The following is a 41,986-nucleotide window of genomic DNA, read 5'->3' on the forward strand; positions in this document are numbered from 1 at the left end:
CCTTTTCTTCTGTATGTACCGCATGTATCTTCCCATTATTTAATTGTTCTTTACTGCGCTGCGTGTAATTTGTCTTTCCTTTTGATGTTTCAGAAGGAGAGGCCCCCCCTAGTATGCTTAAGCTCATTACTCCAATAGTGAATACCGTCATCATTTTCTTTTTCAAAATTAATTCCTCCCTCTTACACTTTCTTTTCCATCATTCCCTATACATAATCGAAATAACATTATGATCGATATAATCTGCTCAAATACCTTTTTATAATCGCTTCTTCATGCAACGAACTTTCTGTATATAATACATGTTATAAATAGTTTCTTAACTTTCCCTTAAAAAAAGACGACCTTGTAAAAACAAGATCGTCTTCTCACTTATATTCTTTGGTTTTTAGGGAAATTCACTTCAAAACAAGTACCCTCTCCCCATTTGCTCTCTACTAATATTTTCCCATAATGCTTTTCTACAATCCAATTTGCGATTGAAAGGCCTAATCCCGCTCCTTCTGACGCACTTCTCGCTTTATCACCTTGATAAAAACGATCAAATAATTTTGGGATGTCCTCATCTTTAACCCCTATCCCGTCATCTTTCACCCGTATACGAATTGAGCTGCTCGTTTGCGTACAATCGATTTGAATATGTCCGCCCCCATTTGTATACTTCATCGCATTATCTAACAATATGACCATCATTTGATGAATTCTCTCTCTATCACCCATAAATGATATGTCATGTTCTACTTTCAATATCATCTCTTTTTCTTGATATGAAGCAATTTCCTTATATGGATCTACTATTTCTTCTAACAATATATCCATTTGAAATGTTTTCTTATCCATCTCAATTTGATTAGAATCCGAACGTGCTAACAATAATAAATTAGTTACAAGCTTAGATAACCGTCTACACTCCTTTGAAATCGTAGAAATATCCATCGCTTTTTCTTCTATTGTCGCAGATGGTGACTGAAATAACACATCCGTTTTTGATTGAATAACTGCAAGTGGTGTCCTTAATTCATGTGATGCATCCGAAACGAATTGCTGCTGTTTTTCCCACGAATTTTGAATGGGTATGAGTGCCCTACCGGCTAAGAAAAAGCCGATGCCTATTGCACATAAACTTCCTACACTACAACCAATAACAAGAATTAAAAATAAAGTATTTAACATTTCTTTTTCAGCTGTTATATCGCGTACAATTTGAACTATTTTTGTATCTTGTTGAAATGCAAACGTTCTAAAATATTGCCCTTGCACTTCTATATCTTGCAAAGTTCCTAATTTCTTTGGAGAAAACTTTTCCAAATTATCTTCAAAGATAAAACGGCGTTTGCCGTTTTCAATACCTATCTCCACTGTGTTTCCAAGCCAAGTTAACTCCGTTATCCTTGGATCCCCAATCGGAGGATATCCCCTAATTTTTTTAGGTAGTTTTTTATCATCTGAATTCTTTCTATGCTGAACAGATTTTCCTATCGATTTATCTACTTCATTATAAATACGATTATATGTGTATGAATAAATGATACTGCCTAATACACCTATTAAGATAATAAATACTAATGAATTCAATATAGTCAATCGAATGCGTGTTTTCTGAAACATGCTTCCCTTTTTCATTGTTCTTTTAATATATATCCAATACCTCGAACAGTTTGAATATCTTTCTGATAACCGAATGGCTCTAATTTTTTACGTAAATGATGTACATACACTTCTACAATTGCTACTGTCGTATCTGAATCAAATCCCCAAACACGATCAAAAATTTGTTCACGCATTAAAATCTTTCCGCTATTTTGAACAAGGTACTCTAGAAGCTCATATTGTTTTAATGTTAACTTCATGCTTTGTCCATCTACTTGAACGTCTTTATCTTTTCCGAACAGTTCAATCCCTTTATAACGAATAGTCTGCTTTGTTGTTAAACTACCGCTTCGTCGTAATAAAGCGCGAATTCTCGCTTTTAACTCTGGAGCCTGAAATGGCTTAACGATATAGTCATCCCCACCAAAGTCCAAGCCTTTCACGCGATCTTCTAAAGAATCTCTCGCTGTCAAAAATAGGACTGGTGTTTCAATCTTTTCATCACGTATTTTTTGAATTACTTCAAAACCGTCCATTTCTGGCATCATCACATCAAGCAAAATGGCGTCATATATATTTTGTAATGCTAGAAATAATCCATCTTCTCCATTCAATGCTGTATCTACTTCAAATTCATCGCGTAATATTTGGACAATAGACTCTAATAAAGAAGCATTATCTTCTACTACGAGTAAGCGCATATTCTCACCTTCCACCATATTGTTCAATTCTATTTATAATTACATTTTAACGTTTTTCTCAATATAAAATTTGAAAGATTTATTATAAAGATTCTTCCTTAAATTTTTCTTAATAAAAAATTGAAAGAAATAAGATTCCCCTTATCTCTTTCAACTTTTTACTACGTACACCTTTTTACTCGGCAATTCTAAACAATTTAATTGGCCACCATATACAGCACCGCCATCAATCCCTATAATACGATTACTCCCAAAATACACGCCGCAATTCTCACTACCATGAAACGTTTTTGTTTCCGTATGACCAAATACAACAACCTTTTCACCACTATACCCACTATGAAACTCATTACGTATCCACATTAACGTATATGGTTCACATTCCGAAACTCGCTTCAATGGCTCAACACCGGCATGTACAAATATATACTCTTCTGTTTCAATGTAATGATCTAATTCTTGAATAAATTTTACATGTTCCTCTAAAACATGCGATTGTAAAATTGGTTTTTGGAAAACTTCTTCATTAACCACAATATCTTCTTCTACAAAGCCATAGCTGTATAAAGTCTTATCTCCACCATTCCTTTTTACCCAATGATTCCATGAACGTTCCTCATCAGTCGTTAATGCCTTAATCATCATATCTTCATGATTGCCCTTTAGAATGAGGGCTCCCTCTTCTTTTAACTCTTTTACCTTTTCAATTACTGCACGCGCATTGGGACCACGATCTACATAATCCCCTAATAAAATCAATTGATCCTGTCTTGCATCATATTGAGCTTCTTCTAATAACTGTTCGAACTTTTCTATTTCTCCATGAATATCACTAATAACAAGAATTCTTTTCATATTATCCCCTTCTTTCTAAGCCACTCTCTTTCTAATTATAGTTTAAAACAACAGAAATTTCTGAATCCATATTCAAAATCACATTTATTACAAATAAAACGATTGTCCTTACAACAATGTAAGTCTCTTGTCATCCAATTCGATAGTTGCAAGTGCTATATTTCCTTATACTAAAAGTAAGAAATGAAACAAAAAACAAGGAGAGATGAGACATGAAAAAAGTGATGGAAGTTGTAGTAGCGGTGGCAGAGGTTTTCGTAAATGGCAAACAAGTTGCAATGGAGTTAAACAAATAATGAAAAGGACAAGATTCATTCTAGACCCTTTACTCATATAAAAGAGATAAGACTTCTTCATTTTTTTGATCCCTTATCTCCTTGAAAAAGCCGTATCCTTTTTCGGATACGGCTTTTTCTTATTTTTGACTCGTACGAGCTGAAATACTAATTGCTCTATCAGTTGCTTTGGCAGCTTCATCTAACGCTTCTTTACTATTCTTTCCGTCATACATTGCTTCTAATGCTTTTACAACTGCATCTCGTGATTCTGGGAATACATTAATTAATGCTCCTTGAGTTGCTGGAGATTGCTTCGTCGCTTGTAATTGTTCCACTGTTACTTTTAGCTGTGGATATTTTTCATATTGCTCTTTTACTAATGGTTCATTGTATGCATCTGGATTAATAGAGAAATAGCCTGTTGCAGTATGCCATTTTGCTTGTACGTCTGGCTTCGTTAAATATTTCATAAAGTCCCAAGCACCTTGTTGTGTTTCTTCTGAAACCATATTCGTCATCCATAATGATGCTCCGCCAATAACAACACCATTTTGTTTCGAATCCTCTGGATATGGAATATATGACACGCCTACATTAAACTTAGATGCATCAATTAAGTCGCGAACACCAGCTGAAGAATCTAAATACATAGCAACTTGTCCAGACTGGAACGCGGCACGAATATCATCCCAACTTGCTCCATATTTTCCAAGTGCGCCAGCTTTATTTAAATCATCTAACATTCCAAATACTTTCTGTCCTTCTTTATCGTTAAATACCGCCTTCTTTGCAGCATCTTTGCGACCGTTTTCGTTATCTACATATAAAGCACCTTGTGTCGCTAACAATTCTTCAAAGAACCAACCATAATTCAGCATGGAGAATCCATATTGTTTTACATTTCCGCCTTCTTTAATCGTTAACTTTTTCGCTGCTTCTTGTAATTCCGCATACGTTTTCGGAGCTTTTTCTGGATCTAAGCCCGCCTTTGCGAAAGCATCTTTATTATAAATTAGTACTGGTGTAGATGAATTAAATGGCATAGAATACATTTTTCCATCAACTGAATAATAATTTGTAATTGCTTTTTCCAACTTTGAGGTGTCGTACTTATCTTTTTTTATCCAACTATCAATTGGCGTAATCTTTTTGCTATCAATCATATATTTTGTTGTAATTTCACTCGACTGAACAAGAGCTGGCGCTTCTTTCGTAGCAGACATCGTTCTAAATTTCGTTAAAGACTCTTCATATGTCCCTTGGAACTCTGCCTTTATCTCGTATTTATTCTGTGACTTATTATAGTCTGCAACAAGCCCATCTAGTACGCCTTGTGTTTTTCCACCCATCGCATGCCAAAAACGAATTACAGTCTTATCACCATTTTTTTCAACTGGTGCTACTTTTGCCTGCGCTTCAGATTTCCCCTCCGTTTTACTACTTGAACAAGCGGCACTAGATAATGCCATTGTTGCTGCCATTAATAGAGCAGCACCTTTTTTAACTAAACTCATTTTAATCTCACCTTCTCTTGGTTATTTAATTGCACCTTTTGTTAATCCTTGTTGTAATTGCTTTTGCCCTACAAATAGTAAAATCAGTGTTGGAATGACAATAACCGTAACACCGGCCATTACGCTTCCCCAATCAGTTGCAACTTCTTGAGACTGAAGCTGCTTTACACCAATTTGAACTGTTCTTACTTTTTCATCAGTGGTCACTAAGAGTGGCCATAAGTACATATTCCATGTTGTTAAAAAACTATATACTCCAAGCGTAATAAAACTCGTTTTACAATACGGAATTACGACGCTAAATAAAAACCTTACATTTCCAATCCCTTCAATAAAAGCTGCTTCTTTCAGTTCATTCGGAAGCGTCATAAAATGTTGACGTAACAAGAAAATACCGAAAGCTGTTGCAAAAAACGGCACTGTCATCCCAGCAAAGCTATTGATCCAACCGAAGTTTTGAATCGTTAAAAAGTTCGGTACCATCGTTGCTTCCCACGGAATAAGCATCGTTGAAATAAACAGGAAGAAAATAAGGTTTCTTCCTTTAAACTGTAAAAAGACAAAAGCATAAGCCGCTAAGCTTGATACGATAAGTTGTCCAATCATAACGACTGTCGATACAACTAAACTGTTGTACAAGTATGTCAAAAGCGGTACTTTTTGAAAAATATTAATAAAATTATCGAAAGTAAATTGGGTCGGAAATAGCCTTCTCATTTGAATATCATCTGGTGTCATAAAGCTTATTAAAAACGCATAGAGTACAGGAAAAAACACCATTACTACACTAATAATGAGCAGCATATATAATAGGAAATTTTGTTTCCACTGTTTAACGATCATTTATAATGCACCTTTCTCTCAGCAAACTTAAATTGAAGTAATGTAGCAATGAAAATGAAAACAAATAATATCATCGCTTGTGCACTTGCTGTTCCAAATTGATGATTCACAAACGCCTCTTTATAAATCGAGTACACAATTAAATTTGTTGCATCATTTGGTCCACCGTGCGTTAAAATATCAATTTGTCCAAAGCTTTGGAACGCACTAATTAACGTTACTGTCACGATAAAGAATAAAGTTGGTGATAGCATCGGTAATGTAACACGGCGAAGCTTATATAAATAGCTAGCGCCATCTATAGATGCACTCTCATATAAAGACGTATCAATATTTTGTAAACCACCTAATATAACTAAAAATGCAAATCCTGTATTCACCCAAACCGTTGTAACCGATACAGAGAACAATGCCCAATCTGGACTCGTTAACCATGCGATTGCAGGTAGATTCATAGAGGCTAATATATTATTAAATAACCCGACACTTGGATGAAATAAAAATAGCCAAATCACCGCACTAGCAGCTACTGATATTCCCATAGTGGAAGAAAATAACACACGGAATAACCCAATACCTCTTACTTTTCCATTTGCAATCAATGCAAGAAATAAAGCGAATATAATACTCGTAGGCACTGTATATACAACAAATAATAAAGTTGACTTTATGCTTTTGTAGAAAGCAGGATCAGAAAATAAGTATTGATAATTTTCTAAGCCAACAAAAAGATTAGCTTCTCCGTGTATATCTGTTAAATAAAAGCTATAGTAAATCGTCCTAAATAATGGATAAAAAAGAAAAATCGAAAATAGTAAAATAGATGGCGCCAAAAATAATAATCCTATTCTTAAATCTTTCGTTTTACTCCATAAACTCTTCTTTTTTGACACTTTTGCTTGTGCTGGTAACTTGCCTACCTCAATCATTATTTCGCCACCACTTTCAACTCTTCTTCAGCTACCACTTTTAATCGTTCATTCGTATTTTGGTGAAAGAAGCATAACTTATCTTGCGAGAATAATAATTTTACTTTGTCACCTTTGTTCAGGAGTAGCTGTCCAATGACTTTTGCACTCCAAGTTATTCCATTTACCGCGAAATTTAATATAGATTCGTTCCCTAATACTTCTACAGATTGTAACGTGACTTCTTGCCCTTCCCCAGACAGTTCAATATGTTCAGGACGCATGCCTATTCGAATTGTTCCTTCTGGTAATTGCTTTAACAGTCCATTAGATAATGGAATTTGCAATTGCCCTATATGTAATACACCTTTTTCTTTGTCCATTTCTCCATCATTTATATTCATCGAAGGAGACCCTATAAAGCTTGCAACAAATTCATTCGCTGGTTCGTTATATATATCAAGCGGTGTTCCAACTTGCTGTATGCTTCCTTTATTTAAGACCATGATACGATCTCCCATAGTCATCGCTTCTATTTGATCGTGAGTAACGTAAATCATTGTAATTCCTAACCGTTGCTGAATTTCTCTAATTTCAATCCTCATTTGCGCACGTAATTTCGCATCTAAATTCGAAAGTGGTTCATCCATTAAACAAATTGGTGCTTGACTCACGATCGCCCTAGCAAGCGCAACACGCTGTCTTTGTCCCCCTGATAATTGTCCTGGCTTCATTTTTACATACTCTTTCAGTCCTACCATTTCAATTGCTTCCATTAATCGCTTTTGTCGCTCTTCTTTTTGTACTTTTCTTACCTTAAGTCCGAATAAAATGTTTTCTTCTACAGATAAGTGTGGATATAGCGCATAATTTTGAAATACCATTGATAGATTACGGTCTTTCGGCTCTAAATCATTTGCAACATGTTCATTAATAATTAAGTCCCCCGAAGAAATCTCTTCTAAGCCAGCAATCATTCGTAATAGTGTACTTTTCCCACATCCTGAAGGTCCAACTAAAACAAAAAACTCGCCCTTTTTAATGTGAACCGATACACCTTTAACTGCTGTCTCTTCCGCATTTTTATACACCTTTGAAACATTTTTCAATTCAATCACAAGATTGCACTCCTTTTTTCTTCGTGTATCCATACTTCATAATGACTCGTTGAAATTGCACTTGCTCCTGCACGAATAGCAATTTCCGCATCTTCTCGTGTTTGAATCAGTCCGCCTGCAATAATAGGAAATTCTATTTCTTCTGCTAACTGCTTAATAATGGAAGGCATAATACCAGGCATAATCTCTACCGCATTCGGTTTAGTCGTTTTACAATTCTCAATTGATTTTGTAAGAGATAAAGTATCAACAATAAAAATGCGTTGAATCGTTTTTAATCCAATTTTATTAGCATTTCGAATTGTCGAACCTTTTGTTGAAATAATACCCTGCGCCCCGATAACATCTTGAATATACAAAAGAGCTTCCTCTGTATTTGTATTTAAACCTTGTATAAAATCACAATGAAGAAATACATCATGTCCATGCTTCTGTAATTCATATACACGCTCTGGTAACTCCAGCATTGAACCAGTCATAAGAAAAACTGTTTTCGGTAATTTTTTGTATGTTTTGTACCCTTTCCAATCTTTTATCATCGCGATATAAGGTTCTTTAAACATTCGTTCCACCTAGCTTTTCTATTTTTATCCAAACTAAAAACACCTACTTACATAGAACACCTTTCTCCTTATTTGAACTCTAGGAAATAGAGCACACCTAAGAAAGTGGCACGTTATATGTAAGCGGGTGTTCTCAAATGTTCTCTACCCTAGTTATTCTGTTACCTTTACTATATTACGCATTTATTAAGTCAGTTTTGATAGATTGTTAATTAGATGTTAATCGAATGTTAATATTCACCATATTTTTTTAACAATAATCTAAATATACGAATGAACCCCAACAGCAAACAACTATTTTCAAAATTTAAGTGATATGCAAATTCATTCCATAGTTAATCAGTTTTAGTTTTCTCGCAACTGCTTGTGAAGCATAATTATCCCAAGAAGTACTATAAAGTGGAATGCGTTTTTCTTCTTGTATCGATATCGCCCATGCTGTAACAACATCAGTACCATATCCATTCCCTTGAAACTCCGCTAAAGTTTCCACACTCGCCTCAGCAGCTAGAGGCGTACTCCTAGCACTGCAACATATAGAAACTACCTTTTCATTTTTTACAATTGCAAAGTAAGGTTGCCTCCATTCCATCTGTTCTATTAGATTAGGAAAATTTTCTCGCAAAAGCCCTTTATTCTTCTCTGTTATCTGTATTGCTCTAGTTGGCTTATGTAAATTATTCGAGAACATGAAAGCAGGGCCCATCCAAATATTTTTCACTGTTCTTTCTTCATTTAATACATCAATGATCTTTGCTATCTCTATATGATTTGAAGGTTCTCGAATTAATTTCTCAATCTTACCTACCGTTCCATCATCCAGATCACAATGATATCTCGTTATACTCCCTTCACGAGTTCTGCCAAGAAAAAAGCGTGGTGCTTTCGGATTCCCTTGTTCATTTACATATTTCATTTTTCCTACTTGATTATGAACAAATAAAACCTCTACCTGAATTGCTATTAAATCAAGTTCTGAAAGCCTCATTTATATCCTCCTTAGTTACTCCATATACCATTCATAATCTATTTTTCATGCACAAAACAAAAATCCCATTCAAATACACATTACTGAATCCATCATACTAAATGACTTCTTCATTCTGTCTATCTAAATGAGATTATTTCGTACTTTTTATTTCTTTATCTTGTTATTCCACTGGTTGTGGTTGTGGCTGTACGACTTCATTCGCTCCAGCTAACCTCAACATATTTGCAATATCTTTAAAACCTCTTTTTTCAGCATATTGCAGTGGCGTAATATTTTCCTTATTGGCCATATTTACATCTGCCCCGTGGTCAATAAGCATTTGAATTACTTTCTTATGATTTTCACTACCATTTCCTAATACGATTGCTTCTACTAAAGCCGTTCCACCACGAGCATTTCTATAATTCACATCAATATCTGTATGCTCTAACAATTCTTTTACAACCTCTATATGGCCACGTTCAGATGCAGAAATGAGTGCTGTTCCACCTGATTTAGTAATTTCTTTCGTATTAACCCCTGCATTAATTAGTAGCTTTACAATGTCTGTATATCCTTCTCTACTTGCATAAAGAAATGGATTACTTTGTTTCTCATCTTTACTTTCAATATTAGCACCTGCACCAATTAATGCTTTAACTGTCTCTACATGATTTTGATACGTTGCTGCAAGGATAGGAGTTTCTCCGTTGTCACCTTCTACGTTTATATTGGCTCCATCTTGAATCAGCTTCATAGCTGTTTCCGTGTCGCCAAGAGTCGCAGAAAGTAGCAACTGTTTGTCCATTAAATTTATACTTTTTTCTTCTTTAGGTTCTTCCTGTTCTTTATGCTTTTCTTTTTTCTTTTCGTTTTTCACATGAACCGGTTTCGATTCTGGCTCCTCTTGCTTATCGCAAGCCACTACCGTCATTAAAAGTCCTAATAACATACATAATAAAATTTTTTGTTTTCTCACAACTACAGCTCCTATGAAAGATAATGTTTTCTTAACCATTCCTCCATCACATACAATAACTCTTCTTGAGTACATTTATCCATAAGCCCTTTATATTCCTTCTTTAATCGGATTATCTTAAAACCTATACTATGTTTCTCAACCTATTGGAATGATGTGCCTGATGGCCTCATCATTAACATTATGAAGCAATTAGTTTAGCACGATTTTACCGCATTTGTATACATTTCTAAAAAGTACATAAATGATTGCTTTAGGTTACTATATTCCATTGTAACCGTTCTTCTAAAAATTTTACACCTTTTCTATATTTGCACCTGAGTAATAATAAAAAAAGACAACTATATAGTTGTCCTTTTCTATTATTAATGATGTCCACCGTGATTTCCTTTTTTCGGGTTCCCCATCATTTCTTTATTCATTTCCCATTTATGCTCTGCTAGCTCTTTATATGAAAGAACTTTCCCTTTATAGTTAGACACAAAGCTTTCTGCATCCTTTTTATTTTCAAATGAAATGACATTATAGGCCATCGGTGTCTTTATTGTTTTATCATATACGTAAGTCGCATCTTCTAATGAAATCCACTCTTTCGAATCATAATCTCGAACAAATTTTTCTTTCGTCTTTTCACCTGGATTAATCTCCATCCATTTATACATACAACCGATATCATCAAACTTTAACGCTTTTCCATTTTCTAAAATGACTTCTGTTGCAAATTGATTATCCATTACCCCAATTTGGCAAATATCACACTTATCATGTTTCTCATCAATTGCTACAGCCTCTGCTTGTTTCTTACCACATCCTACTATTGTAAAGACAAAGAATAAGCATATAGCAAACATCACATACTTTGTTCTCATTTTATTTCCTCCCTAACCGCATCTTCCACAAAGAGAATATCAAAAACTTGTGTGAGATTTGTGAAAAAACAATGTACTTTTTGTAATATATGGAACAAAAAAGATGTGCAGTCATTTCTACACATCTCTCATCATTCACAACCTGTAATTAATAAATCATCTTCTAACTTAACTAATAATATATCTGTATTAATTTGTTGCCCAACAACTACATTTACTAATCTTATATTTCCACTAATACCGACCGCAACTTTTTCAAGCTCACCGTTATTTTTTCGGATCATCATTAAATTTTCCCACTCATATACGTAAGAAGATTCATTAACAAAAATCTCTTCTACTTTTCCTTCATAAGAACTATAAATCTCTTCAATTCTCGTTTTCATATAAAATCTACTCCCTATTTCACACTTCAATATTTTCATCTTATTCTACCATTCTTACGGAGAGCAGCTTACTTTTTAAAAATTCAAATTAACTACCGTGAACAAAATGACCAAAATAAAAATTATGCTTCTAATGATGTTATTTTTCAAATTATTTACCATTTGAATGAATGCTTTTATGATAAATAAAAAACACTTTTTTCTGAATTTTCATTACATTTTGAAAGCGCAATCATTTTTGAGGGGGAGATTACATGTTAGCACTACTTGGATTTGCGATGGTATTTGTCTTTATGTTTTTAATTATGACGAAACGTATGTCGGCACTAGTAGCATTAATATTAATTCCAATTACTTTCGCATTAATTGGTGGTTTTTATGCAAATATGGGACCTATGATGTTAGAAGGAATTCAAAAACTAGCACCTACTGGTATTATGCTTATGTTTGCTATTTTGTATTTTGGAATTATGATTGATAGCGGTTTATTCGATCCTGTCATTAGTAGGATTTTAAAATTTGTAAAAGGAGATCCTTTAAAAATTGTTGTTGGTACAGCGATTCTTACTATTATCGTTTCATTAGATGGGGATGGAACAACAACGTATATGATTACGGTTTCCGCAATGTACCCATTATATAAACGCCTTGGAATGAATCCACTTATATTAGCTGGGGTTGTTATGTTAGGAGCAGGAGTGACAAATCTTACACCATGGGGCGGACCGACAGCTCGGGTTATGAGTGCTCTTGGACTAGACGCATCAGAGCTCTTTACACCACTTATACCAGGAATGATTGCTGGTGCAATTTGGGTCGTTTTCGTTGCTTACTATCTTGGAAAAAAGGAAAGAAAACGATTAGGAATTATGGATGTACAATATTTAAAACAAATGCAAACGATGGATGAGCAAGCTGCAACAGTAGAAGCTGCCGTTCATAAACGCCCTAAACTTCTATGGATTAACTTTTTATTAACTGTTACCTTACTTGTTTGTCTCATACTAGAAGTTATGCCGTTACCTGTTTTATTTACAATCGCTTTCGCTATTGCTGTTATGCTTAACTATCCAAACTTAGAACAACAGAAAGAACGTATTGCTTCTCACGCAGGAAACGTATTAGCGGTTGTTTCTCTCGTATTTGCCGCTGGAATTTTCACTGGTATTTTATCAGGAACAAAAATGGTAGATGCAATGGCTCAAAGTGTAGTTACTCTTATACCTGACGCTCTTGGGCCACAACTACCGATTATTACAGCTCTTCTTAGTATGCCGTTCACATTTTTCATGTCCAATGATGCATTTTACTTCGGGGTACTACCTATTTTAACGAAAGCTGCGGCTGCTTACGGAATTAGTGCAGCTGAAATGGGACGCGCTTCATTACTCGGGCAACCTGTTCACTTATTAAGTCCTCTTGTCGCTTCCACTTATTTATTAGTCGGAATGGCCAAAGTTGATTTTGGTGAACATCAACGCTTTACGTTACTTTGGGCTGTTGGAACGACAATGGTGATGTTAATTACGGGAATTGTAATCGGAATTATTCCAATATAAGACGTAAAAAACAGTAGAAGAAATGTAATTCTCTACTGTTTTTTTGTTATGAAGAAACAAGAAAATACCTTCTTTCTGGTCTCCCTACACTCCCATATATAAGCTCCGCATGAACTTTCTTTCCAGATATTAAATACTCTAAATAGCGCCTCGCTGTTGATCGGCTTACCCCAACCATTGAGCTTAACACTTCTGCCGTAATACCTTCTTCATCAACTGTTAACATATGCTTTTTTATTTTTGCTAAAGTTAAAGGATCTATCCCTTTCGGGGCATATTCTATTTCATTTCCCTTTACGCCTCTTTGAGACCATAAATGTTCAATTTGCTCTATAGATAATTGATTAGTTTTCTTTAACTGCACAATCTTTTTTTGGTAACTTTCCAAACTCGCCCTAAATCGATCAAACATAAGTGGCTTTACGATATAATCTGTTACTCCGCCTCGTAGAGCGTGCCTCACCACATCTGTTTCCGATGCAGCTGTAATCATAATAATATCTGTATCATGCAAATTATGCCTAATATATGTGACAAGTTCCGTTCCTTGCATGTCAGGTAAGTACACGTCTAATAAAACGAGTTGTGGCTTCACAAACTCTAGCCATTCTTTCGCTTGTTCTCCAGTCGTTGCTGTTCCAATTACTTTAAATCCCTCAATCTTTTCAGTAAAACGACGATGAATGTCCGCAATTCGAATATCATCTTCTACAATCAATACTTCAATCTCCTCACCCATTACAATTCGCCTCTCTCTTTTGGTAATGCAATAATAAATAATGCACCACCTAAATCCCCTTTTTCGATTGCAATACTTCCATTTAAATCTTCTACTAACTCTTTCACTTTTGCTAATCCATATCCTCGTTTCCCGCCTTCTTTCGTAGAGAAGCCTTTATAAAATATGCTAGTAATGACTTCATCATGAATCCCTTGTCCTGAATCTTCCACTTCAATTACTATCTCTTCTCCAATATCAGTTACAAACATCCTTACCTTCTTATCATTCTCTTCATTTCTTTCAATTGCTTCAAATGCATTCGTAATTAAATTTCCTAAAATAGAAACGACGTAATTACTCTCAATATGCGGGCTTAATTTATCTAAGCTACTTTCTCGATCTAGCATAAAATCAATCTTTAACTCTCGCGCTCTATTATAGAATCCAATTAAAATTCCACCTAACCATGGATTTTGAATTCGCTTCATAATAAATTGAACAAAATCTTGATATACCGCTGTTTCCTTATGAATAAGCTCTAAAGCATCTTCATATGATTCTAACTGGATAAGACCTGAAAGCGTATACAACAAATTGTTATATTCATGCGTTTGCGCTCGTAATGCCTCTGTATATTGCTTCGTCTGAGATAACTCTGCTGTTAACTGATCCATTTCAGATTTCAAACGTAAGCTCGATACAACGCCAGTTACTTTATTTTTCACTTTAATAGGTAGACGGTTCGCAATAACAGCCTGCCCTTTTATATTTAATTGACGATCAAACTGTTCTTCACCAGTTTGAAGTACATCTAGTATCGTTGAATTAGGAATTACATTTAAAATAAATTCTCCAATAATATTACGCTGTTCATCTAACGAAAGAATATCATAAGCCGCTTGATTGACTAAACTAATCATGCCATTGTGATCAATGACAATAATCCCTTCACGTACAGATTGAATCACTGTACTATGCTCTTCATATAAAGATGAAATTTCTTCTGGCTCCATCCCAAACATCCTTCTTTTTATACTTCCGGCTAAATATATAGAACCAATTATCCCGATTAAAAGACCTATTACTGTAATCCAAAATACACGCTTTCCATATACTTCTACCGCTCCATGAATATCATTCATTGAAAATCCAACAGACACCACGCCTATAATTTCATTTTCCTGATTACGGATTGGAACTTTGCCGCGTAATGAAGGACCTAATGATCCAGTTGCTTTCGAAATATAAGATTTTCCTTCTAATAGAACTCCTTTATTATCTCCACCAACCATTGCTTCTCCTATTTTATCTCGCTTAGGATGTGCATATCGAATCCCCTCTTTGTTTCCAACTACAATAAAATCAGCATCTGTATCAATTCGAATTTTTTCTGCAATTGGCTGAATAATAGAAGCTGGATTTTCTTTTTGAAAAGCTTCCGTTATTTCAGGTATAGCAGCAACTGTTTTTGCAACATGCAAAGCCCGTTTACCAATTTGCTCTTCTACCGTTTCAGACAATATATAATAAAATAAATAACTCGTTAACAGAAGTACAACTAGAATAAGTGTACTAATTGTTAATGTAATTCTCGGTTGTAGTTTTAATTTTTTAAGCCTCAAAACCATTCCCCTAACATAATTAAAGATAGAATTTAACGAAAATACAGTCTTTTATAATTTTACCTAATCATAACACGGTTACTCTATATTTCTTTATTTTTATCTTCATAAACTGAAACTTTAATCAACCCACAAATAGCGGGATAAAAAAAGAAACGAGGTACAATTACTACCTCGTTTCTTTTTTATTACACTTTAAATTTCCCAATCATCTCTTGTAATTCTTCTGCCATTTGCGATAAATGAACTGCTGCTGCATTGATTTCATCTACTGAAGCTAATTGTTCTTCTGAAGAACCAGCAATATTTTGAACGCTTGCTGCATTTTCTTCAATCGTAGCTGCAATTTCATTAATAGATGCACTGACTTGTTTTGCATCTACTGTCATTTGCTTCGCTACTTCTACCATACTATCAATTTGTACAACTGTATCATCTGTAGACTTCAATATTTCAACAAAGCTTTGCTTCGTTTCATTTGCAACTACAAGTCCTGATTGTACTTCTGTCCCAACTTGCTTCATAGAGCTTACTGTTTCTTTTATGTCAAATTGTATCTCTTTTACTAGTTTTCCAATTTCCGTAGAAGACTGTCCTGATTGTTCTGCTAACTTTCGCACTTCATCTGCTACAATTGCAAATCCTCTTCCTTGTTCTCCAGCTCTCGCAGCCTCAATTGCAGCATTTAATGCTAATAAATTTGTCTGCTCTGCAATATGTTGAATTACCTCAAGGATTGCTCCAATTTGTTTCGATTTATCATCTAACAACACAATCACTTTATCTGATTTTGAAACAGACTCATGGATTAATTGCATTTGATTCACCGTTTGTTCAACTAACTTCCCACCATCTTCAGCCTTTTTCTTCGTATACATAGATGCTGTGGATACTAATGAAGAACTGTCTGCCACACGTTGAATTCCTTCTGTAACTTCTTCTAATAATGTCGCGCCTTCTTCGACTTCTTTCGTTTGTATTTCCGCTCCACTCGACACTTGCTCTATCGCTTGTGTAATTTGTTCCGTTGCTTCACTCGTTTGCTTCATACTAGCTGTTAATTCTTCTGAAGATGCCGCTACATGACCTGCTGAAGTATTTATATTGGAAATGACATTCTGTAATGATGCTGCCATCTCGTTAAAGCTTTCTCCTAGCTGTCCAATTTCATCTTTAGAATGAACTGTAATTGATTCTGTTAAATCGCCTTCACTAATCTTTTTTGATGATATAACAAGTTGTTTTAACGGTTTAATAATAGAAGCAATTATGAAGTAAATTAAAATTCCGCCAATTATTAATGAAATACCAATAACAGTTATCGTTTTATAGAAAATAGGTTCAGCTGCTTCAATAATTTCGTTTGAAGGCATAATTCCTGCTATTTTCCATCCAGTTATCTTATTTGTTTTAAAAGTGATATGACGATCTTCACCATCTAATGTGAAATTAAAATCACCTGTTTCTTGTTTGTACAACTCTTTTTCGAGCTTCTCTTCTACCTTATCCCCTGGCTTCATCGTTGGATGCGCTACCACATTTTTATCTTGATCAAAAATTGCTACATATCCCTTTTTACCGATATTAACCATCTTTGAAGTATTTACGATATCATTAATAATTAAATCAATACCGAGAACACCGCTCTTATCCTCATTTTGTTTTGCTATTGTAATAACAATATTTCCTGTCGTTTTTGATTTATATGGAGCTGTAATAATTACTTCTCCACTTTTTTTCACTGCCTCTTTATACCAATCTCTTTCTGTAGGATTATATCCTTCTGGCATTTGAATAGACGGTGATTGAATAAATTGCCCATTGCTGGATCCAGTATAGATGGCTTCCAGTTCTGGATGTAACTTATTATATTCTTCTAGTTTATTTTGGATATTTTGTATTTGATCCGTTTGGTAACTTGATTGTGTAAATAATTTTGTAAAATAAACTGCATCTACTTTTTTACTATCCAATTCCTTATTAATTACATTATCCAAAATTTTTATATTATCTTTCGCCGATTGTGAAATCGTTTCATTAAAGTTTGTCTTCGCTTGCTGATAAGACGTCCAACCAATTACAATACTTGGAAGAATTAAAATCATAACAAATGATACAAGTAACTTTGCTTTTAAACTACTACTCCTTAATTTCCCTTGAAACATATTTCTATCCCTCCATACCGTTTTAAATGTAATTGTTTTACATTTAATTTCTTTATATAAATCATACGATTCAAATGTATCAATGCGACTCTCTATCTCTTTCTCTATTGAAGAGTTGATACATACCTTTTTCATTCTATATAAATTAAATAATTAAAACAATATATAAAAATGTATATTATTCGAAATATTATAATTCACAGAGGAACCTCTAGTATCTCACTTACTAGAGGTTCCTCCCGCTTTACTATTCTTTATCTTTTTCTACTTCTTTTTTCGCATCTTCTACTACAGATACAACAGGTTTATCGTTTGATAATTGTTGTACTGCTCCTTTTCCAGCAAATCCTTCTAATAACTCTTTTAAATCAATGCCAGAAGAAGCTTTTAATGTTTCTTGCATCGTTGCCATTAAATCAGTCGCATAACCTGCAACTTTTCCGGCACCGCTATTTTTACCACCGCCACCTGTATCGACAACTGTAATTTTATCAATGTTGCTAAGTGGGCTTGCAACTTCCTTCGCATAACTTGGAAGCATGTTAAGAACCATATCCATAATCGCCGCTTGGCCATATAACTCAAATGCCTCTGCAATTTTTTGTTTCGCTTCCGCTTCTGCTAAACCTTTTAATCTGATAACATCTGCTTCCGCTGTACCTTGTGCTTTTTGTACTTCTGCTTTTGCTTGACCTTGCGCTTTTTCGATTTCCGCCTTCGCTAAACCTTCTACACGAACTTCTTCTGCACGTGCTCTTGCTTCCGCTTCAATTTTATATTGATCTGCATCTGCTTTTTTCATTTGTTTTACTTTTTCCGCTTCTGCTGATTGTTCAACAGCATAGCGATCTGCATCTGCCTTTTTCTTTACTTCTGCATCATATTGCTTTTCACGACGCGCAATCTCTTTTTCTTCTAATTCAATTTGCTTTTCACGCTCAATGATTTTAACGCGCATTTGCTCTTCTGTAACACCTTGTTGCGCTTTTGCTTGTTGTAATTCATAGGAAAGATCTGCATCTGCGCGAGCTTGTTCTTGGTCTCTCTTATAAGATTGTACTTTTAACTCTTTATGTTTTTCAGCTTCAGCGATTTGTGCATCACGTTGATACTCAGCTTCTTTCGCTTCTTTCTCAGCACGAGCTTTTTCAATTCGCGCCTCTTTTTCACGCTCTGCATTTGCAACTGTTGCATCACGCTTAACCATCGCAATTTGTGGCTGACCAAGTGCATCTAAGTAACCGTTCTTATCCATGATTTCTTTAATTGTAAAGGAAACGATGCGAAGTCCCATCTTCTTTAAATCTGTAGAAGCTACTTCATGTACCTTTTGAGCGAATTGCTCTCTATTACTATAGGCATCTTCTACTGTCATAGAAGATAAAATAGCACGTAGATGCCCTTCTAAAACTTCTTTTGCTTCTATTTTCAACTCTTCTGTTTCTTTTCCTAAATATTGTTCAGCTGCTGTAGAAACTTCTTCAATAGTAGATCCTACTTTAATAATAGAAACACCGTTTACTGTAATCGGTACACCTTGTTTCGTATACGTATCACGTGTTCCCACTTCTAATTTGTAGTTTAATAGACTTAGAGGCTCTGCTCTTTGCATAATCGGAACTACGAAAGTACCGCCACCACGAATAATCTTAATCTTCTTTCCATCATCAGTGGTAACTACATTTTTCCCGCCACCAAGCCAGTTTCCAGTAACAATTAATGCTTCATCTGGTCCAACTGTTCGATACTTTGTAATGAATACTAAAATGAGTAGAATTAAAATTGCGAGTAATACTCCACCGATAATTAATGGAATCGTCATGTAAATTCCCCCTTATAATTTTGGTTTCTTTAAAGAATAAGCGATGTTCTGTACAAGCAGAACACCATCTTGGACTCCCTCGATAATAACTTCAGTTCCTTGTGAAATATCTTTCTTTCCAACTGTTTTAGCTAGGATTGCATTGTTTCCAAATTGGGAGGAAATTAATACTTCACCAAACCCTTCTGTAGGAATAGTCGTAATGACCTCTCCCTTACAACCAATAAATTCATCCATACGCTGCACAGTGTTTTGTTCCGCTTCTGCGATCGGCTTTAAAATTAATATTTTCATTATGAAAACACCAATAAAGGATATAGCAAATGCAGACCCGAAAATAAGAATGCTATTAAAGGAAAATAAATATTCTCCTATATAACTAAGTCCACATAACATGGCGAAAAAACTAAGTAATAAAGTAACAACGGATACAGATCCGCCTCCAAAACTAAATATGGATTCAAATATATCTCCAAAAAAGATATAAATAACAGTGAGTATAGTAGCAATAATAAATCCGTATAAATAAATTGTTTCAAGTGGATAACCAAACAAAGCCATTTCTTATCCCCCTCTCTTAAACAATCCCTTTTTTGTTATGTGTATGCCCCACCTCTTTCAAAGATTATAGTTCTTAATTTTCAGTTATTTACCCTTTAAAGAAAAGCCTGTAAGACAGGCCCCTAAAAAAGAACAGGAGAAACCTATTGTGACAGGCTCCTCCTAGTAAATAACCGATATATTATATATCTATATAATATACTATTTTCCACAAAAAGTAAAGTTAAACATACATTGGAAAAGCACCTATTTTACTGATAATTCGTACGTTCCATCGCCATTATCATATTTATATACATACAAATAATACTTACCTGGTTTTGCATTAAATTTTGCCTCTATATGATTTCCATTAGCTTGACCGTAAGCGGCATAATTTTGCATATCTGATTCATGGTGAAGCACCCATGTCATCCCGATTCCATACTCATTTAAAACAGAAATATCGATATTTTTCGTTGATGCTGCATTAAATGTATAAACATCGGTGTGATCTCCGCCAATAAGGCTACCTTTTATAGTAGTGTTTAGCCCGATACGATTTGCTTCCTCTGGACGATTATTTGGTTCTAATTCTGTTAAACTTCCATCTTTAATCGTAACAGTGGTTTCGTTTCTGCTCTCTTTACCTTTATCATCTTTTACTCTTAACGCTACTTTATAAATGCCTTCTCTTTCATATGCATGTATTGGATTAACTTCTGCACTTGTGCTGCCATCTCCAAATTCCCATAAATAAGAAACAATTTTTCCATCTTCATCATTTGAGCCATTACTTTTAAATTGAATTCCTTCTTTTACAAGCCCATTATAAGGTCCATTTATATTAACCGTTGGAGCATTATTTTCTCCATCATCTTTTGCAATACCGTGGAAGACTACATCATATTCAAATTCATTTGAACTATTCACACGATAATTGACGAAGTATGCTGTAACAGTTTTGTAGCCACTCCATTCTTTTTGCGCCAGTTGTTCTAGTGCTTCATTTACTCGTTTACTCATTTCGTTCCAGTCTTCTGATTCACCTTTTGTTACACTACCTGTAAATGTGCCTTCTAATGTAAATGTATTAAAGAATTGGGAGCTATGTTTTGTCATTTTTGCCTCTTTCATCGGCAACGTATCACTAATTTCTTTCTCTACTGCTGTTAACGATTTTGGTGCATGTTCAGCTAAATAATCATCTGCTACTTCCGGTACATTATATTTATCTTGATTATCAATTAGCTGTTGCATATACTCTTGATACTCTTTATTTAGTTTAGAATCTTTACTTAAATTCTCACGATAGGCATCATAATTTTTCACGTCATTTGCACGAATTAAATCTTGAATTTTATCAAATGTTTCAAATTGATGTGTATATAAATAAGATTGCAATGCGAACGAGTAATTATAGAAATCCCAAGAACCATATTTAGCAAATAATGTGCGCTCTGCTGTATAACGGCTTGCAGGATCAGATGATAATCCACTAATGATGCTCTTTCTCGGTACTACATTATTTGTACGAGTAGATCCTGCGAAAAATTCTGCATTTCCTTCTTGGAACCAAGTTAATCTCTCATTTTGATACATATCTCCTCTTCCAAATAAACCTGGCACTTCAAATCTACCTTGAAGATAATGAGTAAACTCATGACGGAATAACTCTTCTAAGCTATAAATACTTTGTTCTGGCGTACGCTCATATGTAAAGAATGTACCTGTTTCTTCTATATAAATGCCACCGTTGTTTGTTTCATATCCATACAGTTGTCTGTTTAACTGATATTCGTCTGGAGTATTATAGATTACTATTGTTAATACGTCGTCTGCATTACCTGGCTCTAATGCTTTGTCATTCCCAATTACACGATGATACTGTGCTTTTACTTCCTTTGCAGCCCAGTATAGTCTCTTAATTTTTTCTTCTGATACTTTATCTCCTGTTTTAAATACGATAGATCCATCGTCGAATGTATACGTTTTTGGTAAGTACTGTTCTTTTCCTTCTTTACGTATCGTCTCTAAATCTACCGTATTACCGCTATAATCTTTTCCGTTATAATTTGTTGTAATTTGTTCCACTGCAACAAAATACGGCTCACTTAAACGCGGATACATATGCATTGCTTGTGTAACAACCTCTAAACCTTTATTTGGATTACTATGAAACTTCCCTAAACGACTAGCAAAATAAATTCCATTATTAACGAGCCACTTATTTTCTGGTGTTACTTCATTTAAAAGAGCAATACGATTTATTTCATTAATAAGTCCATCTATTTTCCCGTACCACATTGTATCTTTTGCTTCTTTACGAGTTTCAAATAAATAAGATTGCATATCATAATCAATACCTTGCATCATATCGTATACAGCTTGTCCTTTCATACGATCTTCTACATACGTATGAAAATTATCATTGTATTGCTTTAAAATATTCGATGCGTATTGAACCGTTTCCACATCACTTGATGCATTACTAATTAATTTACCGTATGCAGATACGACTGCATCTTGCTCATTTGTTCCAAGCTTAAAGTTTGGATTTTTCGCGATTGCTTTTAAAGCAGGTAAACATTTGTCCTGGAAGCTTCTCTCATTTAAATCGCTTAATTCATTATTGTAAAATGCGAGATAAAAAGCTGAACGTAACACTTCCGTAAACGTTTGAATTCCTTTTGAATCATCTTTCGTAAACGTACTACCTCGGTGAGCTAATTCATCTATAATCGCTTGCATTTTCCCTTTGTCTTTATAAAAAGCCTTTGCATCTTCATTGAACTGGAATAAGTCTGTAATTTGATTCCATTTAATACTTCCTAGCGTTTCAACCAATTCTTGATTATTCATTTTGTTTAAATCAGCCATTGAATAGCTTTCTTTCATTTGCTTTACTTCTGAGCTCTTCATAATAGATGCTGGTCGCTGTGAAAAGTCTCCTACTTTTAAACGTTCTTGAAACGATAATGTTTCCTCTGCTTTCGAAATTTGCCCAACTTCATCTACTGGTTTTTCTATTCCAACTGGTTTCGAATGCAATACATTATATGGTACCTTTTCTTGTGCTGATACATTCGTTTGAATTGCTCCTAACGATAACGCCATTGTACTAATACTAAGCATCACTTTATTAATCTTTGATTTCTTGTTCATATCATTGCCCCCTATTTATATATTCCCTTGAAGAATTTAACATAAAATCTAGATACAACAATATAAAATGCAATATTTCATATTATTTCTTCCTACAATTTGTATATATCGTGAACAAATCAACCTTTATCTCCCGCCAATAATCTGCTTTCTTCCATTTCTAATACACTTAGAAGTGCCCAGCAATATCCTTCTCTCATAAAAAAAGACATCATCATATGCATGTTTCTAATGAAACTGCCATGATAATGTCCTCTCGAAAAAGCGAAAATTAGTTATATCTAATAATAAGATTAAACGTTATTTATTTCTTAAATAATCTCTTTCTAAATACGAACATACTTAGGGTGGAAAGAACAAGTGTTATTCCAGAAAGTAAAGTCGATGTGCTAGCTTCACCGCCTGTTGATGGTAAAGATTTCTTGCCTTCCTCTGACTTATTAGTATGTTGTTTATTTAATGTGTCTGCTTTTCTTCCCTCTTTTTCAACAACTTGATTATTCTCTTTTGGCTCTTGATCCAATCCTGTTGCTGATTCTTTTACTTCTTCAACTTCTTTCGTTGGCTTTTTTACTTCTTCTTTTGTTTCTTCAACTTCTTTTACCGGCTCTTTCACTTCTTCTTTTGTTTCTTTAACTTCTTTTACCGGCTCTTTCACTTCTTCTTTTGTTTCTTTAACTTCTTTTACCGGTTCTTTCACTTCTTCTTTTGTTTCTTCAACTTCTTTTACCGGTTCTTTCACTTCTTCTTTTGTTTCTTCAACTTCTTTTGTTGGTTCTTTTACTTCTTCTTTCGCTTCTTCAACTTCTTTTGTTGGTTCTTTTACTTCTTCTTTCGCTTCTTCAACTTCTTTCGTTGGTTCTTTTACTTCTTCTTTTGTTTCTTCAACTTCTTTCGTTGGTTCTTTTACTTCTTCTTTCGCTTCTTCAACTTCTTTTGTTGGTTCTTTTACTTCTTCTTTTACTTCTTCAACTTCTTTCGTTGGTTCTTTTACTTCTTCTTTCGGTATTAATTTTTCTACTATATTCTGCATGACAATGCCACTATATAATATGCCAGTCTCATAATGATCTGCATCTAAATCAAATTCATATATTTTTTCTCCTAAAGTATTCCAAATGATTCCCTCATCAGTAAGCGTTCCACCTTCACTCTTTAGTGTAATCTTTTCAATTGGCTCTCCTTCTAAATTATATACAGGAATTGTCACTTCTTTATTTATTTCTGCAGCATCCAAAATGACCTTTTGCCTTCTAACATCAATTGTTCCCCACTGACCTAATTGTATTAACGGCCTTACATCACGAATCTCATTTTCAGCTAATTTTAAACTAAGTAAGTCTAACATTGAGCCAAGAACCGTTACATCTTTAATACGATTATCTGTAAGATTTAACCATTGTAAATTTTTCAATGAAGATAACGGTGTTACATCTTCAATTTGATTATGAGATACATTTACATCGTTCAATTGTTTCAAGTTTGAGATGAACTCAATATTTTTCAGGCCTACTCCTTCTAAAGTGAGGTTTTCTAAGTTCGTCATGTACTCTAAACCGGTTATATCTTTTATCTCTTTTCCTTTTTCTTTAAGTATCTCTAATTTTTTAATCTGTAATAAATCTTCTTTTGTGATAGGAGTGTTTAAATTCTCTCTACCTAAATTCTCTTTATTAATATGTTGTTGTAAAGTTTTATCGAGAATTAAATTTTCACTTTCTTTTTGTTTTTCAACTATATTCTGTACGACCATCCCATTAAACCTTATTTTACTTTCAGCAGGATTCGTATCTAGTTTAAATTCATATATTTTTTCTCCAGGACTATTCCATTTTATAAATCCGTTACTCAGCGTAGCCCCCTCACTTTTCAATTTAATATTTTGAAGTGGCTCTCCTTTAAAATTGTATACTGGAATTTTTATTTCTTCATCTACGCTTGCTTCATCTAAAAAGATTTTTTGTCTTTGAATATCTATTGAAGTTCGCTTACCCAATTCCTCAACAGACTTTATGTCAGAAATTTCATTCGCTCCAAGATTTATCTCATGTAAATTTGTTAAATTACTCAGTGGCGATATATCAGAGATATAATTCTCTTCTAAATTTAATACTTGTATTTTTACTAATTTAGATAATGATGATATATCTTTTATTTCACTATCAGCAATTTCTAGTTCAATAAGATTACTCATTTTACTAATAGGCTCAACATCACTAATTTTATTATTTCCTATCCATAGTAGTTTCACATTCTTTAACTTCTCAATACCCGAAAGATTACTAATTTGATTATTTGCTAAGTATACTTCTTCTAACGATAACACTGTAAATAATGGTGTAAGATCCTTTATATTATTACCAATTAAATCTAATATTTTAATCTTTTTCATTTGACTTAACGGTGTAAGATCTGCAATTTTGTTATCTCTTAAAAAGAGCATGTCAAGATTCTCTAGCTTAGAAACGGGTTGAATGCTTTCAATTGGATTAGAGGATAAATCTAAATATTTCAAATGTCTCAATCCCGAGATAACAGATATGTCTGTTACATTAGACTCTCTTAATGTCAACTTCTCTAAGTTTGTCATATATTCTAAACCAGCTATTTCATTTATCCCCTCACCTGAGTATATGGATAATGTTTTAATTTGTAATAAATCTTCCTTCGTTATAGGTTCATTTATATTTTTTCTCTCTAAATTATATTTATTAATATGCTGTTGTAATTTCTTATCAACTATTACATTTGCACTTTCATCTTGTTGATCCACTTTATCCTCTTTATTTTCCTTTTGCTTTTCTGGAACGTTATTTTCTAAATTTAAAGCATTTACTTCAAACTGCACTTGATATTTATTATCATAGGCCATTGTCGGAATATAAATATGCATTTGCATATTATATCTTTTTCCTAATTCTCCCACTTCAAACTGAATCACTTTCGTTCCATTTTTCTTTTTATCTTCTGATATTACTGTTACATCATGAAACACACCAGGAGTATGAATATCTTCTGTTTTCAAGTATTTGAAGAAATCACTATCACTTAACGTTGCCGTTACAATTTTCTTTCCATTCTCAATCGTTAACTTAGGATTCTTTATATAAACAGTTGCCATAGACTCCTCATTCGTTTTATCTTTATATGCTTTCATAACAGCATCATATGTACCATCTTCTAAAGCATATCCCTTTTTATTAGCCTCAATTGCTACCGCTGCTAAAGCAGGTGTTGAATACGCAGCAAACGGTAGCGCTAAAGCTGCCGCCACTAACATCGCATTTATATGTTTTCTTTTATTTTTTTTCAACTTTACATCTCCTCCGAAATATATAAATCTAAATGTAATCATATCTCGAATAAATGATAATGATTTTCATTATCATTGTCAACTAAAAAAATAAAAAGTTAACAAAAAAATAACCCCTTTTTAAGGGGGTTATGCCATTTTTTCTCCGGATTCTTCTTTAAAAAAGCTCTTCATCGCATGGAATACGTCTGCTTTTTGCTTTAAAATATAATATCTAAAATTCTCATCTTTAATATTTTTATAGGCTGACATGAGGGTACTATGGCGGTTGTACTGGTTCACTTCCCCATATCCAAACATATTACACTTCTTCATTAACTCTTCGACAAGCTTTACACATCTAGCATTATCTGATGTTAAATTATCACCGTCTGAAAAATGGAATGGATAAATATTATAGCGGTCTGGTGAGTATTTATTATCAATTAGCTCGAGTGCTTTTTTGTATACAGAAGAACAGATCGTTCCGCCACTTTCTCCTTTTGAAAAGAACTCTTCCTCTGTAACGACTTTCGCCTCCGTATGATGAGCAATAAACTCAATATCTACCGTTTCATACTTCGTTCGTAGAAATCTTGTCATCCAGAAAAAGAAGCTACGTGCCATATATTTCTCCCATATTCCCATCGATCCACTCGTATCCATCATCGCTAATACAACAGCTTTTGAATCTGGCTTTAATACTTCATTCCAAGTACGGAACTTTAAATCTTCTTGGTGAATCGGATGAAAAGAGGCTTTACCACGCATCGCATTTCGTTTATATGCGGATATCATCGTTCGTTTCTTATCGATATTTCCCCATAATCCAGTCTTTCTAATGTCATTAAATTCAACATGTTCAATCCGGTTTTCATCTATTTCTTTTCTCTTTAAATTAGGCAGCTCTAATTCTTTGAAAAACGCTTGCTCTAATTCTAGAATAGAGACTTCAGCTTCATAATAATCTTCTCCAGCCGCATCCCCTGCTCCTTGCCCTTTTCCTGGTCCTTTTTGCTTTTGACCACCTGATCCATCTCTCGCAACGACATCACCAACTTTGCTGTCACCATTTCCTTGCCCAACGTGTTTGTTTTTATCATAATTGTACCTAATCTTATATTCATCTAAAGAACGAATCGGTATTTTTACAACATCCTTACCATTAGACATAACTATGCTTTCTTCTGTTACAAGATCGGGTAAATTATTCTTAATTGCCTCTTGTACTTTTTCTTGATGGCGTTGTTGGTCGTCATATCCTTTGCGATGGAGGGACCAGTTTTCCTGTGAAATCGTATAATTTGGTTGGTTTTCTTCACCCATTTCTTTCCCTCCTTACTGTAATTGTCTTCCCCTATGAACAGTAAGCTAGAAATTTTGTTTTATACTGTGCAAGCTAGAATGAAAGATAACTGCCCATCGAAATTCATCCCATAAACATATATAACGTTTTTCATATAATACTCCGAGCATCCTAAACAAAATTTTGCCACTCACATACTAGAAAGAAATATTCAGCCGTTGATAAGAAAGAAACACAATGCATAGTTGCACACATTTACACTTTGCAACATATTGTATTGTGTTGGCTTTTTTCGTATGAATGGTTGGTTACTCTATCATATGCATATTGTAAAAATAATTGACAATAAATTCATGAAATTGCATCTTAATTTATTATATTTGGACAAGGTATGACACTTTACACATATAAATGGATAATAAAACGCTGTCCTGCAAAATACAAGAGACAGCGTTTTGTTATCAAACTATCGGTTTAACAGACTACCTACATAGCGTAATAATTCATTCGCAGATGAGGAATTATAGCCGTGCTCATCAATTAAGCGTGCAACAACATCATTGATTTTCTTAAGCTGATTTTCGTCTGGCGTTTTCGTTGATGTTGTAATTTTCACTATATCTTTTAAATCAGCAAATAGTTTTTTCTGAATCGCTTCACGAAGACGCTCATGTGAATTATAATCAAAGCGTTTTCCTTTACGCGCATAAGCAGAAATGCGAATTAAAATTTCTTCACGGAATGCTTTCTTAGCATTTTCTGAAATTCCAATTTGCTCTTCAATTGAGCGCATTAGCTTTTCATCTGGACTCATTTCTTCACCTGTTAATGGATCACGTAATTTTGACTTATTGCAATATGCTTCAACGTTATCTAAGTAATTATCCATAAGTGTCTTCGCTGATTCTTCATATGAATACACGAATGCTTTTTGTACTTCTTTCTTCGCAATTTCATCATATTCTTTTCTCGCTAATGAGATGAAATTCATATAACGCTCTCGATCTTCATTACTAATTGACGGATGCTGATCCAACCCGTCTTTGAGCGATCTAAGTACATCTAATGCGTTAATAGATGGTACCTCTTTTCGAATAATTGTAGAGGAAATTCGATTAATAACATAACGAGGATCAATACCTCTCATACCTTCATCTTGATATTCACGTTGCAGCTCCTCTACATCAATCGCATTATAACCTTCTACCGTTTCTCCATCATATAAACGCATCTTTTTAATTAAATCAATATCCGGACGCTTCGGATCTTTTAAACGCGTTAAAATCGTAAACATTGCTGCAACGCGAAGTGTGTGCGGTGCAATATGCACATTGGATACATCACTTTCACGAATCATTTTTTCATAAATATGTTCTTCTTCACTCACTCGTAAATTGTATGGAACTGGCATTACAATAATTCTTGAGTGCAATGCTTCATTTTTCTTGTTTGCTATGAAGGAACGATACTCCGTTTCATTCGTATGCGCTACAATTAATTCATCTGCTGAAATAAGCGCAAATCTTCCCGCTTTGAAATTCCCTTCTTGCGTAAGCGATAATAAATGCCATAAAAACTTCTCGTCGCATTTTAGCATCTCTTGGAATTCCATCATCCCACGGTTTGCCTTATTCAATTCTCCATCGAAGCGATACGCTCGTGGATCTGATTCTGAACCATATTCTGCGATTGTTGAAAAGTCCAGACTACCTGTTAAATCGGCGATATCTTGTGATTTAGGATCAGACGGGCTAAATGTACCAATCCCTGTACGGCGATCTTCCGAGAAGAAAATACGCTCTACAACTACATCCTCAATTCTTGAACCATATTCTTGCTCTAGACGCATTACGTTTAGTGGCGATAAATTCCCTTCAATTCTAACCCCATACTCACCAAAGAAATCATCCCGTAAATGATGCGGAATTAAATGAAGTGGATCTTCATGCATTGGGCAGCCTTTAATTGCAAAAATTGCTCCTCGATCTGTTCGTGAATATGTTTCTAATCCCCGTTTCAACATCGTAACTAATGTTGATTTCCCTCCACTAACAGGACCCATTAATAATAAAATACGTTTTCTAACATCTAATCGTTTTGCAGATGGATGAAAATATTCCTCCACAAGACGTTCTAAAGCATCCTCTAATCCAAATAGCTGATTACTAAAGAAGTTATACTTTCTTCTACCATCTACTTCTTCGATTCCAGCATCTTTTATCATATTGTAAATGCGAGAGTGTGCTGTTTGAGCCACCCATGGTCTTTCCTTCACAAGCTCTAAATACTCCGCAAACGTACCTTCCCATTGTAACCGTTCTTCTGCTGCTCGATGCTGTTCAATCTTTTTTAGAATATCCATTATAGCTCCTCCCCCATCTCCTTGTTCAATCGGATTATTATAAAAGGTATGCTAGGATGTCCTTAAACATTCTTTAAATCAAAATGAAATATACAGTATTGCTATAAAATTCTCTCCAAAATTCAAAGAAAATTCTGTATAATATAGGTATTAAAGTTTTTACACCTCTATTCATTTTAAATAAATTCTTTTCTTCCAAGAACCTTACATACATTTTGATTCATATTTAAGATTCGTAAACTGAAAAATAGGAGGGATATTAGTATGAAATTATTATTAATTTTAGGTGTATCACTCACATTTCTTACAGCTATTTTCACATCTGGTTACAATGATAAACCCGGTACACATAAAAAGTGATGTGCTTCTTAGCACATCACTTTTTTTATCAATCATTTATAATACACATTTTCCACATCATATTTTGATAAAGGTCGGCTATAATAATAACCTTGCACAAACTTCACATTCTTTTCCTTCAAAAATTGTATTTGTTCCGCTTTTTCTACACCTTCTGCAATTACATTCAATTCCAAAGTATGAGCTAAATGAATAATTGCAGCTGTAATATTCGTATCACGTTCATCCACATGTATACCTTCCATAAAAGAACGATCGATTTTCAACGTATCAATTGGATACGTTTTTAAATAACTTAAAGATGAATATCCCGTTCCAAAATCATCTAAATGAATCTTTAAATTTTGTTCTTTTAATTGTAGCAATACTCTTTTTGATATGTCTTTATGCATAAGGGCCCCTTCTGTAACCTCTATCGCTAATAGATGAGCTGGTACATTGTACTTATGTAAAGCCCGTGTAATCATCTCTATTAATGTAATCGAGCGAAAGTGCCTGGCTGAAATATTAACTGCAATCGGGACAACTTCATATCCTTTATTTAACCATTCACGTATTTGCCGACACACTTCATTTACTACCCATTCATCAAGCTTAATAATAAATCCTGTTCTTTCTGCTAGCGGAATAAATTGATTGGGAGAGACAAATCCCAATTCTTTATGCTCCCACCTTATTAAAGCTTCCATACTCGCTATTTTTTTCGTTTCAATATTCATTTGTGGCTGATAATACAAGCAGAATTCATTTTTTTCTATAGCACGATGCAATTGGTTTTCTATTATAAATCTTTGTTCACGCTCACAATCTAATCCACTGCAATAAAACTGATAATGCCCTTTTCCTTTTTCTTTTGCTTTTTCCAAAGCAGCATCAACTCTTTGGAATAATATTTTTTCATCCTCTCCATCTGTTGGAGCCATTACAATTCCGATTGACGCACTTAAATAGACGTCCTCTTCTTCAATTACAAAATGTTCACTAATCTTTTTTAGTATTCTTTTTGCAACTATCTCTACACGTTCTTTCGTTATATTTTCTATTAACATAACAAATTGATCATCGTGTTCTCTAAATAAGTGCATACCGTCTATTTGAAAACTGCTTAAACATTCTGTAACTTTTTGTAATACTTTATCTCCTTCTTTATGACCAAAAGTATCATTAATAAGGTGAAATTCATCTAAATCTATAAAAACAAGCGCAAACTCTGTATTATCATTTAAAAAAACATTTAACTTATTTGCACATGAAATTCTATTCATTAATCCTGTTAATTGGTCATAATAAGCTAAATATTCTGTTCGCATTTCATTCAATACTTGTCTTGTAACATCCCTCGTAACAATATATAACCCAACAATTTCGGCGTTCACAATAATCGGAATAGTTCTCAAAGAAATATAGAGCTCGTACCCTTCTTTATGAACATATTTCTTTGAAACAATTTGTTTTGCCCTTCCTTGCAGGACTCCTTTAAATATAATTTGAAAATCTTTTTCATATTCTTTATTAATAAATTCAAAAATAAATTTATTATGTAATTCTTCATATCGATATCCAAATATTTCATACGTTGCTGGATTTGCATATGTAATTCTACCTATAGAATCCATAGATATAATGGAGTCATTATTATATTCTAATAACGACTTAAACAACATTTGTTTTTCCTCTATCTCTGCCTTTTCCTCAATCTGAGCTGTGATATCCCTCGTAATACAAATAATAAACTGACATACTCCTTCTTCGTCGAATACAGGATTAAGTGAAGATTCATAATGTAACTCACCCTTTGGTAAACTAACTACATCACAAAAGGTATGTGCTTTCGCTTCGCTCGCTACTTTTGCATATTGCACTTGCAATATTTCCGCCGTATCTTCTGATAATACTTCAGCAAACGTTTTTCCATAACATTCTGCGCCTAGCTTCGCATAATCCATACCTATCTTATTTACATAAATATATTTAAAGGTTTCCTCATCCATAACTTTCACAATAAATACTAAATCTTGAATGGCATGTAATAGTCCTCTTCTTATTAAATCCATATCTATCATACTTAAAAAGGTATTTTGATTATTATATTGTTCCTTCATATTTATCTCAACCCGTCTAATCTATTTTTATTCATATATCCCATTCTATATGAATATGTACCCTTTTTTAAATGTATGATTACATATTATTTTTATTTTTAGAAAAAAAAGTCGCCATATGGCGACTTTTAATAAACAATTTCTAAATCTAATCCCGGATAATTTTGTTGACGGAATGCTTCATAAATTAAAATAGCTGCTGTATTAGATAAATTTAATGAGCGCACTTTATCAGTCATTGGAATACGTAAACAATGATCGAAATTTTCTTCGATTACATTAGCTGGTAAGCCGTTTGTTTCTCTTCCAAATACAAAATAGTAATCCTTCTCACGTTTGCTATAATCAAATGCTGTATGAGCTTTCTCGCCATACTTTGTTAAATAGAAGAATTCACCGTCTTTATTTTTCTCATAAAATTCTTCAATTGAATCATAATACGTAACTTTCACGTGCTGCCAATAATCTAATCCTGCACGCTTTAACATTTTATCATCCGTTGAAAATCCAAGCGGTCTAATCAAATGTAATTCTGTTCCAGTTGCTGCACAAGTACGAGCAATATTCCCTGTATTTGCTGGAATTTCTGGTTGATATAAAACAACATGTACTCCCACGCGATATTCACCTCTGTTTTTTGTCTACTACGTATTATACCACTTGAGCGAAAAATCTCTACCCATTAATAATATGAAAGAATTTATATTTCATTTGTGGTGTATATTTACTAGAATCTTCATAGTTCCAATAACGCCGACGGCTATTCGCTGAATGTGCATTCACAAGTGGCATACCATCTGCGTCTTTGGCTACTACAATCGTCGTATGATTCCACCTACCATCATCCTCGAAATCATAAGCAATGACATCACCAAGAATAAGGTCCTCTGGTCTTTCTACTGCTTCTGCTCGAAGCCCAGTTGTAGCACCTGACAAATACCAATAAAAAGAGTGTGCGACAGCCCAGCTCCAACTCCACTGATTCTCCCTTTGCCACCATCCTTTACGAATATTAGGGTATCCATTCATTGGTACTTCTCCAGTATGAAGACATTGAGAAATAAAATTCGTACAATTATCAGGGAAATTACGATATACAGGGTTTCTATCATCCCACCAACGCTCTGCATATTTAACTGCCTCTAAACGGTTATACTGATAAGAACCATACTTCTCTTTTGTAACTTCTCTTTCTAACGTCTCACTCATTCCAACTGCTTCTGGTACTTCAATAGCATAATCACCTATTACCCGGCTATTATTTAAACAAACTCTTCGCTTTAGTTGTTCCTCTTCGATATAAAATAATTCTTTATGCTTAATTAAATATTTAAAATGTATTTGATAATCAATTTCTTGATGATTGCTATTATTTAATTGTCTCATGAAAGAAACATCCGCAGTTGCTTTCACTATATCTGCATTACGCTTTTGAAACAATTGTTTCTTTCTCTGTGCTATTTGTAATAAATCTTCAGCAATACCATCTACATTTGTTCGTTTCTCTGTTACATATGCTAAAAATTGTTGTACTTGCTTTTCAATATTTATTTTTACAACCATTTCGTCTCCCTCCCATATTACAATATGAAAAAGGGAGATATTATCTACTCTTTTTTCTGAGCTAACAATTCAAGTCCGCGATTCATTTCATGAAGAACCTCTTCATCTTTCTCACGTTGCATCGCTTTTTCAATAGCTTCGCCCACGCCATCTCCACCAATTTTCCCAAGTGCCCATGCTGCTGTTCCGCGAAGTACTGGTCTTGGATCGTCTTTCATAACACCAATTAAATCAGGAATTGCTGATGCCTCTTTAAAATGCGCAAGTGCCAAAATTGCATTTCGTTGCAACGGCTTTTTACCTCTCCATGAACCAGACATAATTCCATATTTCTCTTTAAAATCACGATTACTAATTGTTAAAAGTGGTGTTAATAAAGGCTTAACTAACTCAGGATCTGGTTCCATCTCAGGGTGGTTATGAAAATCCATTCCTTTATTTTTCGGACAAACAGTCTGACATGTATCACATCCATAAATACGATTACCTATTTTTTCGCGATATTCTTCCGGTAGGAACCCTTTCGTCTGTGTTAAAAATGCAATACATTTCTTCGAGTCTAACTGTCCTCCTTGTATTAAAGCACCTGTAGGACAAACATCAATACATTTTGTACAACTTCCACATTGATCTTCTATCGGCTGATCTGGTGGGAAGGGAACGTTTGTAATTATTTCTCCTAAATATACATACGAACCAAATTCAGGTGTAATAATAGCGCAATTCTTACCACTCCATCCAATACCCGCACGCTCCGAAACAGCTCGATCACTTAATTCACCTGTATCAACCATTGACTTAACTTCTATATCGGGAAGCTTTTCGATTAAATATGCTTCTAATTTTTGCAAACGATCTCGTAAAACAAGATGATAATCTTGTCCCCAAGAGGCACGACAAAAAATACCGCGGCGTTCTCCGCGCTTACTTAATGGTGCATTTTTTAATTTTGAAGGATACGCTAATGCAATCGCAATAATTGATTTTGCACCAGGTAGTAGAAGCTGTGGGTTCGTTCTTTTTTCTATATCAGACTCTTCAAATCCCGATTGATAATTTAATTGTTGTTGCTGGATTAACCTCTGCTTTAATTCCTCAAATGGTGAAGCACTAGCAAAGCCTATTTTATCTATACCAATTGTTTTACTATACGTAATGACATCTTGCTTTAATTGTTCAAAATCCATTCTTAATCGCCTCCTCAGATGAATCCATCCCTTATGTAACGACTATATTGGTTAGCAATTCACTTTTGGAATACTATTCTTTACTTCTATTTTCGCATACAATTATATTTTTCAAACATTAAAAAACGCAATGCCTCGTTTATCTTAGAAACGAAACACTGCGTTGATCACAATTTATAGAAAAACATTTAATAAAATTTGGAGCGGGTGAAGAGAATCGAACTCTCGACCAGAGCTTGGAAGGCTCTTGTTTTACCACTAAACTACACCCGCAAATATGAAAAAAATATAAGATATTAGAATAACTTATGTAAAGTAGTATAGCATGTAAAAAAAACGGAAGCAAGAATTTTATCGAAAAAAGTCGAAAAAGTGATGAGATACTCATCACTTTTTCAATTCTTTATCAATCGCCTTCTTCATACTATCGAAATCAGGGTTTGCAAGATTTCCGTTTATATATACTGAAGGAGCACCTTGAACTTTTAATTTTTGAGCACGATCTGAATCTTTACGTACTTTTTCTTTTATTTCTTTACTGTGTAAATCTTTCTTAAATTGTTCTACATCAACTTTCGGAAGCTTCTCTTTCACAATGTTAAGAAGTAATTCTTCTGTAATCCATTCTTCCGTGTCTTTCTTTTGACTTTGATAAATTTCATCATAGAAAATCCAGAATGAATCTTGATCTTGTTTATAAATTGCTTCACCAGCTGCTGCACCTAAATCAGAGTCTTTTCCGATAAATGGGAAGTTAATAAAGTATAACTGCACTTTACCTTTATCAATATACTCTTCTTTTAATCGTGGTAATACTGTTACATCCCAAGTACGACACGCAGGACATTTGAAGTCTCCAAATTCAACTACCTTAACTGGTGCATCATCTTTCCCTAAAGATTGTTGTGTGGAATAAGCAAACATCTCATTCCCTTTATCTTTTTTGTCATTTATGATGCTATACGCAATTGTTCCGATTACAATTAATACTGCGATAGAAAAAACTACACCAAGAGCCATGAGTTTATTTGATTTCATATACATTCCTCTTTAAATTCATATTCTGTATACAGCATTGTACACAATACACATAATATCAACACTTATATACGTCACGCAATGAACACGCTCACATAAATTACAAAAATACAATAATTGTGACGATATTGTGTCACAATTTGTCACAATTTATTCAAAAAAAAGAAGCTCCTATGTAGGAGCTTCCTTTAGCTTACTGCTTTTTCGCGCGCATTATTTAACATCGACTGCTCTGTTTTTATATCATGACGAATTACTAATTTCTCACTAACTGCTTGCACATACTCATCATGATTGATATAGCCTTCCTTCTCCATCAATCTCAAAACGACATTTCGTCTCTCTACGGCCTTATCATAATTTTGTGCAGGTGAGTAATAAGCAGGTGCTTTTACTACAGCAGCCATCATTGCACTTTCAGCCAGCGTTAATTGGTCCACCTTTTTACCGAAGTAAAGGTTTGCCGCTTTTTCAATTCCCCATGCTCCTTCTCCGTAATAAATATTACTTACATACAATTTTAAAATTTCATCCTTCGTAAATGTACGTTCAATTTTTTTCGTATAGAAAATCTCTTTCCACTTACGAGAAAATGTACGTTCATTCGTTAAAAAAGCATTTTTGGATAACTGCTGTGTAATTGTGCTTCCGCCTTGCACAACACCACCAGCCTTTATATTCTCAACAGACGCTCTGACAATCGCTATATAATCTAAACCATTATGATGATAAAACCTTTTATCTTCTGTCGCAATAAATGCATGTGTTAATGATTCTGGCACCTCTAACTTAGCCGGTACATGTAATTTACTAATATCACTTTGCTCGATCATTACATTTCCAACGAATAATAATGTACAACTTAACAATAATAATAAAATAATGGCTTTATAAAAGAATTTAGTCATTGGATTTAATGCAACTTTTTGATGATAGTTCACCCTAGATAATACTCGTTCTTTCATCTTGAACACCTCTTTTCCACACAGCATATAACTCTTACTTTAAGAATACCTTGTTGTAAAAAAACATCCCATCGATTTCTCTTACACGTACCTTACATCATTGTAAGGTATAAAAAAGTATTGTATCACAGTCTTTTTTTATCTACTATTCATCTGAAATATTGAATATAGATTATGCTAAACCAATAGCAGAGTATACCTTAAGCCTATACTTCCCTATTAAAACACCCTATTTTCATTATATCATCTACAAATATATATATTTGTAAGTATCTAGTAATCTAAATGTATACAATATATCATACATTATACAGAACAAACGTTCTAAAAATCAACACTAGCACTATTATTATTTTGACCTTTTTCTTAAACAGTATACAAAAAAGAGTAGTGATTTGATTGTATCTCAAACCGGCTACTCTTTTCTTTACAATCTACCTATTAAATTATACGGCTGCACTTCCCACGTTTCGTACGGAATACAATGTGTTGCTCTCATCGCATCAAGCGTTCTGGATTTCATATGAGGACGCGTTAAGTACTCATCTATGTTCTCTTCATCTAAAGCAACAAATTTAGCCTCTTGTATTTCTTCAGGTTGAATTTTTATTTCACCACTCACATATGCGACTTTAAAAACAACAGATAAAATATGCATAGAAGCATTATAGTAAACACCTGTAACTCCGATAGGCTTCACCGTTAAACCCGTTTCCTCAAACATTTCCCTACAAACAGCTTGATCGAGCGCTTCTCCTTCTTCCACCTGTCCTCCTGGCAACTCCCACGTATCCGATCGCCAATGTACTTTAGCCAATAACACTTCGTCTTTTTCATTTGTTAAATAACCTGCTACAGCAACGATATGTTTTGGTGTTTTATGTTCCATATTAAGCCTCCTAGCAATAATGAATATTTCACATATCCCTATAAGCATATTCCCTGTCTACAACAAAATACCTTTACTAATTCATCCTCTTAATTAACTTCATGAAAAAAAGCCCCTATCCGTTAAATGAACAGGGGCTTCTATCGTATTATTCTCCTAAGTCTACGTTGTGGTAAACTTGTTGCACATCTTCTAGATCTTCTAATGCATCAACCATTTTTTCAAATTGTACTTGAGCATCTTCAGGAAGTTCTACATCACTTTGTGCAAGCATTGTTAATTCTGCAACTGTGAATTCTTCAACACCAGCATCTTTAAGTGCAGATTGTACGGAATGGAATTGATCAGGTTCAGCATACACGATAACAGAATCTTCTTCTTCTAGAATGTCACGTGCATCAACATCTGCTTCCATTAAAATTTCAAGAACTTCATCTGATGTTTTACCTTCAAGACCGATAACAGCTGTCGCATCAAACATGTAAGCTACAGAACCGTTTACACCCATGTTACCACTGTTTTTGCTAAATGCAGCTCGTACATCTGCTGCAGTACGGTTTACGTTATTTGTAAGTGTATCTACAATTACCATAGATCCGTTTGGTCCGAATCCTTCATAACGAAGCTCGTCATAATTTTCTTCTGAACCGCCTTTTGCCTTTTCAACTGCACGATCAATAATTGTTCTTGGTACGTTGTATGTTTTCGCACGTTCTAATACAACTCTAAGCGCTTGGTTTGATTCTGGATCTGGCTCGCCTTGTTTTGCTGCCACATAAATTTCACGTCCAAATTTCGCGTATATACGGCTTGTATTTGCATCTTTTGATGCTTTTTTTTCTTTAATATTATTCCATTTACGACCCATACTTTCCACTCTCTTTCCCGTTTTAAATCTACATAAAAATATTAATATAAAATATAACGTGTATTCAACACATTTTTAAAAGAAATATAAAAAGTTCATTTTTGATTCATATTACAGACATAATATAAATTACTATCATTTTTTTCTATCCGCAAGTTATATTATACATGAATTCCTACATTTATCACGAATTTTAGAATTACATAACATAATTTAACAAAAGAGACTCTAACATTTCTGTTAGAGTCTTTTTACATCGCCGATTCCCATAATATTTCCTTAATTACTTTCTATTGCTGTATAATTAAAATAGGAAAAAATTTGAAGGAAAGATAGGGGAGAGTAATTATGACACATTCAAATGAGAAAAAAGCACATGGTCTTAAAGGGATAGGAGAAAAGCTAAACCCAACTATCTATCAAGTGAGATTCATGAAATTAGATGAACCAATTCACTTTGAGTCGTTTCCTGAATTAAAGGAATTAGGGGACTGGTTGAGTACTTCAACGCAAATGTGGTCGTGCCACTCAACTATGTACAAGTACAACAGAGAAGAATTTGAAAAGAAGTTTTTAGAAATTACGAAATTAACAGCTGATCATGTGCTAATATCTACTGGTGGTGTCGGATTTAACTTCATGTCACCAGGATGGGGAGATTCTCTATAAAATGGAACTAAAAGGATAAAAATGAATATTCGTTTTTATCCTTTTAGTGTTTCGCAGTTTACTCCAACTGAAGTGTATCGTATGGGCTTTGATAGAGAAAAATTTTTAAAAGTAAATAAGGTGGATCGATTTTTAACGTTCAGTCGTTCAAGCAAACGTTTTATTTTATTGTATGGGTCTTAAATTTCGAAGTTGGCAATCAGTATAGAATATTTTCATTCAGCTTCCGATTATAATATTCTACGTTTACTCACCGCACATTTTTTATGCTTATTTTATCGCGCGAAGAAAACACAAAAAAACTCTATACAATTAGTATAGAGTTTTTTTTACGCCGTTCGTGATACCGATGGTCGGGGTCGAACCGACACTCCCGAAGGAACACGATTTTGAGTCGTGCGCGTCTGCCAATTCCGCCACATCGGCACAAAAGAAAGGCGGCAACCGGATTTGAACCGGTGGTAAAGGTTTTGCAGACCTCTGCCTTACCACTTGGCTATGCCGCCATGTTAAATTTTATTGGAGCGGAAGACGGGATTCGAACCCGCGACCCCAACCTTGGCAAGGTTGTATTCTACCACTGAACTACTTCCGCAAAAATGGCTGGGCTAGCTGGATTCGAACCAGCGCATGACGGAGTCAAAGTCCGTTGCCTTACCGCTTGGCTATAGCCCATCGATTTCTTACTTAATTATATGTAAGTATCCATTAGATTATTTGTAATTTTTAAAATAAAAATGGGGCGACTGATGGGAATCGAACCCACGAATGCCGGAGCCACAATCCGGTGCGTTAACCACTTCGCCACAACCGCCATGTTGTGTAAATATATTTGGCAGGGGCAGTAGGAATCGAACCCACACTGGAGGTTTTGGAGACCTCAGTTCTACCTTTAAACTATGCCCCTATGTAAATGGTGGAGGGGGGCAGATTCGAACTGCCGAACCCGAAGGAGCGGATTTACAGTCCGCCGCGTTTAGCCACTTCGCTACCCCTCCGAAACTTACATGGTGCCGGCTAGAGGACTTGAACCCCCAACCTACTGATTACAAGTCAGTTGCTCTACCAATTGAGCTAAGCCGGCGTATTTTATTAAAATAAATGGTGGCTCGGGACGGAATCGAACCGCCGACACGAGGATTTTCAGTCCTCTGCTCTACCGACTGAGCTACCGAGCCTTATTAAAATGGCGGTCCCGACCGGGGTCGAACCGGCGATCTCCTGCGTGACAGGCAGGCATGTTAACCACTACACCACGGGACCATTTGGTTGCGGGGACAGGATTTGAACCTGCGACCTTCGGGTTATGAGCCCGACGAGCTACCGTGCTGCTCCACCCCGCGACAATACTATTTATATAATTTATATGGTGGAGGATGACGGGATCGAACCGCCGACCCCCTGCTTGTAAGGCAGGTGCTCTCCCAGCTGAGCTAATCCTCCAAAGTGGTGACCCGTACGGGATTCGAACCCGTGTTACCGCCGTGAAAGGGCGGTGTCTTAACCACTTGACCAACGGGCCAAATATTATAAATCCTATGGCGGAGAGCAAGGGATTCGAACCCTTGATACGCTTGTGACGTATACACGATTTCCAATCGTGCTCCTTCGGCCAACTCGGACAGCTCTCCAATGGCTCCGCAGGTAGGAATCGAACCTACGACCGATCGGTTAACAGCCGATAGCTCTACCGCTGAGCTACTGCGGAATAATATTGCCTGGCAACGTCCTACTCTCACAGGGACAAGGTCCCAACTACCATCGGCGCTAGAGAGCTTAACTTCCGTGTTCGGTATGGGAACGGGTGTGACCTCTCTGCCATCATTACCAGACATTATTCTTTTGAGACAATCATTATTATAACTTATTTACTTTAAAAGTCAACAAGTTTTTTTATGTTCTCTCAAAACTAGATAACATTGCTACATATTATATGGTTAAGTCCTCGATCTATTAGTATTCGTCAGCTCCACATGTCACCATGCTTCCACCTCGAACCTATCAACCTGATCATCTTTCAGGGATCTTACTAGCTTACGCTATGGGAAATCTCATCTTGAGGGGGGCTTCATGCTTAGATGCTTTCAGCACTTATCCCTTCCGCACATAGCTACCCAGCTATGCCCTTGGCAGAACAACTGGTACACCAGCGGTGCGTCCATCCCGGTCCTCTCGTACTAAGGACAGCTCCTCTCAAATTTCCTACGCCCACGACGG

32 protein-coding genes, 16 tRNA genes, 2 rRNA genes and 1 pseudogene (2 of these 51 running past the window's edge) are annotated in these 41,986 nt (G+C 34.8%); 2 read left to right on the forward strand and 49 right to left on the reverse strand.

Features of this window, described 5'->3' with window-relative positions; translation table 11 throughout:
- From MNO09_RS28065 to MNO09_RS28125, 13 genes are all read right to left on the reverse strand, one after another.
- Positions 1-166 carry the beginning of a hypothetical protein gene (locus tag MNO09_RS28065; protein WP_000728597.1) on the reverse strand. It extends 656 nt beyond the left edge of the window, so 166 of the gene's 822 nt are visible here — the first part of the coding sequence; its start codon is at positions 164-166; its stop codon lies beyond the left edge, outside the window.
- Between the two features lie 206 nt (positions 167-372).
- Positions 373-1,623: a sensor histidine kinase gene (locus MNO09_RS28070; RefSeq protein ID WP_050552148.1), complete on the reverse strand. Its 1,251-nt coding sequence runs from the start codon at positions 1,621-1,623 to the stop codon at positions 373-375.
- Positions 1,620-2,291, reverse strand: a complete 672-nt coding sequence (locus MNO09_RS28075) for a response regulator transcription factor (protein WP_001238626.1) — start codon at positions 2,289-2,291, stop codon at positions 1,620-1,622. Before MNO09_RS28075 ends, MNO09_RS28070 begins: the two co-directional genes overlap by 4 nt.
- Before the next feature lie 150 nt (positions 2,292-2,441).
- Complete coding sequence (locus MNO09_RS28080; RefSeq protein ID WP_000821980.1) at positions 2,442-3,146, reverse strand: metallophosphoesterase family protein; 705 nt, start codon at positions 3,144-3,146, stop codon at positions 2,442-2,444.
- A 415-nt stretch (positions 3,147-3,561) separates the two neighbouring features.
- Entirely contained in the window at positions 3,562-4,938 is a 1,377-nt protein-coding gene (locus MNO09_RS28085) for an ABC transporter substrate-binding protein (RefSeq protein ID WP_000060582.1), read from the reverse strand.
- Positions 4,939-4,959: 21 nt separating this feature from the next.
- The gene (locus MNO09_RS28090; RefSeq protein ID WP_000635957.1) at positions 4,960-5,781 is read right to left on the reverse strand and encodes a carbohydrate ABC transporter permease; all 822 of its coding nucleotides are present in this window, start codon (positions 5,779-5,781) and stop codon (positions 4,960-4,962) included.
- On the reverse strand, positions 5,778-6,710 hold the full coding sequence (locus MNO09_RS28095) for a carbohydrate ABC transporter permease (protein WP_000573568.1): 933 nt from the start codon (positions 6,708-6,710) through the stop codon (positions 5,778-5,780). Before MNO09_RS28095 ends, MNO09_RS28090 begins: the two co-directional genes overlap by 4 nt.
- Positions 6,710-7,807: an ABC transporter ATP-binding protein gene (locus tag MNO09_RS28100; RefSeq protein WP_000571376.1), complete on the reverse strand. Its 1,098-nt coding sequence runs from the start codon at positions 7,805-7,807 to the stop codon at positions 6,710-6,712. The genes MNO09_RS28095 and MNO09_RS28100 overlap by 1 nt, the downstream gene beginning before the upstream one ends.
- On the reverse strand, positions 7,804-8,370 hold the full coding sequence (locus MNO09_RS28105; protein ID WP_000472007.1) for a glycerol-3-phosphate responsive antiterminator: 567 nt from the start codon (positions 8,368-8,370) through the stop codon (positions 7,804-7,806). The genes MNO09_RS28100 and MNO09_RS28105 overlap by 4 nt, the downstream gene beginning before the upstream one ends.
- Before the next feature lie 307 nt (positions 8,371-8,677).
- The gene (locus MNO09_RS28110; protein WP_001239733.1) at positions 8,678-9,358 is read right to left on the reverse strand and encodes a GNAT family N-acetyltransferase; all 681 of its coding nucleotides are present in this window, start codon (positions 9,356-9,358) and stop codon (positions 8,678-8,680) included.
- A gap of 163 nt (positions 9,359-9,521) precedes the next feature.
- On the reverse strand, positions 9,522-10,394 hold the full coding sequence (locus MNO09_RS28115) for an ankyrin repeat domain-containing protein (protein WP_000287346.1): 873 nt from the start codon (positions 10,392-10,394) through the stop codon (positions 9,522-9,524).
- A gap of 290 nt (positions 10,395-10,684) precedes the next feature.
- Positions 10,685-11,188, reverse strand: a complete 504-nt coding sequence (locus tag MNO09_RS28120; RefSeq protein ID WP_001259400.1) for a nitrous oxide reductase accessory protein NosL — start codon at positions 11,186-11,188, stop codon at positions 10,685-10,687.
- A gap of 131 nt (positions 11,189-11,319) precedes the next feature.
- The gene (locus MNO09_RS28125; protein ID WP_000857382.1) at positions 11,320-11,574 is read right to left on the reverse strand and encodes a hypothetical protein; all 255 of its coding nucleotides are present in this window, start codon (positions 11,572-11,574) and stop codon (positions 11,320-11,322) included.
- 254 nt (positions 11,575-11,828) lie between these two features.
- On the opposite strand from MNO09_RS28125, the gene MNO09_RS28130 reads away from it, so the two are divergent.
- Complete coding sequence (locus MNO09_RS28130) at positions 11,829-13,133, forward strand: CitMHS family transporter (protein ID WP_000880452.1); 1,305 nt, start codon at positions 11,829-11,831, stop codon at positions 13,131-13,133.
- 46 nt (positions 13,134-13,179) lie between these two features.
- Here the strand turns inward: MNO09_RS28130 and MNO09_RS28135 are convergent, their stop codons facing one another.
- From MNO09_RS28135 to MNO09_RS28220, 19 genes and pseudogenes are all read right to left on the reverse strand, one after another.
- Positions 13,180-13,872 (reverse strand): response regulator, encoded by a 693-nt coding sequence (locus MNO09_RS28135; RefSeq protein WP_000503457.1) that lies wholly within the window; start codon positions 13,870-13,872, stop codon positions 13,180-13,182.
- Positions 13,872-15,482 (reverse strand): ATP-binding protein, encoded by a 1,611-nt coding sequence (locus MNO09_RS28140; protein ID WP_088106817.1) that lies wholly within the window; start codon positions 15,480-15,482, stop codon positions 13,872-13,874. Before MNO09_RS28140 ends, MNO09_RS28135 begins: the two co-directional genes overlap by 1 nt.
- A 182-nt stretch (positions 15,483-15,664) precedes the next feature.
- Positions 15,665-16,612, reverse strand: a complete 948-nt coding sequence (locus MNO09_RS31130) for a methyl-accepting chemotaxis protein (protein WP_371410611.1) — start codon at positions 16,610-16,612, stop codon at positions 15,665-15,667.
- 42 nt (positions 16,613-16,654) lie between these two features.
- Positions 16,655-17,776, reverse strand: a pseudogene (locus MNO09_RS31135) (HAMP domain-containing protein); the annotation flags it as partial.
- A gap of 112 nt (positions 17,777-17,888) precedes the next feature.
- Complete coding sequence (gene floT, locus MNO09_RS28150) at positions 17,889-19,463, reverse strand: flotillin lipid rafts scaffold protein FloT (protein WP_000154996.1); 1,575 nt, start codon at positions 19,461-19,463, stop codon at positions 17,889-17,891.
- Between the two features lie 12 nt (positions 19,464-19,475).
- Positions 19,476-20,024: an NfeD family protein gene (locus MNO09_RS28155; RefSeq protein ID WP_001173145.1), complete on the reverse strand. Its 549-nt coding sequence runs from the start codon at positions 20,022-20,024 to the stop codon at positions 19,476-19,478.
- 246 nt (positions 20,025-20,270) lie between these two features.
- On the reverse strand, positions 20,271-23,168 hold the full coding sequence (gene colA, locus MNO09_RS28160) for a collagenase ColA (protein ID WP_088106816.1): 2,898 nt from the start codon (positions 23,166-23,168) through the stop codon (positions 20,271-20,273).
- A 304-nt stretch (positions 23,169-23,472) separates the two neighbouring features.
- Positions 23,473-26,481, reverse strand: a complete 3,009-nt coding sequence (locus MNO09_RS28165) for a leucine-rich repeat domain-containing protein (protein WP_088106815.1) — start codon at positions 26,479-26,481, stop codon at positions 23,473-23,475.
- A 129-nt stretch (positions 26,482-26,610) separates the two neighbouring features.
- Positions 26,611-27,786 carry a sporulation protein YhbH gene (gene yhbH, locus MNO09_RS28170; RefSeq protein ID WP_000503502.1) on the reverse strand — a complete coding sequence of 392 codons (1,176 nt, stop codon included), beginning with the start codon at positions 27,784-27,786 and terminating at the stop codon, positions 26,611-26,613.
- Positions 27,787-28,232: 446 nt separating this feature from the next.
- Entirely contained in the window at positions 28,233-30,128 is a 1,896-nt protein-coding gene (locus MNO09_RS28175; protein ID WP_000353275.1) for a PrkA family serine protein kinase, read from the reverse strand.
- Between the two features lie 392 nt (positions 30,129-30,520).
- Positions 30,521-32,590 carry a sensor domain-containing protein gene (locus tag MNO09_RS28180; RefSeq protein WP_000664286.1) on the reverse strand — a complete coding sequence of 690 codons (2,070 nt, stop codon included), beginning with the start codon at positions 32,588-32,590 and terminating at the stop codon, positions 30,521-30,523.
- A 128-nt stretch (positions 32,591-32,718) separates the two neighbouring features.
- The gene (trmL, locus tag MNO09_RS28185; protein WP_000538149.1) at positions 32,719-33,207 is read right to left on the reverse strand and encodes a tRNA (uridine(34)/cytosine(34)/5-carboxymethylaminomethyluridine(34)-2'-O)-methyltransferase TrmL; all 489 of its coding nucleotides are present in this window, start codon (positions 33,205-33,207) and stop codon (positions 32,719-32,721) included.
- 58 nt (positions 33,208-33,265) lie between these two features.
- A complete protein-coding gene (locus MNO09_RS28190) occupies positions 33,266-34,153 on the reverse strand; it encodes an amidase domain-containing protein (RefSeq protein WP_000260554.1) in 888 nt (295 codons plus the stop codon).
- 44 nt (positions 34,154-34,197) lie between these two features.
- Positions 34,198-35,340: a tRNA epoxyqueuosine(34) reductase QueG gene (gene queG / locus MNO09_RS28195; RefSeq protein ID WP_000345232.1), complete on the reverse strand. Its 1,143-nt coding sequence runs from the start codon at positions 35,338-35,340 to the stop codon at positions 34,198-34,200.
- Positions 35,341-35,539: 199 nt separating this feature from the next.
- A tRNA-Gly gene (locus MNO09_RS28200) sits at positions 35,540-35,613 on the reverse strand.
- A gap of 114 nt (positions 35,614-35,727) precedes the next feature.
- Positions 35,728-36,378, reverse strand: coding sequence for a DsbA family protein (locus tag MNO09_RS28205; protein ID WP_000841323.1), 651 nt, complete (start codon positions 36,376-36,378; stop codon positions 35,728-35,730).
- A gap of 188 nt (positions 36,379-36,566) precedes the next feature.
- Positions 36,567-37,343 carry a transglycosylase domain-containing protein gene (locus MNO09_RS28210; protein WP_000664702.1) on the reverse strand — a complete coding sequence of 259 codons (777 nt, stop codon included), beginning with the start codon at positions 37,341-37,343 and terminating at the stop codon, positions 36,567-36,569.
- Between the two features lie 427 nt (positions 37,344-37,770).
- Positions 37,771-38,232: an NUDIX hydrolase gene (locus MNO09_RS28215; protein WP_000400449.1), complete on the reverse strand. Its 462-nt coding sequence runs from the start codon at positions 38,230-38,232 to the stop codon at positions 37,771-37,773.
- A gap of 148 nt (positions 38,233-38,380) precedes the next feature.
- Complete coding sequence (locus tag MNO09_RS28220) at positions 38,381-39,100, reverse strand: YebC/PmpR family DNA-binding transcriptional regulator (RefSeq protein WP_000532975.1); 720 nt, start codon at positions 39,098-39,100, stop codon at positions 38,381-38,383.
- Positions 39,101-39,448: 348 nt separating this feature from the next.
- Between MNO09_RS28220 and MNO09_RS28225 the strand changes: the two genes are divergently transcribed.
- Positions 39,449-39,769, forward strand: a complete 321-nt coding sequence (locus tag MNO09_RS28225) for a DUF3884 family protein (protein ID WP_000149808.1) — start codon at positions 39,449-39,451, stop codon at positions 39,767-39,769.
- Positions 39,770-40,113: 344 nt separating this feature from the next.
- Here the strand turns inward: MNO09_RS28225 and MNO09_RS28230 are convergent.
- The 17 genes from MNO09_RS28230 to MNO09_RS28310 all read right to left on the reverse strand — a co-directional run.
- Positions 40,114-40,195 (reverse strand) — tRNA-Leu (locus tag MNO09_RS28230).
- A 9-nt stretch (positions 40,196-40,204) separates the two neighbouring features.
- Positions 40,205-40,275: transfer RNA gene (locus MNO09_RS28235), tRNA-Cys, on the reverse strand.
- 14 nt (positions 40,276-40,289) lie between these two features.
- Positions 40,290-40,364, reverse strand: a tRNA-Gly gene (locus tag MNO09_RS28240).
- A 5-nt stretch (positions 40,365-40,369) separates the two neighbouring features.
- Positions 40,370-40,444 (reverse strand) — tRNA-Gln (locus MNO09_RS28245).
- A gap of 63 nt (positions 40,445-40,507) precedes the next feature.
- A tRNA-His gene (locus MNO09_RS28250) sits at positions 40,508-40,583 on the reverse strand.
- 19 nt (positions 40,584-40,602) lie between these two features.
- A tRNA-Trp gene (locus tag MNO09_RS28255) sits at positions 40,603-40,676 on the reverse strand.
- A 7-nt stretch (positions 40,677-40,683) separates the two neighbouring features.
- Positions 40,684-40,767: transfer RNA gene (locus MNO09_RS28260), tRNA-Tyr, on the reverse strand.
- 10 nt (positions 40,768-40,777) lie between these two features.
- Positions 40,778-40,853 (reverse strand) — tRNA-Thr (locus MNO09_RS28265).
- 18 nt (positions 40,854-40,871) lie between these two features.
- Positions 40,872-40,947: transfer RNA gene (locus tag MNO09_RS28270), tRNA-Phe, on the reverse strand.
- Between the two features lie 9 nt (positions 40,948-40,956).
- A tRNA-Asp gene (locus tag MNO09_RS28275) sits at positions 40,957-41,032 on the reverse strand.
- Between the two features lie 3 nt (positions 41,033-41,035).
- Positions 41,036-41,112: transfer RNA gene (locus MNO09_RS28280), tRNA-Met, on the reverse strand.
- Between the two features lie 24 nt (positions 41,113-41,136).
- Positions 41,137-41,212: transfer RNA gene (locus tag MNO09_RS28285), tRNA-Val, on the reverse strand.
- A gap of 4 nt (positions 41,213-41,216) precedes the next feature.
- A tRNA-Glu gene (locus MNO09_RS28290) sits at positions 41,217-41,291 on the reverse strand.
- 17 nt (positions 41,292-41,308) lie between these two features.
- Positions 41,309-41,400, reverse strand: a tRNA-Ser gene (locus MNO09_RS28295).
- Between the two features lie 2 nt (positions 41,401-41,402).
- A tRNA-Asn gene (locus MNO09_RS28300) sits at positions 41,403-41,477 on the reverse strand.
- Positions 41,478-41,485: 8 nt separating this feature from the next.
- Positions 41,486-41,601, reverse strand: a 5S ribosomal RNA gene (gene rrf, locus MNO09_RS28305).
- Positions 41,602-41,702: 101 nt separating this feature from the next.
- Positions 41,703-41,986 (reverse strand): 23S ribosomal RNA (locus MNO09_RS28310) (it continues 2,638 nt past the right edge of the window).

This window comes from Bacillus sp. N5-665 (assembly GCF_022637375.2).
Taxonomy (GTDB): domain Bacteria; phylum Bacillota; class Bacilli; order Bacillales; family Bacillaceae_G; genus Bacillus_A; species Bacillus_A wiedmannii.

Excerpts from the sequence above, each read along its gene's own strand:
- MNO09_RS28105 (WP_000472007.1), bottom strand. The coding sequence starts at position 8,370 with ATGTTTAAAGAACCTTATATCGCGATGATAAAAGATTGGAAAGGGTAC.
- MNO09_RS28110 (WP_001239733.1), bottom strand. The coding sequence starts at position 9,358 with ATGAGGCTTTCAGAACTTGATTTAATAGCAATTCAGGTAGAGGTTTTA.
- MNO09_RS28090 (WP_000635957.1), bottom strand. The coding sequence starts at position 5,781 with ATGATCGTTAAACAGTGGAAACAAAATTTCCTATTATATATGCTGCTC.
- MNO09_RS28140 (WP_088106817.1), bottom strand. The coding sequence starts at position 15,482 with ATGGTTTTGAGGCTTAAAAAATTAAAACTACAACCGAGAATTACATTA.
- MNO09_RS28220 (WP_000532975.1), bottom strand. The coding sequence starts at position 39,100 with ATGGGTCGTAAATGGAATAATATTAAAGAAAAAAAAGCATCAAAAGAT.
- yhbH (WP_000503502.1), bottom strand. The coding sequence starts at position 27,786 with ATGGGTGAAGAAAACCAACCAAATTATACGATTTCACAGGAAAACTGG.
- MNO09_RS28190 (WP_000260554.1), bottom strand. The coding sequence starts at position 34,153 with ATGGTTGTAAAAATAAATATTGAAAAGCAAGTACAACAATTTTTAGCA.
- MNO09_RS28215 (WP_000400449.1), bottom strand. The coding sequence starts at position 38,232 with ATGGAACATAAAACACCAAAACATATCGTTGCTGTAGCAGGTTATTTA.
- MNO09_RS28095 (WP_000573568.1), bottom strand. The coding sequence starts at position 6,710 with ATGATTGAGGTAGGCAAGTTACCAGCACAAGCAAAAGTGTCAAAAAAG.
- floT (WP_000154996.1), bottom strand. The coding sequence starts at position 19,463 with ATGACGATTCCATTAATTATCGGTGGAGTATTACTCGCAATTTTAATT.
- MNO09_RS28070 (WP_050552148.1), bottom strand. The coding sequence starts at position 1,623 with ATGAAAAAGGGAAGCATGTTTCAGAAAACACGCATTCGATTGACTATA.
- MNO09_RS28085 (WP_000060582.1), bottom strand. The coding sequence starts at position 4,938 with ATGAGTTTAGTTAAAAAAGGTGCTGCTCTATTAATGGCAGCAACAATG.
- MNO09_RS28130 (WP_000880452.1), top strand. The coding sequence starts at position 11,829 with ATGTTAGCACTACTTGGATTTGCGATGGTATTTGTCTTTATGTTTTTA.
- MNO09_RS28175 (WP_000353275.1), bottom strand. The coding sequence starts at position 30,128 with ATGGATATTCTAAAAAAGATTGAACAGCATCGAGCAGCAGAAGAACGG.
- MNO09_RS28225 (WP_000149808.1), top strand. The coding sequence starts at position 39,449 with ATGACACATTCAAATGAGAAAAAAGCACATGGTCTTAAAGGGATAGGA.
- MNO09_RS28115 (WP_000287346.1), bottom strand. The coding sequence starts at position 10,394 with ATGTACTCAAGAAGAGTTATTGTATGTGATGGAGGAATGGTTAAGAAA.
- MNO09_RS31130 (WP_371410611.1), bottom strand. The coding sequence starts at position 16,612 with ATGGCAGCATCATTACAGAATGTCATTTCCAATATAAATACTTCAGCA.
- MNO09_RS28080 (WP_000821980.1), bottom strand. The coding sequence starts at position 3,146 with ATGAAAAGAATTCTTGTTATTAGTGATATTCATGGAGAAATAGAAAAG.
- MNO09_RS28135 (WP_000503457.1), bottom strand. The coding sequence starts at position 13,872 with ATGGGTGAGGAGATTGAAGTATTGATTGTAGAAGATGATATTCGAATT.
- MNO09_RS28125 (WP_000857382.1), bottom strand. The coding sequence starts at position 11,574 with ATGAAAACGAGAATTGAAGAGATTTATAGTTCTTATGAAGGAAAAGTA.
- MNO09_RS28120 (WP_001259400.1), bottom strand. The coding sequence starts at position 11,188 with ATGAGAACAAAGTATGTGATGTTTGCTATATGCTTATTCTTTGTCTTT.
- MNO09_RS28210 (WP_000664702.1), bottom strand. The coding sequence starts at position 37,343 with ATGAAAGAACGAGTATTATCTAGGGTGAACTATCATCAAAAAGTTGCA.
- MNO09_RS28075 (WP_001238626.1), bottom strand. The coding sequence starts at position 2,291 with ATGCGCTTACTCGTAGTAGAAGATAATGCTTCTTTATTAGAGTCTATT.
- queG (WP_000345232.1), bottom strand. The coding sequence starts at position 35,340 with ATGGATTTTGAACAATTAAAGCAAGATGTCATTACGTATAGTAAAACA.
- MNO09_RS28205 (WP_000841323.1), bottom strand. The coding sequence starts at position 36,378 with ATGAAATCAAATAAACTCATGGCTCTTGGTGTAGTTTTTTCTATCGCA.
- MNO09_RS28180 (WP_000664286.1), bottom strand. The coding sequence starts at position 32,590 with ATGAAGGAACAATATAATAATCAAAATACCTTTTTAAGTATGATAGAT.
- MNO09_RS28155 (WP_001173145.1), bottom strand. The coding sequence starts at position 20,024 with ATGGCTTTGTTTGGTTATCCACTTGAAACAATTTATTTATACGGATTT.
- colA (WP_088106816.1), bottom strand. The coding sequence starts at position 23,168 with ATGAACAAGAAATCAAAGATTAATAAAGTGATGCTTAGTATTAGTACA.